Annotated in this window: 54 protein-coding genes (1 of these 54 cut by a window edge); 23 read left to right on the top strand and 31 right to left on the bottom strand. The window is 61.3% G+C overall.

Annotated elements, in window-relative coordinates; translation table 11 throughout:
* The 5 genes from FN060_RS06610 to FN060_RS06590 all read right to left on the bottom strand — a co-directional run.
* A protein-coding gene (locus FN060_RS06610) for a pyridoxal phosphate-dependent aminotransferase (RefSeq protein WP_142587389.1) crosses the window boundary here: on the bottom strand, positions 1–330 show its start. 870 nt of this gene lie to the left of the window's left edge; 330 of the gene's 1,200 nt are visible here — the first part of the coding sequence; it begins with the start codon at positions 328–330; its stop codon lies beyond the left edge, outside the window.
* Between the two features lie 20 nt (positions 331–350).
* Positions 351–986, bottom strand: a complete 636-nt coding sequence (locus FN060_RS06605; protein ID WP_142587388.1) for a TetR family transcriptional regulator C-terminal domain-containing protein — start codon at positions 984–986, stop codon at positions 351–353.
* 114 nt (positions 987–1,100) lie between these two features.
* The gene (locus FN060_RS06600) at positions 1,101–2,342 is read right to left on the bottom strand and encodes an MFS transporter (protein ID WP_183950003.1); all 1,242 of its coding nucleotides are present in this window, start codon (positions 2,340–2,342) and stop codon (positions 1,101–1,103) included.
* Between the two features lie 259 nt (positions 2,343–2,601).
* A complete protein-coding gene (cydB, locus tag FN060_RS06595; protein ID WP_142587387.1) occupies positions 2,602–3,606 on the bottom strand; it encodes a cytochrome d ubiquinol oxidase subunit II in 1,005 nt (334 codons plus the stop codon).
* Positions 3,596–5,011 (bottom strand): cytochrome ubiquinol oxidase subunit I, encoded by a 1,416-nt coding sequence (locus FN060_RS06590; RefSeq protein ID WP_142587386.1) that lies wholly within the window; start codon positions 5,009–5,011, stop codon positions 3,596–3,598. The genes cydB and FN060_RS06590 overlap by 11 nt, the downstream gene beginning before the upstream one ends.
* Positions 5,012–5,306: 295 nt before the next feature.
* Here FN060_RS06590 and FN060_RS06585 point away from each other — a divergent pair, with 295 nt between their 5' ends.
* The gene (locus FN060_RS06585; RefSeq protein ID WP_142587385.1) at positions 5,307–5,576 is read left to right on the top strand and encodes a hypothetical protein; all 270 of its coding nucleotides are present in this window, start codon (positions 5,307–5,309) and stop codon (positions 5,574–5,576) included.
* A gap of 40 nt (positions 5,577–5,616) precedes the next feature.
* Here the strand turns inward: FN060_RS06585 and FN060_RS06580 are convergent, their stop codons facing one another.
* Entirely contained in the window at positions 5,617–6,372 is a 756-nt protein-coding gene (locus tag FN060_RS06580; protein ID WP_142587384.1) for an endonuclease/exonuclease/phosphatase family protein, read from the bottom strand.
* Positions 6,373–6,433: 61 nt separating this feature from the next.
* Between FN060_RS06580 and FN060_RS06575 the strand changes: the two genes are divergently transcribed.
* On the top strand, positions 6,434–7,378 hold the full coding sequence (locus FN060_RS06575) for a lysylphosphatidylglycerol synthase domain-containing protein (RefSeq protein WP_142587383.1): 945 nt from the start codon (positions 6,434–6,436) through the stop codon (positions 7,376–7,378).
* On the opposite strand, the gene FN060_RS06570 is transcribed toward FN060_RS06575, so the two are convergent.
* The gene (locus tag FN060_RS06570) at positions 7,358–8,860 is read right to left on the bottom strand and encodes a phospholipase D-like domain-containing protein (protein WP_142587382.1); all 1,503 of its coding nucleotides are present in this window, start codon (positions 8,858–8,860) and stop codon (positions 7,358–7,360) included. The two genes, FN060_RS06575 and FN060_RS06570, sit on opposite strands and share 21 nt — an antisense overlap.
* 444 nt (positions 8,861–9,304) lie before the next feature.
* On the opposite strand from FN060_RS06570, the gene FN060_RS06565 reads away from it, so the two are divergent.
* The gene (locus FN060_RS06565; protein ID WP_142587381.1) at positions 9,305–9,811 is read left to right on the top strand and encodes a ferritin-like domain-containing protein; all 507 of its coding nucleotides are present in this window, start codon (positions 9,305–9,307) and stop codon (positions 9,809–9,811) included.
* Positions 9,812–9,822: 11 nt separating this feature from the next.
* Here the strand turns inward: FN060_RS06565 and FN060_RS06560 are convergent, their stop codons facing one another.
* The 14 genes from FN060_RS06560 to FN060_RS06495 form a co-directional block, all read right to left on the bottom strand.
* Entirely contained in the window at positions 9,823–10,020 is a 198-nt protein-coding gene (locus FN060_RS06560; RefSeq protein ID WP_142587380.1) for a hypothetical protein, read from the bottom strand.
* 165 nt (positions 10,021–10,185) lie between these two features.
* Positions 10,186–10,401, bottom strand: coding sequence for a hypothetical protein (locus FN060_RS06555; protein ID WP_077545886.1), 216 nt, complete (start codon positions 10,399–10,401; stop codon positions 10,186–10,188).
* A 109-nt stretch (positions 10,402–10,510) separates the two neighbouring features.
* Positions 10,511–12,676 carry a glycoside hydrolase gene (locus FN060_RS06550; RefSeq protein ID WP_142587379.1) on the bottom strand — a complete coding sequence of 722 codons (2,166 nt, stop codon included), beginning with the start codon at positions 12,674–12,676 and terminating at the stop codon, positions 10,511–10,513.
* Entirely contained in the window at positions 12,612–13,679 is a 1,068-nt protein-coding gene (locus FN060_RS06545; protein WP_142587378.1) for a glycosyltransferase family 2 protein, read from the bottom strand. Before FN060_RS06545 ends, FN060_RS06550 begins: the two co-directional genes overlap by 65 nt.
* A complete protein-coding gene (locus FN060_RS06540; protein WP_142588396.1) occupies positions 13,676–14,794 on the bottom strand; it encodes a glycosyltransferase family 4 protein in 1,119 nt (372 codons plus the stop codon). The genes FN060_RS06545 and FN060_RS06540 overlap by 4 nt, the downstream gene beginning before the upstream one ends.
* A gap of 375 nt (positions 14,795–15,169) precedes the next feature.
* A complete protein-coding gene (locus FN060_RS06535) occupies positions 15,170–16,450 on the bottom strand; it encodes a glycosyltransferase family 4 protein (protein ID WP_142587377.1) in 1,281 nt (426 codons plus the stop codon).
* A complete protein-coding gene (locus FN060_RS06530) occupies positions 16,447–17,217 on the bottom strand; it encodes a polysaccharide deacetylase family protein (RefSeq protein WP_142587376.1) in 771 nt (256 codons plus the stop codon). Before FN060_RS06530 ends, FN060_RS06535 begins: the two co-directional genes overlap by 4 nt.
* Complete coding sequence (locus FN060_RS06525; RefSeq protein ID WP_244665705.1) at positions 17,214–18,542, bottom strand: O-antigen ligase family protein; 1,329 nt, start codon at positions 18,540–18,542, stop codon at positions 17,214–17,216. Before FN060_RS06525 ends, FN060_RS06530 begins: the two co-directional genes overlap by 4 nt.
* A 10-nt stretch (positions 18,543–18,552) precedes the next feature.
* Entirely contained in the window at positions 18,553–20,172 is a 1,620-nt protein-coding gene (locus tag FN060_RS06520; protein ID WP_142587375.1) for a GumC family protein, read from the bottom strand.
* A 105-nt stretch (positions 20,173–20,277) separates the two neighbouring features.
* Complete coding sequence (locus tag FN060_RS06515; protein ID WP_142587374.1) at positions 20,278–21,351, bottom strand: GNAT family N-acetyltransferase; 1,074 nt, start codon at positions 21,349–21,351, stop codon at positions 20,278–20,280.
* A gap of 89 nt (positions 21,352–21,440) precedes the next feature.
* Positions 21,441–22,751, bottom strand: coding sequence for a lipopolysaccharide biosynthesis protein (locus tag FN060_RS06510; protein ID WP_142587373.1), 1,311 nt, complete (start codon positions 22,749–22,751; stop codon positions 21,441–21,443).
* A 5-nt stretch (positions 22,752–22,756) separates the two neighbouring features.
* On the bottom strand, positions 22,757–24,724 hold the full coding sequence (asnB, locus tag FN060_RS06505) for an asparagine synthase (glutamine-hydrolyzing) (protein WP_142587372.1): 1,968 nt from the start codon (positions 24,722–24,724) through the stop codon (positions 22,757–22,759).
* A 93-nt stretch (positions 24,725–24,817) separates the two neighbouring features.
* Entirely contained in the window at positions 24,818–26,191 is a 1,374-nt protein-coding gene (locus FN060_RS06500) for an FAD-containing oxidoreductase (RefSeq protein ID WP_142587371.1), read from the bottom strand.
* Positions 26,188–26,664 carry a DUF4126 family protein gene (locus FN060_RS06495; protein ID WP_142587370.1) on the bottom strand — a complete coding sequence of 159 codons (477 nt, stop codon included), beginning with the start codon at positions 26,662–26,664 and terminating at the stop codon, positions 26,188–26,190. The genes FN060_RS06500 and FN060_RS06495 overlap by 4 nt, the downstream gene beginning before the upstream one ends.
* A 202-nt stretch (positions 26,665–26,866) precedes the next feature.
* On the opposite strand from FN060_RS06495, the gene FN060_RS06490 reads away from it, so the two are divergent.
* From FN060_RS06490 to FN060_RS06470, 5 genes are all read left to right on the top strand, one after another.
* Positions 26,867–28,690, top strand: coding sequence for a sensor histidine kinase (locus FN060_RS06490; RefSeq protein WP_425312143.1), 1,824 nt, complete (start codon positions 26,867–26,869; stop codon positions 28,688–28,690).
* Positions 28,687–30,057, top strand: a complete 1,371-nt coding sequence (locus tag FN060_RS06485; protein ID WP_142587369.1) for a sigma-54-dependent transcriptional regulator — start codon at positions 28,687–28,689, stop codon at positions 30,055–30,057. The genes FN060_RS06490 and FN060_RS06485 overlap by 4 nt, the downstream gene beginning before the upstream one ends.
* A 211-nt stretch (positions 30,058–30,268) precedes the next feature.
* A complete protein-coding gene (locus FN060_RS06480) occupies positions 30,269–31,252 on the top strand; it encodes a tripartite tricarboxylate transporter substrate-binding protein (RefSeq protein ID WP_142587368.1) in 984 nt (327 codons plus the stop codon).
* Between the two features lie 100 nt (positions 31,253–31,352).
* Positions 31,353–31,814, top strand: a complete 462-nt coding sequence (locus FN060_RS06475) for a tripartite tricarboxylate transporter TctB family protein (protein ID WP_077549849.1) — start codon at positions 31,353–31,355, stop codon at positions 31,812–31,814.
* A gap of 13 nt (positions 31,815–31,827) precedes the next feature.
* Positions 31,828–33,333, top strand: coding sequence for a tripartite tricarboxylate transporter permease (locus FN060_RS06470; RefSeq protein WP_077549848.1), 1,506 nt, complete (start codon positions 31,828–31,830; stop codon positions 33,331–33,333).
* Positions 33,334–33,350: 17 nt separating this feature from the next.
* On the opposite strand, the gene FN060_RS06465 is transcribed toward FN060_RS06470, so the two are convergent.
* Entirely contained in the window at positions 33,351–34,361 is a 1,011-nt protein-coding gene (locus FN060_RS06465; protein ID WP_077549891.1) for a LacI family transcriptional regulator, read from the bottom strand.
* 281 nt (positions 34,362–34,642) lie between these two features.
* Here FN060_RS06465 and FN060_RS06460 point away from each other — a divergent pair, with 281 nt between their 5' ends.
* The 8 genes from FN060_RS06460 (at position 34,643) to FN060_RS06425 (ending at position 42,630) form a co-directional block, all read left to right on the top strand.
* Positions 34,643–35,893 carry an ABC transporter substrate-binding protein gene (locus FN060_RS06460; protein ID WP_395516648.1) on the top strand — a complete coding sequence of 417 codons (1,251 nt, stop codon included), beginning with the start codon at positions 34,643–34,645 and terminating at the stop codon, positions 35,891–35,893.
* Positions 35,894–35,992: 99 nt separating this feature from the next.
* On the top strand, positions 35,993–36,919 hold the full coding sequence (locus FN060_RS06455) for a carbohydrate ABC transporter permease (protein ID WP_142587366.1): 927 nt from the start codon (positions 35,993–35,995) through the stop codon (positions 36,917–36,919).
* Complete coding sequence (locus tag FN060_RS06450) at positions 36,916–37,797, top strand: carbohydrate ABC transporter permease (protein WP_142587365.1); 882 nt, start codon at positions 36,916–36,918, stop codon at positions 37,795–37,797. Before FN060_RS06455 ends, FN060_RS06450 begins: the two co-directional genes overlap by 4 nt.
* 5 nt (positions 37,798–37,802) lie before the next feature.
* On the top strand, positions 37,803–38,906 hold the full coding sequence (locus FN060_RS06445) for an ABC transporter ATP-binding protein (protein WP_142587364.1): 1,104 nt from the start codon (positions 37,803–37,805) through the stop codon (positions 38,904–38,906).
* Between the two features lie 72 nt (positions 38,907–38,978).
* Entirely contained in the window at positions 38,979–39,248 is a 270-nt protein-coding gene (locus tag FN060_RS06440) for a hypothetical protein (RefSeq protein ID WP_077549843.1), read from the top strand.
* A gap of 38 nt (positions 39,249–39,286) precedes the next feature.
* Positions 39,287–39,517 (top strand): hypothetical protein, encoded by a 231-nt coding sequence (locus FN060_RS06435; protein WP_077549842.1) that lies wholly within the window; start codon positions 39,287–39,289, stop codon positions 39,515–39,517.
* A gap of 307 nt (positions 39,518–39,824) precedes the next feature.
* The gene (locus FN060_RS06430) at positions 39,825–41,474 is read left to right on the top strand and encodes an HWE histidine kinase domain-containing protein (RefSeq protein ID WP_077549890.1); all 1,650 of its coding nucleotides are present in this window, start codon (positions 39,825–39,827) and stop codon (positions 41,472–41,474) included.
* A 46-nt stretch (positions 41,475–41,520) separates the two neighbouring features.
* Positions 41,521–42,630, top strand: coding sequence for a DNA topoisomerase IB (locus FN060_RS06425; protein ID WP_077549841.1), 1,110 nt, complete (start codon positions 41,521–41,523; stop codon positions 42,628–42,630).
* On the opposite strand, the gene FN060_RS06420 is transcribed toward FN060_RS06425, so the two are convergent.
* Together FN060_RS06420 and FN060_RS06415 are read right to left on the bottom strand one after the other, a co-directional pair.
* Positions 42,631–43,191 (bottom strand): type 1 glutamine amidotransferase domain-containing protein, encoded by a 561-nt coding sequence (locus FN060_RS06420; protein WP_077549840.1) that lies wholly within the window; start codon positions 43,189–43,191, stop codon positions 42,631–42,633.
* Between the two features lie 36 nt (positions 43,192–43,227).
* Positions 43,228–43,422 carry a hypothetical protein gene (locus FN060_RS06415; RefSeq protein WP_142587363.1) on the bottom strand — a complete coding sequence of 65 codons (195 nt, stop codon included), beginning with the start codon at positions 43,420–43,422 and terminating at the stop codon, positions 43,228–43,230.
* Between the two features lie 328 nt (positions 43,423–43,750).
* Between FN060_RS06415 and coxB the strand changes: the two genes are divergently transcribed.
* From coxB to FN060_RS06390, 5 genes are read left to right on the top strand one after another with little or no spacing between them, the layout of a single operon-like run.
* Complete coding sequence (gene coxB, locus FN060_RS06410) at positions 43,751–44,662, top strand: cytochrome c oxidase subunit II (protein ID WP_244665704.1); 912 nt, start codon at positions 43,751–43,753, stop codon at positions 44,660–44,662.
* Positions 44,659–47,169 (top strand): cytochrome c oxidase subunit I, encoded by a 2,511-nt coding sequence (gene ctaD / locus FN060_RS06405; protein ID WP_142587362.1) that lies wholly within the window; start codon positions 44,659–44,661, stop codon positions 47,167–47,169. Before coxB ends, ctaD begins: the two co-directional genes overlap by 4 nt.
* A gap of 3 nt (positions 47,170–47,172) precedes the next feature.
* Complete coding sequence (locus FN060_RS06400) at positions 47,173–47,556, top strand: hypothetical protein (RefSeq protein ID WP_077549837.1); 384 nt, start codon at positions 47,173–47,175, stop codon at positions 47,554–47,556.
* On the top strand, positions 47,553–48,188 hold the full coding sequence (locus tag FN060_RS06395; protein WP_142587361.1) for a cytochrome c oxidase assembly protein: 636 nt from the start codon (positions 47,553–47,555) through the stop codon (positions 48,186–48,188). The genes FN060_RS06400 and FN060_RS06395 overlap by 4 nt, the downstream gene beginning before the upstream one ends.
* Positions 48,185–49,240, top strand: a complete 1,056-nt coding sequence (locus FN060_RS06390; protein WP_142587360.1) for a c-type cytochrome — start codon at positions 48,185–48,187, stop codon at positions 49,238–49,240. Before FN060_RS06395 ends, FN060_RS06390 begins: the two co-directional genes overlap by 4 nt.
* A gap of 198 nt (positions 49,241–49,438) precedes the next feature.
* Here the strand turns inward: FN060_RS06390 and FN060_RS06385 are convergent, their stop codons facing one another.
* Complete coding sequence (locus FN060_RS06385; protein ID WP_142587359.1) at positions 49,439–49,705, bottom strand: hypothetical protein; 267 nt, start codon at positions 49,703–49,705, stop codon at positions 49,439–49,441.
* Positions 49,706–49,874: 169 nt separating this feature from the next.
* On the opposite strand from FN060_RS06385, the gene FN060_RS06380 reads away from it, so the two are divergent.
* Positions 49,875–50,078 (top strand): hypothetical protein, encoded by a 204-nt coding sequence (locus FN060_RS06380; RefSeq protein ID WP_142587358.1) that lies wholly within the window; start codon positions 49,875–49,877, stop codon positions 50,076–50,078.
* Between the two features lie 69 nt (positions 50,079–50,147).
* Positions 50,148–52,226 carry a glycogen debranching protein GlgX gene (gene glgX, locus FN060_RS06375; protein ID WP_142587357.1) on the top strand — a complete coding sequence of 693 codons (2,079 nt, stop codon included), beginning with the start codon at positions 50,148–50,150 and terminating at the stop codon, positions 52,224–52,226.
* 49 nt (positions 52,227–52,275) lie between these two features.
* On the opposite strand, the gene glgA is transcribed toward glgX, so the two are convergent.
* From glgA to FN060_RS06345, 6 genes are all read right to left on the bottom strand, one after another.
* Entirely contained in the window at positions 52,276–53,754 is a 1,479-nt protein-coding gene (glgA, locus tag FN060_RS06370; RefSeq protein ID WP_183950013.1) for a glycogen synthase GlgA, read from the bottom strand.
* Positions 53,755–54,009: 255 nt separating this feature from the next.
* A complete protein-coding gene (locus tag FN060_RS06365) occupies positions 54,010–54,282 on the bottom strand; it encodes a DUF2934 domain-containing protein (protein WP_142587355.1) in 273 nt (90 codons plus the stop codon).
* Positions 54,283–54,704: 422 nt separating this feature from the next.
* On the bottom strand, positions 54,705–55,202 hold the full coding sequence (locus FN060_RS06360) for a YciE/YciF ferroxidase family protein (RefSeq protein WP_142587354.1): 498 nt from the start codon (positions 55,200–55,202) through the stop codon (positions 54,705–54,707).
* Between the two features lie 81 nt (positions 55,203–55,283).
* A complete protein-coding gene (locus tag FN060_RS06355; protein WP_142587353.1) occupies positions 55,284–55,469 on the bottom strand; it encodes a hypothetical protein in 186 nt (61 codons plus the stop codon).
* Positions 55,470–55,490: 21 nt separating this feature from the next.
* Positions 55,491–55,883, bottom strand: coding sequence for a BON domain-containing protein (locus tag FN060_RS06350; protein ID WP_183950001.1), 393 nt, complete (start codon positions 55,881–55,883; stop codon positions 55,491–55,493).
* A 61-nt stretch (positions 55,884–55,944) separates the two neighbouring features.
* A complete protein-coding gene (locus FN060_RS06345) occupies positions 55,945–56,529 on the bottom strand; it encodes a cysteine hydrolase family protein (protein WP_142587351.1) in 585 nt (194 codons plus the stop codon).
* Between the last annotated feature and the right edge of the window lie 104 nt (positions 56,530–56,633).

Genomic DNA, 56,633 nt, shown 5'->3' with positions numbered 1-56,633 from the left:
GCCCGTCATTACGGCGTAGAGGGCTGTTTGGGTGCCGGGGAAGCAGAGGAAGTTCTCCTCCGACACGCCGGTGCGGCGCTTCGCATACTTCTCGACCAGCGCCTTCAGTACGGAGGGCTCGCCGCGTCCATTCGAGTAACGGATGCGTCCGGAATGCATGGACCTCGTCGCCTCGTCAAGGAGCGCCTTGTCCGGCGCGACATCCGGCTCGCCGATAGTGAGCTCGATGATATCGGCGTCTTCCTGCTTCATCTGGCGAGCGGCGGTGTGCACCGCCCAGCGGCCGGAACCGAGATCGGCAAGACGGTCTGTTATGGAGGCGTAGCGCATTTTAGGTCCTCTGTTCATCTTCAAGCCAAAGACAGATCGCCAGGTGGAAGCCTCAGCAGAGCCTCCACCGAGACGATGGCTGTCCCGGCAATTTCGTTGTCTTCGAACATGTCCGGCGCGAGCGTCCCTTCGAGCCAGAGGCCGTCGATCAATCCGTTCAGCGCAATCGCGTAGGAGCGGCACTCGCCGGCGCTCACCGTCCGCTTGCCGTCTGCAAAGAAGTCCGAGAGTAGTTTTTCCAGCTCTCCGAGGAAAGCCAGATAGCTCTCGCGATGAATGGCGGCGAATGCGGAATCGAGCGGGATGTGGCTGATGAAGGCTGCCCACAGGGACAGCGTCCGGCTGTCGGTCACAGGTGGCGTGACGTTCGCGACGATGAACTGGCGCAGCCGGGTCCGCGGGTCATGTCCTTGAGCCGCAGCCGTGGTGGTCTGGGTGATGCCGTTCATCAACTGCCGGTAGGCAGCCTGGAGCATCTGGTCCTTGGTCGTGAAGTAGTGACGGATCAAGCCGGGCGTCACACCGGCGCGCGCCGCGATCTGGCGCACGGTCGCGCCCTCTATTCCAGCTTCCGCAATACAGTCGAGCGTTGCTGCGAGGAGATCTTCTCGCCGCTCGCCTTCGCTGGCACGGTGATAACTGCGGCGCGTAGTCATGCAAGCCTTGGTTCAGCGAGAGAGGGGACATCCGATAGCGACACAGCAAATCACGTTCGTGTTCATCGTGTTTGCTGTTGTTATACGTTTGGATAATAACCTGCAAGCGCCAAGTCAGCGGCGTCCATTGGCGAGCCGGGTCGCGGCAGGCAGGCGACGCAGGTACAGCATGGCAGCAGCGCCGACGAAAGGTCCGATGGCAAGCACGGAGAAAGTCCATTGCCATCCGCCCAGCAATTCGGCCAACCTGGGCAGCGCCCAAATCATGCCGATCGTCAGCGCGAAACCCATGCCCATCTGCAGGGACAGCGCGGTGCCGATGTAATTGCGGTCGGCAAGTTCGGTGAGCGCCGCCGAGAACTGTGCGGAATCGCCGATGATGCTGATCCCCCAGACCACGACCACCATGGCGAGGAGCCACATCGGTCCGTCATAGACGAAGCCAACGGTCAACGCGCAGAGGCCGGAGGCGATCATCATGCCGGCCGTCGTCGCCGTGCGTCCGATGCGATCCGAAAGCACGCCGCCGGCGAAGCAACCGAATACCCCGAGAGCCACGGTGGCAAAGGTCAGGAGGGACGCATCCTGCGCCGTGCCGTAGTCGCCGGCCTCGAAAGCTGCGGTCAGATAGGTCAAGAGCCATGCCCACATGGCATAGAGTTCCCACATGTGACCGAGGTATCCGATATTCACGAGGGCAACATGGCGGTCGCGCAGAACACGGCCGATCTGGCGTGGGTCGAACGTAGCCTTGCCGTATGGGAACGGACCTTCTCTCACGCAAAGCAGGAAGAGCACCATGCTTACGAGGGCGGCGATGGTCGACAGCACGACGACCTGTTGCCAGGCGATTCCGGAGGTCGTGCCACGGAAAAGATGCGGAAGAGCTGACCCGGCGGTTATCGCTCCGATCACGGCGGCGAAGGCAAGGCCGCGGCCGGCCACGAACCAGGTGGAGACGAGCTTGAGCGCCGGTGGATAGACACCGGCAAGCGCGAAACCGGTGATGATCCGGCAGAGGATCGCGATGATGGGAGGCGGCTCCAGCAAGAGGGCAGCATTGGCGATGACGGCCAATGCAGCCGATCCGGCCATGAGGCGGTTCATTCTGATCAGGTCCGGCAGATTGAAGAGGCTCGCAAGCAAGGCGCCGGTGACGAAGCCGATCTGGACCCCATTGGTCAGCCAGGTCGCTTCAGCGGTCGAGAGGTTCCAGGCGCGGGTCAGCTCTGGAGCGATGGCGGTCGCTGAAAACCAGGTCGAGAAGGACAGGACGACCGCACAGCAGAGAAGGGCAAGGGTCGTCCAGCGTTGGCGCGCTTCGCTATCCCGTTGCACCAGTGGTTCTGCGGCCAAGTCCCGTCGCCTCCTTACATGCCGATGCGCCGCATCCCGCGTCCGCTCAAATGTCAGGCGACTGTAACCTGTTTGACGGTGGCGTCCAGCCGCTGCGTCCCGCTTGGTGGCAGGTGGTGTCGGCGCGCACAGGGTCGAGAGATGGACTACGTGCCGAGCCAGAGCTTGATGACCAGACCCACCACAGTTACTGCAAGGACGCCCGCCAGCCACAGGCCGACGAACCACGCAAGCCGCCTGAGGGTCCCAGACGCTGCCATCAGTGGTAGCCTTCCTCGGGGTTCACCTTGCCCCGGAACACCCAGTAGGCATAGGCGGTGTAGGCGAGGATCAGCGGCACGAGGACCAGCGCACCGACCAGTAGGAAGGCGAGGCTCTCGTCGGGAGCGGCAGCATCCCAGATCGTTACCGAGGTGGGGACAATATAGGGATAGAAGCTGATCCCGATCCCGGCATAGCCGAGCACGAAGAGACCAAGCGACGCAATGAAGGGGCGGCTGTCGTGATGGGTGCGCAGGCCGTGGGCCAGCACCAGGAAGCAGGCGGCGACCAGAGCGGGGACGATCAGGCTGAAGGCTGCCGTCGGCCAGCTGAACCAGCGCTGGAGGTAGAGCGGCTCGAGGAAGGGCGTCCAGAGGCTGACGACACCCATGGCCACCAGCGTGGCGACCCCGGCCACATAGGCATAGCGCCGTGCTCTTTCCGCCAGTTCTCCGCTCGTCTTCATGATCAGCCAAGTCGCCCCGAGCAGCGCATAACCGATCAGGACGGCTAGCCCAGTGGCTACGGAGAAGGGCGTGAGCCAGTCCCACCAGCCGCCCGTATACGCCCGGTTCTCGACCGGGATTCCCTGCACCAGTGCCCCCAGCGCCACGCCTTGGGCAAAGGCTGCAACCACCGACCCACCCGTGAAGCCCCAGTTCCAGAGAGGCTCGGCCCGTTTGGTGCGCCAGCGATATTCGAAGGCGACGCCTCGGAAGATCAGCCCGAGCAGCATGGCAATGATTGGAGCATAGAGCGCCGGCAGGATGGTAGCGTAGGCAAGGGGGAAGACGGCAAGCAGCCCGCCGCCGCCGAGGACCAGCCATGTTTCGTTGCCGTCCCAGACGGGCGCAACGCTGTTCATCATCACGTCCTTCTCATGCTTCTCCGGGAAGAACGGGAAGAGAATGCCGACGCCGAGATCGAAGCCGTCGAGGATGACGTAGGCGAGGACCGCGAAGGCAATGATGGCGGCCCAGATGAAGGCGAGATCAAGCTCCATGACGCACTTCCTCGTGTTTGGCTGCCTGGGGGGCAGGCGTAATACCCGCCGTACGGATCGGGCCTTCATCGAGGTCGCCCATCGGATCGCGCGGCAGGCGGGACATCAGCCGGAGAATATAGAAGGTGCCCGCACCGAAGATCAGGAAATAGACAATGATGAAAGCAATCAGCGAGGTGGCAACCGCCGGTGCCGCAATCGGCGAAACGGAATCGGCCGTCAGCAAGTGCCCGTAGACGGTGAACGGCTGTCGTCCTACTTCGGTAGTGACCCATCCTGCCAGGACTGCAACAAATCCTGCAGGCCCCATCACAATCGCAGAGCGGTGGAGCCAGTCGCTGTCGTAGAGCGAGCCGCGCCAACGACAGTAGAGGCTCCACAAGCCGAGGCCGAACATCGCAAAGCCAATGGCGATCATAATGCGGAAGGACCAGAAGACGATCGGGACCGGCGGATGAAGTTCTTCGGGAACTGTGTCGAGACCATCCAGAGGGGCGTTCAGGTCGTGCTTGAGGATGAGACTGGAGAGTTTCGGGATTTCCACTGCGTAGTCGACCCGTTTCTCCTCAGGATTGGGGAGGCCAAAGAGGATCAAGGGAGCTCCATCGGGATGGCTTTCGTAGTGGCCCTCCATGGCCATGACCTTGACCGGCTGATGCTCGAGCGTGTTGAGGCCGTGCATGTCGCCTGCGAGGATCTGCATGGGTGCGACGATCGTCAGCATCCACATGGCCATTGAAAACATCGTTCCCGCGCGAAGCGGCGATGTGCGGCGCAACAGGTGGTAGGCCCCGACAGCCCCCACAACCAGTGCAGTGGTCAGATATGCTGCCAGCACCATGTGCACCAGCCGGTATGGGAAGGAAGGGTTGAAGATGATGGCCCACCAGTCTTCAGGCACAAACTGCCCTGCGTCGTTCATGGCGAAGCCGGCCGGCGTCTGCATCCAGGAATTCACAGCGAGGATCCATGTCGCCGACATCAGCGTGCCGAAGGCAACCATGAGCGTGGCGAAGAAATGCAGGCCGGGGCCGACGCGATTCCTGCCGAACAGCATCACCCCGAGGAAACCGGCTTCGAGGAAGAAGGCCGATAGGACCTCGTAGCCCATCAGCGGACCGATGATTGGCCCGGCCTTGTCGGAGAATACGCTCCAGTTCGTGCCGAACTGGTAGGACATCACGATGCCCGATACCACGCCCATCCCGAAGGCCAGTGCAAAGATCGTTTTCCAGAAGTCGAAAAGCTCGAGATAGACTTCCTGCTTCGTCCACAACCACAGGCCCTGAAGCACCGCCAGATAACTTGCGAGGCCGATCGAGAAGGCGGGGAAGATGATGTGGAAGGAAACAGTGAAGGCAAACTGAACCCTGGCCAGGAGTGTGGCGTCGAGGTTTTCGAGCATCGTCCATCCTCACTTGACAACTGCAGCGACGGGTCGGCGGGTTGAAAAATGGGTTGAATGCGAGGGAGGTCAATACGGGCGGATTGACGCAGAGCGGTCGGAAGAAAGACGGCGCACTCCCGAAGGAGGCGCCGAGTTGGGGAGGGTACTATGACGCTGTCGTCCGCATTCTACAGCTTTCGACGGGTGATCAACCGCGGACGCAGCAGAAAGGTTCCCGCTGTCGAGACAGGTTCCCTCCGGAACAATCGCATCCGGCTCAGGTTCGGATGCGAGATGTCCAAAGGAGGTCAGGATGAGCAAATCGGTAGAGACCACCGACCACAAGGAAATCCGCAACTGGATCGAGGAACGCGGCGCTCACCCGGCGCGCGTTAAAGATTCTGGCGAAGGAGGCATCCTACGGGTGGATTTTGGCGAGCCGGAAGAGTCGCTGGAGCCGATCGAGTGGGATGACTTCTTCGATATATTCGACAAGAACGAGCTGTGCTTCCTCTATCAGGAAGAGACCTCCAGCGGGAAGACCAGCCGGTTCAACAAGTTCGTATCTCGCGGCAAGAGCTGACGAACTCGGCAGAACAGGTTCCCGAGGATTAGCGCGCCATTCAAAGGCGAATGGTCGCCAGCAGCGGCAGGTGGTCCGATGCCCTGCGTGTCAGCGAGGTGGAGATCACTTCCGCGTCGAGCACTTCGATACCCTCCGATACGAAGATGTGATCGAGGCGCATCACGGGATAGCGGGATGGGAAGGTGGGCTGCGGCCGGCGCGGCGCTTCCAGTTGAACATCCTTCATATGCTTCGCGACAAGGCGATAGGAGGCGGACCTGCCGATGGAATTCAGGTCGCCGATGAGGATGCGCGGTTTGTCCGCATTGTCTGCGTTGCCGAGCCAGCCGGGACCGAGGAGTGTTGTCATCTGGCTGACGCGATCCCTGCGGCGCAGGCCCAGGTGAGTATTGAAGACCTGAACGGTCCGATCTCCGGCAGTCACTTCCGTCCACAGGGCCCCCCGCTGCTCTCCCGAGGATGGAAGCATGGCCCCCTTCACGAAGCGCATCGGCAGCGCGGTCAAGACAGCGTCGCCATAGCGTTCTTCCGCCACGTGAAGTGCGGCATGGAAATGAAACTCCATGCGCAGGAGCGACGCGACGATATGGGCCTGATCAGCGCCACCCGTGCGTCGGCGGCCGACATCCAGCTCCTGTAGGCCGATGATATCGGGAGCAATGCTTGCGATCACCTCGGCAATGCGGGCGCAATCGAGCTTGCGGTCGGTGCCGATGCAACTGTGGACGTTGTAGCTGAGGACCTTGAGGATGGTGCCGGGCTTGGCTGGTGGTTGCTGCGGAGTGGCTGACATGAGCGGGGGAACCCGTTTGTCCGGTTTTCGTTCCCCGTCCACGAACTGAGAGAGGGAGCGGATGGTCACGAGGCGACGCGTTATCAAAATCCTGGTTGCGCTGGCGATCGTGGTCGCGGCCTTCCTCGTCTACCGTAGTCTCGGACGCTATAGTGTGGAGGAGATCCGGCTATCGGTAGCTTCCATCCCGCAACAGAGGTTGCTCTTCGCCTTCGCATTCGTGGTCGGCTCCTATACGTGCCTCTCTGGTTTCGACTGGCTCGCCGTGCGCTATGCAGGTCACGCCTTGCCCTATCGACAGGTGGCGCTTGCGTCCTTTTGCAGCCTTTCCATCGGCCACAACGTTGGGATGGCTGCCCTGAGCAGCGGTGCGGTGCGCTACCGCTTCTATTCTCGCTGGGGACTTTCGGGCGAGCAGGTTGCCAAGGTCATCATCTTCTGCGGCGTCACCGTCAGTCTAGGCCTGGTTACCCTTGCCGGTTTAGCGCTGACCATAACACAGGGGCGAGGCGGCGACCTGCTCGGCATCAACGAGGTGACAGCGGTTGCTCTGGGCTGCATCTGCCTCCTGGTGCCGACGTTGTACCTGCTGATCTGCTGGCGCGTAGAACGGCCCCTGATCCTGTACCGGTGGAGCTTCCAGCCACCCTTCGTCTGGCTTGCCCTTGGCCAGATCGCGGTCGGCACGCTCAACTTTGCCTGCGTCGCCGCATGCATCCATCAACTCCTACTGGGCATTTCTGCGGTCAACTACCTGACGGTGGCCACTGCCTACGTCACTGCGAACATCGCTGCCCTGATCAGCCACGTGCCCGGAGGCCTGGGTGTGCTGGAAGCCACCATTCTCGGCGTTCTTCCCATCGATGCGTCGATCGGCGCGCTGGTTGTCTTCCGGATCCTGTACTTCTTCGTTCCGCTGATGGTGGGCGTGCCGACGCTGGTGGCGAGCGAAGCCTATTTTCGCCGCCAGCCGCGCAGGAGGATATCAAAGCAGCCGGCGGGTTAGGCGGGAAAAGCTCCGCTTCGCGAAGGCCAGCATGGGGCGAATTGGCCAGAAGGGCTGCTTCGGATCGATGATACCCGTGCCCACGACGGATTCCGTGTCGCCCTCCTTGGGACCGACATGAAATTGACGCAGCCCGCGCGGGGATGTGTTGAGTGCGTCGATCGCTGCGATGAGGGAGCCTGTGATGCGGATCTGTTCGGACACCTGCTCGGGTGACGCGTCCAGGTGTTCCGCAATGAGATCCTCGCGCACCCGTTCGATCGCCTGGCGTCCTTCAGCGCTATATGTCTCCAGGGCAATATCGCATTCGGTGTCCAAGCCCTCAGACCGGTTATTGAGGTTCGAGGAGCCGACGCGGATGAACCGGTCATCGACGATGATCACTTTCGAATGGACCACGATCTCCCGGTCTTTACCTTGTGCGTCCGGGGTGACCGCATAGTACACGCGCAGCCGGTTGTACCGATCGGCCCGCATAAGCCTGCGGATCAGGCGGTTGCGGTTCTTGCCCATCATCAACTGCTCGAGGAAGCCGTGGGACTCTCGCGTCACGACGACCACGATCTCGGGCCCGCGCGGCTCCTTCAGCCGTCGCGCAATCGTTCTGGCGACACCGAAGGAAGCCAGATATTGCGTCTCGATATACAGGTGGCGCCCCGCAGCGCGTAACGCGTCATGGGTCAGGCGGATGGCTTCCCTGTGGCCGCGCCGACCCTTCCATTTCCATGCTTCGGTCAGGGCCAGTGCCGCAGAGCAATCTCTCAAGGTGGCGTCGAGATCGTCAGGCCAGGGGTTGGGGCCTTCGAGGGCGGGTAGCGGCTGAAGTGTCTCGCCTGTCAGCTTGCGCCACCGGCGCCGCGCGACATCACCTATCAGTACAGCTGCAGGCCCAGTGACAATACTCTGGACATCATGAACCGGGCCATAGGCCGTGCCGTCGGGAGATTTCCGGAGAGGGTTATCAGATCGATGCTCGCGATCATCCCATCTGCGGGCGGTCAGGTCGATCCCGCCGAGAAACGCGGTTTTGTCGTCGATGGCGACGATCTTCTGGTGATGGCTGGCACGCAGCGGATGGTCGAAGTCGAATTTCAGGGTGATCCGCTCGTGGTCGCTCCAATCCATCCTACCGAACATCTTCAGGCTCTTGCCGGAGTAGACGGGCCCCATGCCCCAAACGATCAGCCGCACCTCCAGGTCCGGCCGGCTTTCGACCAGGCTCCGAAGCCGCTCGCCGAGCGTGGGGCAGTCCGGATCTTCCGGTCTCAGTCGAATATCCGGATTGAAGTCCCAGCCGATGATGAAGATAGAGCGCCGGGCATGCTCCAGAACCTGGTCCAGGCGGCGGAAGTAATCGGCTCCGTCGACCAGAAAGGCAGCTTTCTCAGCGCGGGAACTGCGCCATGCATTGTGTCCGGGCTTGATGATTGGATTTGTACGGGATTCCTGGTCTGCCGGAAAAGCGGTTGTTGTCACGTCCACCTACGCACCCCTTGATAGCGATCGTAGATGAACGCGCGCAGGTTACTCTAGTTCCATGAGGTTCAGCCAGCGTACTAGGCGTAGACAGGCGGATCGCTCGTCTCGTCAGGATTGGGTACTGGATCCTCGTCCGGTAGTCGATCTGGTTCAGGCTCGTCGATCGGCGGCAGAGGGTTGAGATCCGGGGCCGGGACTGGCGGGGTTTCGTGGGGCTCTCTTGGATCTGGCGAGTTGATGTCCGTCTCCTTTGTACCTGATCTAGTTCGCGATCGCCGCCGCGCCTATCATCGCGTCTGCGTGGCTCAAGTTCCGCATCAGGCGACCTTGTTCCTTGTCGCTACAATCGATGAACTGCAGATGCCGCCCTAAGTTCCCGTTTTTGTCGGAACCGGTCTGATAAAGGTCGAGTTGAGGGTAAGCGCTCGAGTCCCTGAGGAGATCAAGATGCACATGAAGGATCGCTTTATTGCCTGGCTTCGCGACGCGCATGCGATGGAGGAGCAGGCGCTGACCATGCTGACCGCGCAGGCCAAGCGGATACAGAGTTATCCGGAACTGAAGGCGCAGATAGAGAGGCATGTTCTGGAGACGCAGGAGCATCTGCGTCTTCTCCAGGAATTGCTAGATACCTTACCATCCGGTGGGATTTCGCTGGTCAGGGATCTGACGGGGAGACTGGCGGCAACGGCTCAGGGGCTCGGGGGTGTCCTGACATCCGACGAGGTTGTGAGGGGAGCGATGGCGGGTTACGCTTTCGAGCACATGGAAATCGCTGCCTATCGTGTTCTCATCGCTGCGGCTGACGAACTCGGCGAGGTCGAGGCGAAAGCGGTCTTCGAACGAATACTCCAGGAAGAGATTGCCATGGCCGATTGGCTTGAAGGCAATCTGGACGACACCACACGTCTCTACCTTCTCCGGGACGAGCGAGACCTCCAGGCCAAGCGGTGAGTTGTGGCAACTTATGCCTGCAGGTGAGACCCCAGATCCTTCTCTTCTCGCAGGCCCTGCTGATAGAGTTCGAAGATGCGAGCGGCGAGCTGGTTGGCCGCTTCCCCCTTGCCGTCCACGCCTCGTGCGGCGCAGGCTGCGCTGAACAGCCTCTGCATGCAGGCCAGATCCTGCGGCTCGAATAAACTTCCCTGAATATGCTGAGTCATTGGTGGCCCTCCGTGGTCCGGAGCAACGTCCTGGCGCCATGTGGTCCCGGCGCTTCCAAGGTATGACGCAAAGCCTACTCCTCCCACGGCAACATGCAAGCGCCGTGGGAGGTTAAATTCGTTTACGAACGGCCGATGTCTGAATTCTCACACAGACTTTACAGGTTACCTCTCCAGGTGATTGTCCTGGTGGTCATGAAACTGTTCGGTCTGTACAGTCTTGCTGTCCAGACCGCGCTCTCGCGAATGCTGTGCCTTGTCACGGTTCGACAGGACCATGTTGTCCGGCAGAAGATCCTTGTCCACATCTGTGAGTGCTCCGGTTCCAGAGGACTTCCCGTGCGCGCCGGATCCGATGTGCTTTGAACTCGCGTTCGCCATTGCGATTTCTCCTTCCTGTTTGGGCAGCCGGCGCAAATGAATGCGCCCCATGCCACCTTCACCCAACCACATCGGTGGCGATTTGATCCCGTTGCCAGCCGATAAGGGATCAGTCGAGTTCCAGCAGGAAGAAGGTTGTCGGGCCGAAGGGGGTATCGTTGCTGAGAGGGAAATCCACCGGGCCAGCGCGTTGAAGGACCGGCTGATGGACCGTGCCGTCCAGTCCGACCGGCGACAAACGCCAAGAGGCGGATCTCTGAGGCAAGGACAGTGAAACACTTCCCTTTCGGATAAGTACGGGAAGCTTTCCGAAATCGTCGATCACCCGGTTTGCGGCATCCCGGAACCGCATGCCGGTGTTGCGGGCATCAGTCGCGTAGATAATGAGAATACGCCGGCTTTGCGCGAGGGAAGGGGCGCCATCGATGACCGAGGCCGCCAACAATCCTCCTCCCTCGGCGCCAATGACATGCAGGGAGCCAAGAGATAGGGGCGCTGTGACGGATGAAAACGCCGCAGCTTCCGTTCGCGGCGTAACCACCTGGAGGGTCTTTTTCGCGACATCGAACAGGAGCTCGCGCGTGTCGCTTTCGAAAATTCCGATGGAAGGATCGGTCCGGTTCGTAGAGGCCAGAAGGCCAGCATCTTTCATGGAGCGCAGGAGGTTTTCGGCCTGACCATCCGATCGCGGCTGCCCGATGGTGTAGGGCGTTCTGAGGCCCTCGCTTTTCTGCAGACCGACGCTAGAAACCAAGGCCAGAAACGTCAGCCCATCCGGCTCCGCCGCCTGCATGTCTCCCGTCAGATCCAAAACGCCTTCGACGGAGAAGGGAATGGTGTTCCTTGCCCGGGAAACATCCTGTCGCCTGAACAACAGGGCCGCAAGGGTTTCCCCGGCCCGCGCCACCGGATCGAGTGCAATGGCGTAGGGAAGCATTGCCCGCTTGTGCGCGAACGGCTCGCCGTAGCGCAAGGCAATGGGGCCGTGCCCATGGCGGCAAAGCGCATCCCAGCCCTGAAGGGCTGCGTAGGACGGAACAGCAAGTCCGGCCTCGTAGCGGTAGGGGTTCCAGAAGAGGTGGTCGTATTCGCTCAAGACGAACGGCTTTCCCAGCCAGCGCGCTGCTGCCGCCATGCGCAGATAGGCTGTCCCATCGCCGATCGAACTTTCACCCGTGATCTTCGCGCCGGACTGATACCCGCTCACCCAGTCGTGGTAGGTATTCATGGTGACCGCCTGTAGTCGTGAGCGTGTGAGTGCGGTCTGGTTGGTCGGCCAGTTGTTATAGGAGCTGACGAGGCCGTCATGTCCGAGGCGGCGAACCACTTCCGTCATCTTCTCCAGGAGTGCTTGTTCGGCGCTGACGAAGTAGGCCTGCAGATCCCGCATTCGAGCCGTGTCATTGTATCGGTCGGCGGGCAGTCGGATCGTACTCGACTGCAGGCTTTCGCCTGGCTGCAGGTCACCCCAGGCCTGCTGGAGCTCCGCATCGCTCGAATAACGCGGCTGCAGCCATTCATTAAAGGGCTTACGCAACCCCTCCGAATAGTGCGGTTTCCCATTGCTTTCGTGGACGACGGTCTCGAATTCCATTCCGCCTTCGTTGACAAGGATCAGCAGTGCGAGAGCCTCGTCACGGATCGGAGCAACACCGGTATACGGGTTCACTCCGGCCAGAAGGCTGGTGACCAGTCGTTGCCAGTGAGAAAAAGCTTGTTCATCGTAGTGCATCTCGAGCTTCAATCCCGGAGTGGGGTCCCAGCGATGCTCGATACCGCCATAGCCTCCGCTCCAGGATGTGAGGCCATCGATCATCCAGTAGATACCCTCCTTCTTCAGCGCGGCCATCAGGTAGTGGATCCGGTCCAGCGTCTCAGGGTCGAAGTCGAAAGCCCGGTCGCGCCCCTTCATCAGGCTGGCGTCAACGAAGTGGAGACGGGCGAGGTTATAGCCGCGCATCGCCAACTGGCGGGCGTAGATGTCGGCAGTGGCGTGATCGGGGAAGCCGCCGGAAGCCGGGCTCCAGGCCAGTGACGCGCAATGCAGTCGCAGCGGTTCCGCCGGCGCCTCGGCACGCGCCATGCGTCCGCCTTCGCCAGCTATCAGGCGAGCGCCGGCCCCATCAATCGGGAGGTTGGGCAGAAAGGAGGCAAAGTCGAGTGGACTGCCTGCCGCAATGGCGAGGTTCGTCTCCCGGACCGGAAGCCAGTCATCCGACGCGCTGACAGACTCCGGTCCAGCGATTGCCATCGCCATCCAGACCAGCCGGAGCATTTTCCACATCCTGTCCTCCCAGTTCGCGGCTCTCGATCCATTGCCGCGGATCTCGTCGAGGCCGAAGATAGCCGAACGGTACGGCGGTGGTATGGAAAAGCCAGGCGACGACCGTGTAGAGCCCCATCGTGAAGCTGCGTTTGCGTATCGACATGGCGGTGACTACAGCCGCCGCCAAGACAAGTACGGCCGACCCGGCCAAAGCCTTCGCCGGAACCATGACCAGCACTGCGAGCGATGCCAGCATCCAGCTTGCAACCAGTGCCCACAGCTTCAATTCCGGCAGATCGGCCAGAACGTTCTTCCAGTAGGGCTGTCCTGCCGAGGCACGCAGCAACTCTCCAATCCCGAAGAGATACTTCGTGCGCCAGCGTCGGACCAGCAGCCGATATGAATTGATGCTGTGGCCGTAGTGGGAGACGAAGCGCCGGTCGAGCCGATGGAGGAGCCATCCCTTGCTCCGCAACCGTACCCCCAGGTCGAATTCCTCGTGGCAATGGAGATTGCGGTCGGTGAAGTAGCCAACGCTCTCGACCGCCGCGCGACGATAGAGACCACCGCCATTCATTCGGTCGATGCTGCCGGTCCTTGCCTCGGGGGCGTTTCGGGTCACGCGCCTGGTATATTCCAGGCTATCGAGCATCTTCTCCTCGACGTGGCCCGTGACGCCTGCGACCTTCGGGTTCTTTGCGAGGAAGTCCAGTGCCTCGCCCAGGAACGTCTCGTCCAGTTCCATGTCGCCGTCGATCAGGCAGATATAGCTGCCTTTGGCATACTGGTAGCCAAGCTGAGGGCCAATGCCGCAGCTTGGTTCGGCTGGAGGCATGATCTGCACGATACGCACCGGATAGCCGGTCGCAATCTCGATCGTGCGATCGGAGGAGCCGCTATCGGCGACGATGATCTCGCCATCGACGGACGCGATTGCTGCCAGGGCGGTCTCTATGGTCCGCCCAATGCGTCTTTCCTCGTTCAAGGTTTTGATGATGACTGAGACGATCAATTTCGCTTCCCGACCTTCCCGCCAGCAAGGACGGATTGATAGACCGCAGTCGTGGCCCCAGCGATCGAGGACCAGGTGTAGTTCTTCTCCGCATAGCGGATACGCGCCAGGGCCGCTTGCTCATTGAAAGGCTCGGCCAGTTTGCGGCGAAGTGCGGCAGTGAGGGCGTCAACGTCCCCCGGCGGAAAATAGTCCTGATCGGGAAGCTCAACCTCATGATTGGCGGGAATATCGCTGGCAAGCACGGGGAGGCCATAGCTCATGGCCTCGAGAAGGGAGATCGGCATGCCTTCGTGGAGGGAGGGCAGAACGAACAAACCCGCCTGCGAAAAAAGTCCCGCGAGGTCATCGCCGCTCTGGAAGCCGGTCATCACGACGCCCGGAACTTCTCTCGCAAGAGCCTCTACTTCCTCGTGGTAATGGCTCTTGTGATCGGCTCCGCCGATGATGGCGAGTTTCCAGTCCGCGCTGCGCAACCGAGCGAAGGCCTTGATGAGGTCCGTCTGGCGCTTCTCTAGCACGATCCTTGCGACCATGACGACGTAGCGGCGTCGTGTCAGGCCAAACCTTTCGAGAATTTTGGATTGTATAGCGGCTGGCCGAACCAGGACGCCGTTCGGCACGTGGTTGAGGCGGCGATCGTAGCGGTCCTGCATCGTCTCGGTCACATCGCGGGAGACGGCAATCGTCGCATGCGACATCTTCACCGCAAGCCGCTCCCCGAGCCGCAGGATCCTTTTTGCCTTGGCGCCCCATTTCTCGCGGTCGTAGTCGTAGCCATGGTGAGTGGTGACAACCCGCAGACCGAACAGCCTTGCAAGAGGCACGAGCAGGCCAGGTCCGATTGCGTGGATATGAAGAATGTGAGGACGCTTCAGGGCGGCATAAAGGATGCCGGAGAGGGTATGGACGAAAGCCTCCAGCATCATCGAACGCGGTGCCCGAAGCGGCGTCACCTTCATTCCTTTCCAGGTGAAGGGCTTGGTTTCCTTCAGGTACGGGCGACGCCCGAGAACTTCGACCGACCAGCCATCGCGGGCCAATTCCTGGCCAAGCATCTCCACATGCCGTTCGATACCTCCCTGAACGTCGGGAACGCCGCGCAGGCCGAGCATCATGACAAGGGGTCGGGCGCTCCCGTCGCCATCAGCGTTAGATCTGGCGGCGGCCAAATCCTTGAATGCAGGGTGTGGCTGAAAACGACCGGCGACGGAAACCGCAGCCGTCCCATTCGCTCCGACTTGTTCGAATTGTTCAGCCGAGTAGGCATCTGCTCCGTCGAGCGCGGGTGGCGCGATCGACTGCCGCTGTGCCGGCTCAGCTCCCGCCGCTGGCTCCCGATGCTTCGTTTTCATGGTGTCCGGTCCGGAAATCATTTCTGGGTAGGTTCTACAGATGGAACATTCGATTTCCGAAAACGCGATCGGTAGAATTTGATCGATCCTGTGCCTGTTTGGGACAGGATCGGGGAAAAAGGCCTTCCTCGCGTGCTATTGCGGGATTGCTCGCGCCTTGGCGAAGATGCCGGGGGAGAGCTCCCCGTACAGCGCCAGCATCCGTTCGCGGTAGGAGGTACAGGAGAAATCCCGCGAAACCCAATCGCGACCGGCCGCGCCCATTGCCGATCTTCGGGCGGTGCCAAGTGCTGCCATCTGCGACAAGGAGTCGGCAAGGTTCTCTACCGAGCCCGCTGCGGGCGTGAGTCCCGTAGCCCCGACCTTTACCATTTCTGGTATACCGCCGATCGCTGCCCCGATAACGGGACGGCCAAGTGCATAGGCTTCGAGGATGCTGATCGGGGCGTTCTCGTACCATTCCGAGGGCAGCACCAGCGCCTGGGACTGACCGATCAGCCGATGAAGAGCCTCGCCCGCGACGAAGCCCGCAAAGGTGACGTCTGCGCCGGTCTCCTCGACGAGCTTGCGCAGCGATGCCTCTTCCGGTCCAGTCCCGGCGATAATCACCCGCTGCTTCGCCCTCGCAGCAGCCCGGATCAGGGTGGTCAGTCCCTTCTCGGGTGCAAGGCGCCCCGCGAAGGCGAAGTAGTCGCCTTCTTTCCAGCCAGTCTCGAATCCGCCCAAATCGACAAAATTGGGGACATAGCTCAACTGCTCGGCCGGCCATCCCCATTCCATCAGCTTGGCGCGGTAGAAGCGGCTCGGCACGACAATGCGGTCAACCTTGTTGCGGTAGAGGCCGAGCATCCTGTGCAGGACCGTCTCGGCAAAAACGACGGTGCTAAGGGGGAGGGAGTCCTTGATGCACCTGTGCCGAGCGACATTGTAAATGCGACCGCCGCGGCAGTCTTCACAGATCCGCCCATCGCGCAGCATCTTGTAGGCCGGACAGGCGATCTTCAGGTCATGGGCAGTCATCAACACCGGGATGCCGGTCGCTTTCAGCGTGGAGAAGATCGCCGGTGAGAGGTGGTGGTAGACGTTGTGGGCGTGGGCGATGTCCGGCGGCGCCTCTGCCATCAACTTCTTCAGCCGGGACTGCGCCTCGAACGAATAGATGACCTTGGACGCCTGCAGGACCTTTCCAAGTCCACCAGCTTCCCGGCCATATTCGATCTCGGAGACAAAATGCTCGGACCAGCGTGATGGCAGGTTCTTCTCGTGCTGCATCGAGAAGGGAACGACATCCCAGCCCGCTTCCTCGAAGAGCGTCGAGTGGTCAAGGAAGACTGCCTCCGCCCCGCCGCGCCGGTAGAAGTAGTTGTTGATATTGAGCAGGCGAGGCGGTGAGGCATTGCGAGCAACGAAATTCATCGGACGCCCCCCCATCCAAGCCGACCAACCGCTTCGGCAACGGTGACCACCTGACAACCCGTCCGAACCGCGTGCTCGACCAGGCGGTCGAAGGTATCCGGCCTACAGCCGTAAGGAGTGGGGCGGTCGGCGATGTCATGGGTGAAGAAGATGAGCCAGCCGCTGTCGGCAACGACGTCGTCGATCCAACGGGTCAGTTCTCGCGCGTGCTTCTCCGGCTGGCGAACTTCGACGGATTTCAGCATCCACGGGTCCACGTGTCCCCGATTGATCGCCTCGCCAGCGCCGCGACAGGTCGCATAGCGAGCCTTCAATGTCTTCCGTGCCAGCGGCCAGGCGGCATTGTATGGGAACGCGAAGTTTGTGGGAGCGCGGCTTACCCCCGCTTTCTCGAGGAACTGCCTGTTTCTGTCGAGGTCCGGGGATAGAGCGCCGCCATAGCTGCGGACGCTGCGATGGGCGAAGGTATGGCAGCCGATTTCATGGCCACGCGCTTCCAGTTCCTGACAGCCGCTGGGCGAGATCAGCGTCCGGTCTGGCTCGACCTGACCGGCAAGGCCGCCGGCAATGTAGAAGGTACCGTGCACTCCATGCTTCTCGAGGATCGCCGCTCCATTCGTGAGGGCGGTGTCGGGTACGTCGTCGAAGGTGAAGGAGACAAGGGGAACCTTGGTCTCGACAGTGCGGCTTCTGGAGGCCAGGCGCCAGATCAGCCGGTTGCCCAGGCGGTCGATGAACTGTCCCAGCGACGGTGAGGATTGCTTCATGACGTGCGGGCCTCCCTAGGTCGTTCCCTGACCTGCTGGGCGTCGGCCTCGTACCGAAGACCGAAGAGCGCCAGGGCGAACATGAACCAGGCGAGGTTGTAGCCGCTCGCGCTTTCGAAAAAGAGACTCTCCAGCGTGGACGCAAAGAGAAGGTAAAGCCAGATTCTCAAGAAAAGCCGCGCCGCATGGCTCGGCGGGCCGGCCTTTTCCAGACGATTGAAGGCGCGCAAGGGAACAGCGAGGAACCACAAGAGCGAGAGGATCAGACCCGGAAATCCGACGCTAAGTAAAATTTCCACATAACCGTTATGGCTATGAGCAGCTTGTACCGCCCAGGTTTCGATGCCTGTGCCCCCATAGACGAGTTCCTCGGTGCGCCAGAACGACTTGAGGCCATATCCAGTCAATGGGAACTCGGAGACGGCATTCATTGCGAGCCTCCATATGTCGGCCCGGTTCGTGAATGTCGCGTCGACACCAAGTGACGTAATGAAGCTCGTCAGTCCGGGCGATACGGCCGCTCCTACGGCGACGACGTTAACCAGAAGCACACCGCCGAAGGCGATGGCGGTTCGTAGCCACGCGAAACGCTCGAAGATGAACGCCAGCAGCAGGATGGCGGGAAGCATGGCCGAGGCAGTCTTGCCGCCTGTGTAAAGCAGAAACCATACCGATCCTGCCAGCAGAACAAGACCCGCCCACTTCGACCAGGCGCGCATGACGAAGATTCCGCAGAACGCCAACAGCACCATGGCGCTTGCAGCATTGTTCTTATGCGGAAAATACCCGCGCCACAGCCCGGCATGCATCGGTTCCATGACCTCTGCTGCCGAATGGATCGAGAAGTGCGGGAGAAAGTAGAGCCCGTAGTAGCAGAGCAGAAGAACAGCGCCGGTGCCGATTGCGATAAGCTTCGCAAAGTGCACCTGCGATCGCGGGAGAAGAAGGCAGCAGTTGGCGCCCAGGACGACAAGGTAGGAAAGGATCAGGGCCTTCAGGCTGTTCAGCGTGTGATTGGAGACCAGCGAGGCCAGCAGGAACCACAAGAAGATCGGTACTGTCAGTGCCAGAGGCTGTAGCAGCTTGCCGCGCATGGGGGTCGCCATTGCCATGGCCACGGATGCAAGTGGCAAGCAAAGGAACAGAATCTGGTTCAGTTTATTGGAGTTGTCGGTCGCGATGCTGGCGCTGGCCTGCAACGTCAGGTCCACAAAGGGATTGAGCGAGATCCAAAAGAACAGGAAGATCCCAAGAAACAGCAGTCCGCCCAAGACCTTCCTGTCCATGGCGAAGGGAGAAATTGCCTCTGCGGCAGCGCTCCTCAACTGAACCTCCTCAGGCAAAGCGCCGGCCCAGGCCGGAGCTTGCTCTCCACAGATGTCCCCACAGGCCAAGTCCGAGTGCAAGGATGATTCCGAGAGCGGCACCAGCCGCTGCTCCTCCCGCGGCCATTATGATCGTCCGGGGCGGCCAGCTCTTTGATTTCGGCGGTACGGCTGGGGAGATCACCCTGACATTGGTGGTGTCGATCTGTTGGCGCTCGGTGATCTGGGTGGTGCGGGCGAGAAATGTCTCGTAGACCGTTGCCTTGGCCCGCGCCTCCCGCTCCAGCTCGCGAAGCCGCACCTGCGCATCATTGTTGCCATAGACGGTCGTCCGCCCATCCTCGGCAGTGCTTCGCAGTTCCTCCAGGGCCGCCTTTGCCTGTTCCGTATCGGTCCTTGCGGACTGCAGAATGCGTCGGGCTTCGTCGGTGATGGCGTTTTCGAGCGCCGCCTCTTCGGAGCGCAGGGCGATCAGGCGTGGATGCCGGCTGCCGTAGGTCCGCTCCATGGAGCCAATCTGCTGGCGCAGCACGTTGTAGCTACCGCGAAGCGTCGTCATTGCCGGGGACTCGAAGACCGCCGCCGTGGCCGCCTGGCCGTTGGCGACCGCGGCCTGCATCTGCGCGTAACGGGCATCCGCCTGGATCAGTCTCTGCTGCGCTTCAACGACCTGTGTATCGACCAGCGAGGAGATACGGCTGTTCGCCAACTCACCCGCCGTCGCCTGCAGGTCGTTTTCCCGCCGGAATGCTTCCACTTTCTCCTCGGCAGCCGTGACAGCCGCCCGGAGTTCGTCCAGCCGCTCGTTCAAGCCCGCCGCAATACGGCCGGCACTCGTCGCTGCCGATTCGAACAGTTCCGCCTCGAAGGCGCGCACGATGGATTCGGACAGCCGGACAGCCTTGTCAGGCTCTTCGCTCCAGACGGAAAGGACAACCACAAAGGACCGCTCCTCACGGCGCGCGTCTACCCGTTCACTCAGTTGGCGCAGGACACCCAGTTCCCTGTCCTGCAGGGAAGTGGCCGGCGAGAAGATACGGAAGAGCGGCTCGAGAAGGCCCGGCTTCACGAATTCCGGATCCTCGGTCAGGTCCAGATCGGAGATGACCTGTCGAAGCACGTTTCGCGACGTCAGCACCCTGAGGCGGCTCTCTACCTCCAGCAGTTGCGCCTCGCGCTGCGGGTTAGACGCGAAGACATCATCCGAGACAACGTTCAGGTTCTGCGGGTCAATGATCAGGTCGGTGTAGACGGTGTAGCGGGGCGTGGCAGTCAGTCCGTAGGCCACGGCTGCACAGATGCCCAATATCGTAGCGACGATCACCAGAAGCAGTCGTTGCTGCAACCACAGGAGAATGTCCGCCGGGCCGAGTTCGCGCAGGCCGCGGAGCTGTGCATTAAGCCGGTTTTGAATCGATGCGCGACGGCTGTCCGGAGCCTGTTCTTCCGTCGCGTTGTCAATCTCGGGGGTATTGCCTCGGGTCTCCGGAACTGCGAGCCGGCGATATGTTTCGGCACCCTGTTCTGTCCGTGGGTGGCCGATGAGGTCAAGGAGCGATGCGGGAGAGCGACCCGGCGACGCCTGGCCTGCGTCCGGTTGTCGGGTTTCAGGCTCCTTCGGCCGATACATCTCCTACCTCCAACCGGGCCGGGTCGCGCGGGGAGAGCGCGGTTCTGCGACAGCGAATATCCTGTTGAACCTAGTCTCGCGCGATGAATATTGGGTTAATCCGGTTCAGTGGAAGTCCGTCAGCAGCCGGCTCCAGCTTTCGGAGGCGAGGCCGCCGACGTATAGATCATCATGCACGACGGCATTGCGCACATCCTTGCGATCCGTCGTCATGCAGAAGTAGCCGCGGTTCGCAAAGCTCGTCCTGCCGGTCCGCAGCAGCGCGTTCATCAGGAAGGGCTGCGCCATCCCGCGCGCCGCCACATGCCCCGATGCCTCGAATTCGGCGAACATGGCTTCGACCACTTCCACCTCGTGCCCCGGTTCGCTCAGCACGTTCAGCACATGAGCGGTCCGGCGCGGGCTGTGGAAGTAGATGCAGGCTCCGATCTCCTTGACCTCTCGGTCCAGCAGGACCTTGGATGTAAGCGTGCCCTGCATCCGGTTCGAGGCAGCGCTTTCGAGCAGCCAGACAAACTCATCCTTCGACCAGGAAGGGCGCAGGGAAAAGTGGCGCGTCATTGTTTGGAAGCAGTGCAGCAGTCTGTCGGCGTCCGCAGTGACCCAACGGCCCCGCAGTTCCTGCCGGGCAGCGAGCGAAGGCATCATGCGGCGTGCCAGTTGATCGACTGGGTACGCCAGGATGGAGAGGAACGGCTCGTTCAACCACGGCAATTTCGTCCGTATCCGCTCCATCATCGCGCCTGTCGGGCGGAATGTCCGGCGCCATTCCAGGCTCTGGACCGGAAGCATGCTGCCGCCTCCGGCCATCCAGTGGTCGGCACTGACGGGAGAAGCGTTGTCGGAGAAGCAGAACTCCGGATTCGAGACCCGGATGGCGCGGGCTATGCGTGCCGCCCCCGCCAGTCCTGCTCTGCCATCGGCCATGAAGGCGCAGAGGAGGCGTGCGGTGATCCTCCTGTTCTCTATTTCGAAGGTCATGGGTAGCGCCAGGAGCGCGCTGTCAATCCGCCCGGCGGCGTTTCGGTGCACGAGAGATCCAGCTTCTTCCGTGTAGTTGGGGGAAGAAAGGAAGAGGTGATCCAGGTAGGCGACCAAATCTCGGGAAGGTGCCTTGGCCACCTGCCGGAAAGCCTGGTTGAAAAGACGACCAACATCCTCGAGGTCGCCCCGGGACATTGGCTGCACCCCGCGCGATAGGGTTCGCGTCGAAGACGATGCTGGTGATGGAGCGTGGAGGGCGGGGGCGGGGGCAGAGGCGGAGGGATTCATTCGGCCGGCACACCGGAGCGAATGGAGACCTCACCATTACGGGATTTGGCGAGAACTCGGAAATAGACCAGCCATGCCGCGATCGTCATGGCGATCTCGATCACATAGTAGGAGATGATCGTGCCCTCCGGTGGGGCATACCAGGTCGCCCATGCGGCGAGTGCGGCCCCGAGCAGGCTGCCGCCGCCAAGAACCGCGCCACGGGACCCCTGGTGTCCGGCCGCGCCCAGCGCCTCGAGCGCGATCGCCCAGCAGGAGACCGGGATCAGCACCCAGCAGAGGTAGCGGACGAACTGCACGAGCGATGTGTACTCGTGGCCGAACAGGTAGGGCAGCACCGGTGCCAGCAGGAAAACGGCCACGGCCGCTGCAACACTGATCGCAAGCGCCACGAGGAAGATCCGTCCCACCCGCGCCGAGGCATGGTGCAAGCCGGCGGCGCTCGCCCGGGCCGTTCCGGGATAGAGGATGCGGTTGAGGGCATCCACCGAGAGGTAGCTGCTCTCGATGATCCGTCGGGCAACGCTATAGCTGGACATGATCTCGGCGCTGGTCACGAGGCTCAGCACGACGAGATCGGCATTCTGCCTGGCCGCCTTCAGAATAAACGGGATGCTGAAGTAGAGGCCGAGCCTGAGCTCTTCCCGGACTATGCGGAACCGAGGTGGGCCGAGAGGGCGCAGAGCGGCGACACATGCAGCCAGAAACAGAGCGTGTGCTGCAAACTGCCAGATGATCCAGCCCTGCAGGGTCGACACCCCGAAGACAATACAGGCGAGCGCCGCTGCGGCTGTGCGTATCAACGCAAAACCCATGACAGCCTTGTTTGCAGCCCCGAAGTTGGAGAAGGCGATGAAGACCTGTTCGGTGAACAGGATGGCCCGGACAAGGACGATATTCGTCGCCAGCATCGTCGTAATCAGCAGGACGTTTGCCAGCCGGCTCTCGGCGACCTGGAAGAAGAATGGCAGGGCGGCGGCGCCGATCACAAGCAGAAGAAGCCCGGTCGCCGCGATCAGGATGAGATTGTGACCCAGGAGCGTCGCGTAGATTGCCTGGTCCCGCGCGACCCTGCGCACGAGGCATTCCGTCGCCCCCAGTCCGCAGAGATGCACGGCGACGTTGGAAAGAGCCGTTATGGCAACGAAGAGGCTGAACTCATCCACGCCGAGGAAGCGGGCAAGGATGGCGAAGGTGAGGAGCTGCGCGGCCGAGCTGACGATCAGGCTGCCGCCCGATGCGGCATAGGCTGCCGCGTGCGGCAGGAGGGCGCGAAGGTTGCGGATCCGCGACGCGTGCTCACCCATTGCGCTCACCCTGCAACAGGCGCCGCGACGGGGGCGGAGGCGACGCCATGACGGTTGTTTTGCACGAACTGCCGATGCCACAACTGGGTGGAGAGGATGCCGACGAAGGCGGCGTTGTCGCGGAAGCCGGTCAGCGGGCGAGAACGGGATTTCTCGTGAAGGCGCGAGACGGCGCGGGGATTGAAAAGTCCGGTGCCCGCGATCGCCTGCTCGCTCAGGCACTCTCCGACATAGGCCTGAACCTGCCCGTCGACGAAGGAATTGGTGTCCGGCGCCCGGTAGGGCTGCTTTGGCCGGTGGATAACCGTATCGGGGACAAGGCCTTTCGCCCCGCGGCGCAGGATGTACTTTTCCTCGAGCCCTTTCAGCTTTGCCTCAGGCGAAAGCCGGCCAGCGAATTCCACCACCCGATGATCGAGGAACGGGAAGCGGCCCTCAACCCCGTGTGCCATCGCCATGCGGTCGCCCTGGCTGGAGAGGATGTAGCCCGGCAGGAGAAAACGCGCTTCGAGATATTGAGCCTGGTGGAGCGGATGCCAGCGGCGAAAGTCCGGTGGGAGGCGCGACGCCAGGTCTTCGGCAGCATCGTAACGGCCAAGGGTTGCCTTGAGCTCATCCGAATAGAAGATCTTTGCGGCGGTGGTGCTGCGGAAGCGCGGCCGGTGTGAGAAAAGCAAATCGTCGGGCCGGTCGGTGCCAGCGCCGAAGTAGGCCGCCAGGTACTGGGGTGATTGCTGCTTCAACCCCGGCAGATAGGGGTAGAGCTTGCGGAACAGATGCGGCCGGATGCGGGAGTGCGGTTGGCGGCCGCAGAAGCGCCGGACGCGTGCCTCGCGAAAGATGTCGTAGCCGGCAAACACTTCGTCGGCACCCTCGCCGGTCAGCACCACCTTCATCCCCTCGTCTTGGACCAGGCTTGAGAGGCGGTAGAGAGGCGCGGGGGCAGTCCTTAGAACCGGGCGTTCCGCATGGCGCACCACGTCTGGAAAACACGAGGCGATTTCCGAGCCGGCGCAACGGACAGACCGATGGTGCGTGTTCAGGCTTTCGGCAACAAGCCGCTGGAAGCTGCTCTCGTCATGCTCGGCGCTGTCGAAGGTTACGGAAAATGTGTTGAGGCCGCTCGGAGCCATCGGAGCCGCGAGCGCAGTGATGAGGGAGGAATCTATGCCTCCGGAAAGATAGGCTCCCACCGGCACGTCGGCGCGCATGCGCAGTCGCACCGAGTCTGTCAGGAGGGCCTGCAGTTCCTCCTGCCGATCAGCTATCGGACCGGGATCGATATCCCGCACGTCCGGAAATTGCATCGTCCAGTAGGCCCTGTCCGTGACCTCGCCGCCTTGTGCCATCAGGACGTGGCCGGGTTCTAGCTCAAGGATTCCCTTGAAGGCGGTGCGCGGCGCAACCGGCGCCCACATCGTGAAGATCTGGTCCAGCGCGAAAGGATCGAGTTCCGCCTCCACGCCCGGGACTTCCAGCAGCGCCTTTATCTCCGAGGCAAAGTAGAGAGTGTCACCGGAACGGGTGTAGAAAAGGGGACGAACCCCCATCCTGTCACGGGCCAGAAGGAGACGCCGACGTCGCCCGTCCCAGATGGCGAAAGCGAAATCGCCGTTCAGGTGCTGGAGGCATTGCTCGCCGATAGATTCGTAGAGCTGCAGCAGAACTTCGGTATCGGTTTGGGTGCGGAAACGATGACCCTTTGCTACCAACTCATCCCGCAGTTCGACATAGTTGAAGATCTCGCCGTTGAAGGCGATGACGATGTCCCCCGTGGAGTTGCTCATCGGCTGCCTTCCGTCGGAAAGGCCGACGATCGAAAGGCGCACATGGGCAAGACCCACGCCTTCTGCGGTGAAGGTACCGCGTCCGTCAGGCCCGCGATGGGCAATCGCCTCCGCCATTCCGTTCAGGAGGCGTTCTTTTCCGCCGGGATGAGTTGTTTCACCCAGAAATCCTGCAAATCCGCACATATTCGGCCACCTTCTCGCGCCGAGAACCTAGCGGAAACGCCTGCAATCCGAGTTAAGGACGATCGGCAAAAGGCAGAAACGGTGAACGGAAGCTTAAGGCGGTGACATCTCCGAAATCACCGTCGGCCAGAGCTCGGATACCGTCGGATGGATTGGTACGGCCCAACGAAGCGCATCGACGGTGGCTCCCGCGTTCATGATGTCCAGGACGCCGTGGATCGCTTCGTCCCCGCCGGTGCCAAGGATGGCGGCTCCAAGGATCTGCCTGGTGTCGGCGTCAGCGACGATCTTCATGAAGCCCTGCGTCTCTCCCTTCTCGATCGCTCGCCCCACGCGGCTCATAGGACGCCTGCCAACAAGGACCTTCTTTCCCGCCTTCAATGCTTGAGCTTCGGTCATCCCCACGCGCCCCAGGGGCGGGTCGATATAGAGTGCATAACCCAGAATACGGTCGGAGACGCGTCGGTCCTCCCCATCGCGGAGATTGGCAGCGACGATTTCGAAATCGTTGTAGGCGGTGTGGGTGAAGGCGCCTTTGCCGTTGCAATCGCCCAGAGCCCAAATGCCTTCGACTGTCGTCGCTAGGTCTTCGCCAACCTTGATATAGCCGCGGTCGTCGACCTCCACCCCTGCCTTGTCGAGGCAGAGGTCATCGGTGTTGGGTCGCCGACCCGTCGCCATAAGCACGTCCGAACCGATGATGGTCGGTGCACCTTCACTGCAATCCACGCCGACGGCAACGCCATCCGGATGAGGCTCGAGGCGAATGCATTCGGCCCCGATCCGTACCTGGATGCCCTCCGCCTCCAGGATCTCGCGTATAGCGTCGGAGACGTCGTGATCCTCCCGACCGATGAGGCGCTCGCCTTTCTCGATCACAGTGACCTCAGCGCCGAACCGGCGGTACATCTGCGCAAACTCCAGGCCAATATAGCTGCCGCCGACAATGACGAGGTGGCGGGGCACCCGCTCCAGCAGCACAATGCTGCTGTTGGTCAGATAGGGCACCTGATCGACACCGGGGAAATCGGGAATGGCGGCCCTGCCGCCGACGTTCAGGAATATCCGCGGCGCCCGCAGAAGCTCCTCGCCCACCCGTATGACATGGCGGGACTCGAAGCGCGCATGGCCTTCGATCAGGCTGCATTTCTCCATCGACTGCAGCCAATCGCGATTGTTCCTTCGCGCGTTAAGCGTCACCTGGTGAGAGCGCGCCATGACCTTCGGCATGTCCACCGTCGGCACGCCTTCCAGTTCAATGCCGTAGTCGGAGGCGCGGCGCGTCAGGTGGGCAGCATAGGCGCTGGCAACAAGCGCCTTGGTCGGTATGCAGCCGGTGTTCACGCAGGTGCCACCCACATGCTTGCGTTCGATGATCGCAACGGACATTCCCGCCGCCGTCAATCGACCGGCGAGCGGCGGGCCCGCCTGTCCGGTGCCGACAATGATGGCATCGAAATCCTTCATGAGACGGCAAACACGGTGAGTGCGTTGATGATCAACCAAACGCCGACGATCGCAATCGCGTCCTCGATGAATGCCGCGGGTGCATCGCGCCGGAACGCCTTGGCCATTACGGACCGGAAAGCCGCGCCACCAAATGTTCCCGCCACAGCACCTATAGCTCCGGCTGCAAGGCCGCTCGTCCATTGCCCAAAACCTGCGCCGATCGCCGCGCCGGCGACGGCTCCCATGATCACCCTGGTTGCGAACTGAACTGGAACGGTTCGGCTGGGCGTGGCGGGAAGCTGATCTGTCACCAGTTCGGCGACGGCCAGCATCGTCAGGATCAGGGCAGCCCAGATCGAGCCCAGGACGGCCATCCAGGTGCCCGTCAATCCTATGAAACCGAAATAGGCTCCCCAGCTTACCGCCGCAGGCGCGGTCATGGCGCGCAATCCGGCGATCACGCCCATCAATAATGCAAGCAGATAAATCATTGGGCGCCTTTCTGTGGGCGATGTCTCTAATGCTCATCGAGACAGTCACGCGATGCAAGCACGACCACAGGATTAGTCAAGCGGAAAGCGCCGCCGCGATCCTTGATCCCGACCGGGATGGCTTGTTGACTCTGCCGAAGCGTATGGAAACCGGCGCGGTATTCTCTATGATGACAAGTCGTTGTCCGGGGGAACTGCTGTCTTGCGTCGTCGTACCGCCATCCTGTCCCTAGTTTTCGTCGCACTCAGTCTCGGCGTGATATTCGGCGGCGGCGAGATCGTCGCGCGCCGGTACATGAACGAAACGGCTGCCCAGGCCGGCACGACGCTTCGTCTGGCGGTGTCGGCACTTGAAGGTCACCTGAAGCGTTACGAAGCGCTGCCTGCGCTCATCGCCGATCAGGCACTGGTCGAGGAACTGGTGCAGAAGCCGCATGACGAGCAGTTGCGGGAACGGACCAACCGGTACCTGAAGGAGATCAACACCCTTCTCACGTCCTCCGACATCTATGTGATGACGCCGGACGGCGATACGATCGCCGCGAGCAATTATGACGGTCCGTTGAGCTTCGTCGGCGAGAATTTCAGCTACCGGCCCTATTTCCAGGACGCCGCCAACGGCAAGCAGTCTCGCTTCTATGCTTTGGGTACGACTTCGCTGAAGAGGGGCTATTATTTCGGTTCGCCGATCAAGGTGGGCGGTGCGGTGCTCGGCGTCATCGTCTTCAAGGTCGATATCGATGGCATAGAACGTTCGTGGACCGGCGGTGACAGCCGTATCTTCGTGTCCGATCCGGAAGGCATCATCTTCATGACCGGCTCGCCCGAATGGCTTTACTCGGCGATCGAGCCACTGACCCCGGAGCGTCTCGCACGCACGGAAGCGTCTCGGCGGTATGCCGATGCCTGGCTGAGGGAGTTGCCGATCCGTCGCGGTAGCTATGCCGGGCACGAAAGCATCACAATTGCCGATGCGGCCGGTGAGCGGGAATATCTGGTGGTATCGACCCTGATGCAGGAGGCAGGGTGGACGGTCAACGTGCTCATGGATACCGGTACAGTCCGTGCGCAGACCAAGACCACGGTTGTGGCGATCCTCCTGTTCATCTGCCTCGCCGCACTCTTCATGGCAATCATCATGCAGCGCCGGGCGCGGCTGAACGAGCGGATGCAGATGCAGGCGGAGGCAAAGCATGAACTGGAGAGGCGGGTTGCGGAGCGTACCGCCGATCTTGCCCGCGTCAACAGTCGCATCGAAAAGGAGATCGCCGAGCGGCGACTGACGGAGCAGCGCCTTCGGCAGACGCAGGCCGATCTGATCCAGGCGGGCAAGCTCGCCGGGCTCGGGCAGATGTCGGCTGCCCTTTCGCACGAGTTCAACCAGCCGCTTGCGGCAGCGAAGACCTATGCAGAAAGCGCGGACGTCCTCATCGAACTGGGGCGTGTCGACGAGGCTCGTGACAATGTACGGCGCATCTCGGCACTGATCGATCGGATGGCATCGATCAGCAGGCATTTGCGCAACTTCGCTCGCAAGCCGAACGAGAAGCTGGGTGCGATAGCCGTCAGTGAGGTGGTGAAGGATACATGCGAGATCGTCGATGCACGCCTGAAAATCGCCAAGGCGGAACTCAGGATCGACCTGCCGCCGGATCTGCCGCAGGTCAGGGCAGGGGCTGTTCGTCTGCAACAGGTTCTCGTCAACATTATCACCAACGCCGCCGATGTCGTAGAGGGGCAGGAGCACAGGGTGATCGAGCTCTCCGCGCATCATCAGGCGGGCAAGGTCGTGATCCTTGTCCGGGACCAGGGGACGGGAGTTGCGGCAGCGATACGGGAGCGAATATTCGATCCCTTCTTCACCACCAAAGGTGTCGGCAAAGGGCTCGGGCTTGGGCTCTCGATCTCCTACAACATCATCAAGGATTTCGGTGGCAGCCTGACCGTGTCGGATCATCCCGACGGTGGCGCGGTCTTCCGCGTCGAGCTTGATGCCGCTTCCGAAGCCCTGAAGGCGGCAGAATGAGCGAGCAGAGGGTCTTTCTGGTCGACGACGAGGAGGAGTTGCGCCGTTCGACAGCGCAGGCGCTGGAACTCTTCGGCCTGCCGGTCGTCACCTTCTCCAACGCCGACCATGTGCTGGAGCTCATGGGCTATGGCTTCGACGGCGTTGTGGTTACGGATATCCGGATGCCAGGAACGGACGGGATGACGCTGCTGCATCGGATTCGCGACCTCGATAGCGAAATCCCCGTCATCCTGGTCACCGGTCATGGCGATGTGCAACTGGCGGTGAAGGCGATGCGGGAGGGGGCCTACGACTTCCTGGAAAAGCCCTTCACCCCCCAGCACCTCGCTGGCGTGATCCGCAGGGCGATGGACAGACGAGGCCTGGTTCTCGAAAACAGGCGGTTGAGGGCGGTTGCCGGCAAGCGAGACGACCTCGAGGCGCGCTTGCCCGGACGAACCCAGGTCATGGTGGATCTGCGATACCGGATCCGGGCCATCGGAGCGACGGATGCCGACACGCTGATCATCGGCGACACAGGGGCCGGCAAGGAGGTGGTCGCCCGCGCGCTGCACGATATCAGCCCGAGGGCAAACCGTCCCTTCATCGCCATCAACTGTGCGGCCCTGCCGGAGAATCTGATCGAAAGCGAGTTGTTCGGCCACGAGGCCGGTGCCTTCCCCGGTGCCATCCGCGCCCGCTTCGGCAAGTTCGAGCACGGGCGAGGCGGCACGATCCTGCTGGACGAGATCGGGTCGCTTCCCTTCGACTTGCAGGCGAAATTCCTTCGTGTCCTGCAGGAACGTGTCATCACCCGCCTTGGATCGAATGAGGTCGTCCCGCTCGACGTCCGCTTCATCGCCACCAGCAAGGTCGACCTGGAGGCGGAAGTGGCTGCCGGGCGCTTCCGTGCCGACCTTCTCTACCGTCTCAACGTGGCGACAATTCATGTCCCGTCGCTGGAACAGCGCCGTGCCGACATTCCACTCCTGTTCCTGCAACTGGTCCGTGAAGCAGCGGCCCGCTACGGCCGGGAAGATGCCGAGGTGCCGCCGGATGTGATATCCGCTGTTGCACAGAGGGAGTGGCCCGGCAACGTTCGGGAATTAAGGAATGCCGCGGATCGCTTCGTTCTAGGCCTGGACGCAGGTCCGGGTGACCCCTTGATTATCCGCGAGGGAAGCGAGAGGCTTTCCGACAAAGTCGCAGCCTTCGAGCGCAGCGTTATTGCGAGTGCCATTGCTGCGCACGGCGGAGCCCTGCGACCAGCCTATGAGATGCTCGGGATCTCACGAAAGACTCTTTACGAGAAGATGCAGAAATACGGATTGGACAAGAAGATGCTCAGTCCAGAGCAAGCGGGCTCGGAAGACCGCGAGAGCTGACGCCTCGTCGATCCGTCCTAATGGGTGGATTTCCACCCGTTATTCTCCGGTCTTGTTTCCTTTTCCACCCATGGCTCTGATCAGACAAGGCTCTATCGCCCGTCAAACAATCATCAACAATTGCCTCGTGGTAAATTGCGGCAACAAGGTGCATCACGGCTGGCGACGGAGGAACTTGCGCCCGCTGATTACTGTATCGTGGAGGAATCTCATGAAGATACTTAACGCTGTTCTCGGCGCGACCGCTGTTGCCGCCGTTTCCCTGTTCTCTGCCGGCGCCGGCGCACAGACCTACCCTGACCGTACGATCACTATGGTGGTACCGTTTGCAGCAGGCGGCCCGACCGATACGGTTGCCCGTCTTGTAGCGGAGTCGATGTCCAAGGATCTTGGTCAGCAGGTGATCGTGGAGAACGTCGGCGGTGCCGGTGGGACGCTCGGGGCGGCTCGGGTCGCCAATGCCGAGGCTGACGGCTACACCGTGCTGCTGCACCACATCGGCATGGCGACCAGCGCGACGCTCTACCGCAAGCTGCCCTACGACACCCTCAATGCATTCGAGTACGTGGGGCTGGTGACCGAAGTGCCAATGACGATCGTGGCCCGCAAGGACCTCGAGCCTACCGACATGGCCGGCCTCATCGAATACGCAAAGGCCAACAAGGATACCGTGACCGTTGCCAACGCCGGTATCGGCGCTGCATCGCACCTGTGTGGCATGCTGTTCATGAGCGCGCTCGAAACGCCGCTCGTAACGGTACCCTATAAGGGCACCGGACCGGCCATGACCGATCTTCTCGGCGGGCAGGTCGACATCATGTGCGACCAGACGACCAACACGACCAAGCAGATCCAGGCAGGGACGATCAAGGCCTATGCCGTGACCTCTCCGGAGCGCCTAGACGTGCTGAAGGATATTCCCACGACCGCCGAAGCCGGTCTCGCGGACTTTCAGGTCGGCATCTGGCACGGCATCTACGTGCCGAAGGGCACGCCCGCCGAGGCCGTGGAGCGCCTTTCCAAGTCTCTCCAGGTTGCGCTGAAGGACGAGAATGTCGCGGCCCGCTTCGCAGAACTCGGCACCGAGCCTTCTCCGGAAGCGGATGGCACGCCTGACGCCTTGAAGGCGAAGCTCGAAAGCGAGATTGCACGCTGGAAGCCGGTGATCGAAGCTGCCGGCCAGTACGCGGACTGATCTCCGTCAACATGTTGACGCCGATTCTCTCCCTTCAGTGGGCGAGGGTCGGCTTTGCGGCGCCGTCTCGCCGGCGCCGCCTCCTCTTAACGGAGCGACCATGAAAGCCTTCAGATTTGACGTCCCCAATGTCATTTGCGGACTCCTGTTTATTGCTCTCGCCCTCTTCTTCGGCATGCAGTCCTATGATTTGGACCTGGGAACGGCCTTCCGCATGGGGCCAGGCTACTTTCCCTTCGTCCTTGCCTGCTGCCTTGCGCTATTCGGATTAATTCTCATCATTCAGTCAGTTCGCGTCGAGGGCGAAGCCATCGGACATATCGCGTGGCGAGGCATGCTATTCATCCTGCCGGCACCGATCTTCTTCGGCTTCACCGTCCGCGGCCTCGGCTTCGTGCCGGCGCTGTTCCTGACCGCGTTGATTGCGTGCTTTGCTTCGAGCCGTATGACGCCGGTCACTGCCGTGCTGCTTTCCGCTGGCCTGACGATCTTCTGCTTCCTCGTGTTCAGCTACGGGCTCAATCTGCCGTTCCGGTCGGTCGGCCCCTGGCTGGGCTACTAAGGGAGGACGCGACATGGATTTCATCAGCAATCTCGAACTGGGGTTCGCGACCGCAACTTCGTTCAACAACCTGTTCTTCTGCCTTATCGGTGTCCTTCTCGGAACTCTTATCGGCGTCCTCCCGGGGATCGGACCAACGGCGACCATTGCCATGCTGCTGCCGATCACGTTCCAGCTGGAGCCGGTCTCCTCGCTGATCATGCTTGCGGGGATTTATTACGGTGCGCAGTATGGCGGATCGACGACGGCGATCCTCATCAACCTGCCGGGCGAATCCTCATCGGCCGTGACGGCGATCGACGGCTATCAGATGGCGCGAAAGGGCAGGGCGGGCGTCGCACTCGCAATCGCTGCGCTCGGCTCGTTCTTCGCAGGCAGCGTCTCGACCTTCCTCGTGGCGATCTTCGCGCCGCCGCTCACGGCAATCGCCCTGCAGTTCGGTTCCGCCGAGTACTTTTCCCTAATGGTCGTGGGTCTCGTCTCCTCCGTGGCGCTTGCCCATGGCTCGATCATCAAGGCGCTTGCCATGGTCACGCTCGGGCTCCTGCTGGGGCTGGTCGGTACGGATATCTATACGGGCACACCCCGGTTCACGCTGGGCATTCGCGAATATGCCGACGGCCTCAATTTCGTGGCAGTCGCGGTTGGTGTCTTCGGCATTGCCGAAATCCTTCGCAACTTGGAAAGCGAAAAGACCCGGTCCCTGCTGATGGCCAAGGTCACCAATCTCTTCCCGACCAAGGACGACTTCAAGCAGATGGTTGCGCCGGTGCTGCGAGGCACGGCAATCGGTTCGGCGCTCGGCATATTGCCAGGTGGCGGTGCAATCCTCGCAGCCTTCGCCTCCTACACGGTGGAAAAGAGGGTTTCGAAAAACCCTGAGGAGTTCGGCCAGGGGGCAATCGCAGGCGTGGCTGGACCTGAATCCGCGAACAATGCCGGCGCGCAGACCTCGTTCATTCCGCTCCTGACGCTTGGCATCCCTGCGAACCCCGTGATGGCGTTAATGATCGGCGCCATGATCATCCAGGGAATCGTGCCGGGTCCGAATGTGGCCACCGAGCAGCCGGCGCTGTTCTGGGGCATCATTGCCTCGATGTGGATCGGCAACCTGATGCTCGTGGTTCTGAACCTGCCCCTGGTGGGGCTCTGGGTGAAGCTCCTGACCGTGCCTTACTACGTGCTGTTCCCGATCATCATGGCGTTCTGCTCGATTGGGGTCTACAGCGTCAACTCCAACGTCTACGACCTCTATGCCGTCGCCTTCTTCGGGTTCATCGGCTACGTGCTGGCAAAACTGCGGTGCGAACCGGCACCCCTGCTGCTTGGCTTCGTGCTTGGCCCGTTGCTGGAGGAGAACCTCCGGCGTGCGATGATCCTGTCGCGCGGCGACCCGACCACCTTCTTCACGCGGCCGATCAGCGCGACGCTCCTCATCATTGCGCTTGCGGTCCTGGTCGTCGTGCTGCTGCCGAGCGTCAGGAAGAAGCGCGATGAGGTCTTTCAGGACGAGGACTAAAGGAAAACTGCAGGTGCTCAGATCGAATGGAGCACCTGCAGTTCCGAAACCTGCGGCTGCTCCGCGATCCGCCGCAGCAGCAGGCGGCCCATGGTCGCACCCGCTGCAGCAAGGTCCTCATAGATCGTTTCGACGCGTGGCCTGATCTGGTCGAACAGGCCAGATGTCTGCTTCGCAACGAGGTGGATGTCGCTGCCGAGATGCAGGCCCTTGTCATAGGCGGCCGCCATTGTGGCGAGCGCGGAGACCTCGCCGCCGCAGATGAAGCCGTCGGGAGGCGACGTCTCGCTCAGCAGGCGAAACATCGCCAATCTTATCTCCTCCGACTTGCTGTCGAGCGTGACGTCCCCCGCGATCTCGAAGGGAACGCCGGCTTCTCGGACGGCCGTCATGAAGCCATGCCGCATATGGTGGGCGAAGGTGAACCTGTCCGGTGGTAGGATGATACACAGTTTCCTTGCGCCCGCGGAAATCAGTTTGCGGGCAGCCTCGTAGGCAAAGGCATAGTTGTCGAAATCCACATAGGGATGCTGCGTCGCGAGTTCCGTCCTGCCGTGACAGATGAAGGGAAAACCCCGTTCCAGCAGCAGCTTCACCCGTTCGTCGGACGGCTCGGTGCGGGTGAAGAGAATGCCGTCGGCCATTCGGTTGCGCATGATGTAGCGGACCGGGTCCAACGGTGGCGTGTCTGAGAAATGCGGGGTGATGACCAGATGATAGGGCGTGCCCCGCAATGCCTCGGTAAGGCCGTTGATCATCGACGTCGCGTAGCCGAGAATTTCCTCGTGTGGATCGAGCACCAGGCTGATCACATTGGTGCGGCCGGTGCGAAGCCGCTGCGCCGCCCGGTCGGGGAAGTAGCCGATCTCCTCTGCCACCCGCCGCACACGCTGGCGGGTTTCGAGCGCGATCTGCGGCGCGTCGGCCAAGGCGCGCGATACCGTTGTGACCGCCAGGCCCGTCAATTCGGCGAGGGTCTTCAGGGTCGGCTTTACGTCTTCCGTGCCGTAGGGTCGGGTCTGCGGCATCAAGGTTGACGCAGCGCCTCTCTTCTTCCGATTGCTCATCGGCGTAGCATTTCTCCACCGGGGCCGATCCCAGCTCCCGCGATAAATATATCGTTATAAATTTGCGGGGCAATGACCTCTCCCTGCAGTGGAACAAAAAATGACAAATGATAACAGCCGGATGAATCGACGGTGCGAGACGCTTCAATCCATGTGGCTCGGGTTGACAGCCCCCGTGTTTGTATCGTTATAAATCGACTTATCCGGAGAGGAGCCCGGATCAAGAGGAGATTCCCATGAAGATCGAAACATTTTCAAAGCTGGCCGCCGGCGCTGCCATGATTGCGCTGACGGCCGGGGCAGCGAAGGCCCAGGAAAGCGTTGAAGTGCTGCATTGGTGGACGTCTGGCGGCGAGGCTGCCGCGCTGAACGTCCTGAAGGAAAACCTGCAGAAGCAGGGTATTGGGTGGCAGGACATGCCGGTTGCCGGCGGCTCTGGCGTCCAGGCGATGACGGCGCTTCGCGCCCGTGTCACCTCCGGTGATCCGCCGACCGCGGTGCAGATGCTCGGTTTCGATATCAAGGACTGGGCGGAAATGGGCGTGGTGGGTAACCTCAACGACCTCGCGACGGAGCAGGGTTGGGACAAGGTCATCCCCGCAGCCCTTCAGGAATTCTCCAAGTTCGACGGCGACTGGATCGCCGCGCCCGTCAACGTCCACTCCACGAACTGGCTGTGGCTGAACAAGGCCGCTCTCGACAAGGCTGGCGGCGAGCCGCCGAAAAATATGGACGAACTGTTCGCGCTGCTCGACAAGTTCAAGGAACAGGGCATCACGCCGCTCGCACACGGTGGCCAGCCCTGGCAGGACGGCACGCTGTGGGAGTCGGTCGTCCTCTCCGTGGGCGGCATGGACTTCTACAAGAAGGCTGTGATCGATGCAGATGCCGAAGCGCTTTCCAGCGATACGATGCGCCAGGTCTTCGACAACATGTCGAGACTGCGCGAGTACTTCGACGCGAACTTCTCCGGGCGCGACTGGAACCTTTCAACTGCGCTTGTCATCGAAGGACAGGCGGGCGCCCAGCAGATGGGTGACTGGTCGAAGGGTGAGTGGCTGCGCGCGGAGAAGAAGCCGGGCGAGGACTTCGTCTGCATCCGCTTCCCCGGGACGCAGGGCTCGGTGCTCTTCAATTCGGACCAGTTCGTGATGTTCGACGTTGGTGAGGACAAGCGCAATGCACAGCTCAAGATGGCTGCAGCCGTCGAGGATCCTGCCTTCCAGATCGCCTTCAACACGGTCAAGGGTTCGGTCCCGGCACGGACAGATGTTCCGGACACGGAATTTGACGATTGCGGCAAGAAGGGCATGAAGGATCTTGCCGAGGCTGCTGCAAGCGGTAACCTCGCAGGGTCGCTGGCTCACGGCCACGCCCAGCCGTCGTCAGTTAAGGAAGCCGTGTTCGACGTCGTGACCCAGCATCTCAACGGCCAGATCACGACCGATCAGGCGCTCGAGCGCTTGCCGCAGGCCGTTGCAGCGGCTCAATAAGGCTGCGACCTTGAGACATCTCTGAAAATGGCCGGGAATTCCCGGCCATTTTCTCACCCAGTCCAAGCGAGTTGAGCCGGGATCTGCCGGAGGTGGTGCATGACAACCATTGAGCCCGTTCCCTACGTCACGCCCGAGCGACCACGACGCAGGCTTGCGGAGCGTCTCGGCGCCGCGTTGCCAAAGATCGTGCTGGCACCGTCCTTTGCGATCAGCCTGATCTTCGTCTACGGATTCATCCTGTGGACTGTCTACCTGTCCTTCACGCGCTCCCGGATCCTGCCGGTCTACGACCTTGTCGGCTTTGACGCCTACTACCGCCTCTGGTCCCAGCCGAACTGGTACATGGCGATCAAGAACCTCGCGATCTTCGGGGTTCTCTATATCAGCCTCTGCATCGCCATAGGCCTGTTCATCGCGATTCTGATGGACCAGCGCATTCGCGCGGAAGGTGTGTTGCGGCCGATCTTCCTTTATCCGATGGCGCTTTCCTTTGTCGTTACCGGCACTGCCTGGAAATGGTTTCTCAACCCGGGGCTCGGGCTGGAGAAGACGATGCACAACCTCGGCTGGGAGAGCTTCAAGTTCGACTGGCTGATCAATACCGACATGGCGATCTATACCATCGTCATTGCCGGCGTCTGGCAGGCATCCGGTTTCATCATGGCGATGTTCCTTGCAGGCCTGCGCGGCATAGACGGGGAAATCATCAAGGCGGCGCAGATCGATGGCGCACCGACCCTTGCCATTTACCGGCGGATCATCATCCCCATGCTCCGGCCTGTCTTCCTGTCCGCCGTCATCGTGCTCGCGCACATGGCGATCAAGTCTTACGACCTCGTGATCGCGCTGACTGGCGGCGGCCCCGGCAACGCGACCGAGCTGCCGTCGACCTTCATGTATTCCTACACATTCACGCGCAGCCAGATGGCCGTCGGTTCTGCAAGTGCGGTGATGATGCTGATGGGCATCACGGCGATCATCGTTCCCTATCTCTATTCCGAGCTTCGGGAGAAGCGCACATGAGCGCCGCCAGCGACTCCGTCAGTGCAGGTTCGGCGAGAACCGCGCGCATCGTCATCTATACGCTTCTGATCGTTCTGGCAGCAGTCTACCTCCTGCCGCTCTACGTGATGCTGACGACCTCCTTCAAGTCGCTCGCCGAGATCCGGGGCGGCGACATGCTGGCCCTGCCGCGCGATCCCTCCTGGGCCGCCTGGACGAAAGCTTGGGGAGACGCATGCATCGGCGTGACCTGCGAAGGCATCAAGGGATACTTCTGGAACTCCATCAAGATGGTGGTGCCGGCGGTGGCGATCTCCACGGTGCTCGGTGCGCTCAACGGCTATGTGCTGACCAAGTGGCGCTTTCCCGGCCACAAGATCGTCTTTGGCCTCATGCTGTTCGCCTGCTTCATTCCCTTCCAGGCGGTTCTCATTCCCATGGCGCGGGTGCTCGGTATCTTCGGCCTTGCCAATTCGACGTCCGGCCTCGTCTTCGTCCATGTTGTGTATGGTCTCGGCTTCACCACCCTGTTCTTCCGCAACTATTACGAAGCCTTTCCGGATGAGCTGATCAAGGCGGCAATGATCGACGGCGCCGGCTTCTTCAAGATATTCTGGCGGATACTGCTGCCGAGTTCGGGCCCGATCATCGTCGTCACCGTGATCTACCAGTTCACCAATATCTGGAACGACTTCCTGTTCGGCGTGTCCTTCTCCTCCGGCTCGGAATCGCCGATGACCGTCGCACTCAACAACCTCGTTTCCTCATCCACCGGCGTCAAAGAATACAACGTCGACATGGCGGCGGCCGTCTTCGCCGCCCTGCCGACGCTCTTCGTCTACATCGTCGCCGGACGCTATTTCGTGCGAGGCCTGATGGCCGGCGCAGTCAAGGGATAACCGCAATGAGCTTTCTTCGGATCAGCAACCTCTACAAGAAGATCGGCAACAACGAGGTTCTGAAGGATATCAACGTCGAGATGGAGAAGGGCGACTTTCTTGTCCTGGTTGGACCGTCGGGCTGCGGCAAGTCCACCCTGCTCAATGCGATTGCGGGGCTGATGCCGCCGACCTCCGGCGAGATTGTCCTCGACGGCCAGGTCATCAACGACCTGCATCCTTCCAAGCGGGACATCGCCATGGTGTTCCAGAGCTACGCGCTCTATCCAAACATGACGGTGGAGGAGAACATTGGATTCGCGCTCGAGATGCGCGGCGTAGGCAAGGCGGAACGCGCCGAGGCCGTCAAGAATGTCGCCGGAACGCTGCAGATCGAGCATCTGCTGAATCGGCGGCCGAGTCAGCTTTCGGGCGGGCAGCGCCAGCGCGTGGCAATGGGTCGGGCGCTGGTCCGGCAACCGCGCGTCTTCCTGTTCGACGAGCCGCTCTCCAATCTGGATGCGAAGCTGCGCGTGGAGATGCGGGCCGAGATCAAGTCGCTGCACCACAATACCGATGCCACCATCATCTACGTCACCCACGACCAGATCGAGGCGATGACCCTGGCAACAAAGATCGTCGTCCTCAAGGATGGCGGGATCCAGCAGGTCGGCACGCCCTCGGAGATCTACAACCGCCCCGCCAACCTCTTCGTGGCCGACTTCATGGGGTCGCCCGCCATGAACATGCTGAAGGGCCGTACCGTGGCAGACCACGGCGTGCGTCAGATTGCGCTCTTTGGTGGCAAGGTGAACGTGGCCATGCCTTCGTCCGTGACGACAGACGTTCCGGACGGCAGGGAGGTCATTCTCGGCCTACGGCCGGAAGGCATCACCGACGAAGGGATGGTCGACCCCACCGCCCATGCGATCGCAAAGGTTGAGGCCGATGTGAGCCTTGTGGAGCCGACTGGCTCGGACACCTTCGTGACTGCCCGCCTCGCGGGTGAAACGTTCACGGGACGTGTGCGTGCCGATGTCGCCATCGCCCCGAAACAACGCTTCACGTTTGTGTTCAATCTCGACAAGGCCGTGGTGTTCGATCCCTCGACCACGCGGCGTCTCGCCTGAGCCGTCCCACCGGAACAATCGTTTCCCGCGTCTGTTGGAAGGTGACCGAAATCACCGAAGAGAGGCGTTATCATGAGCAAGGATCAGACACTGTCTGGCGGCTACCGCAATGAAGCATTGCGGGACGCGCGCGACGTCCCAAGCGATCGACCCCATTCCGCCGACAATCGGGAAAGCCCGTCCGCGGCAACTGCCGAAGATGCCTATGGCCGAAACGAGATGTCAAAGGCGTGGGCACGCGAGTCTTATCGCGCCGATTACAAGCGTGCCGGCACCGGCAGGCGCAACGAATTCGGGTCGAAGCGCGTTGATGGCCGAGAGACGAAGCGCGAGCCGGAGTGACTCCGGCTGCCGGATACTGGCACAGACAGGAGCAGACGATGACTTCCTCCAAAAAACCGGCCGATGCGAAGACAGTCGAGCGTGACGCGAGCGGTCAGTTCGCGAACGTGAAGGCGGGTGGGCACAGTTCTGGGGTCGCGAGCGCAAAACCCACAGTGATTACCGGGTCGGAAGACGCCACTGCACACAAGGCTCCGCCAGGCGAGGACGAGCCCGCGAATGAGTGGGATTCCAACTTCGACGTTGGGGAGCATCCTGCGGATCGATAGGGCGTGCTCGGCCACATGTTTCGAAGCGGCGCAACATTGCTTCGATCTGTGACTCCGCACGTCGGCCGAGGCCGTTGCGAGCAGGCAGCCTTTACCCCGGCACGCAAATTATCATCGCAGACAATCAAAAGATTGGCCCCCCTTTGAAAAGTCGCTAAATAACGTCCTCGTGCATATCACGTGAGGGCGGACATATGAGGCTTTCTGCGGATGCGGCCGTTTCAGACGCCGCGGGAGGTAAGATGTAGTGCGGAAGCTGTTTCGGTTTTCACCGACCTTCCCCACTGCACCGATCAGCGTCTATCTCATGGCCCTTTCAGCGGTCGTGGCCCTGCCGCTCGTGGTGTTTGTGCTCCTCTTGATGATGGAGCTGGAGCGCCGCGACCGCGAGATCCTGGCCGCCAATACCGCAGAGGATGCACAAGTGGTGGCGCGTTCGGTTGAGCGTACCCTGCAGGATATGACGACGACGCTGCGGATTCTCTCCACTTCGCCCGAACTGGAGAATGGCGATCTTCGATCCTTTCACAACCGCACGCAGAACAGCCTTCGCTCCAATTCCCTTTATGTTCTGGCGGTGGACGCCGAGGGACAGCAGCTTCTGAACACGCGCCTGCCCTACGGCACGCCGCTCAGGAAAGTGTCAAATCCATCTGCCCTCGCGACTGCGCTTGAGACGGGCGTCACGCATGTCTCCGACGTCTTCTTCGGCGCAACGAGCGAGCAGTTTGTCTTCAACGTCACAATGCCCCTTCCAGAGAGGATGACCCGCTCTTCGGACGCTGTCGCCTTGATCATGACGCAGAATGCCGCGGATCTTACCAGGGTGATCAGCACGGAAAGCCTGCCTCCCGGCTGGTCGGTCGCGATCGTGGACGGCGCAGGTACGATCATCACGTCCATGGGAGCCAGCAACGCTTCGCCGATCAGTGCCTTCCCACAAGAGACACTGAAATTGATGACGGGTATCAACGGGACGATCGAAGATGTGGACGGCAAGCCACGGCAGATCTACGGATACGGGCAGGTTGTGGGATCGACCTGGAGGGCGGTGATCTGGGGGCCGATCGAGGCTGCCCAGAGTGAAATCGTCGAGGCCTCCCGTAGCCTGATGATCGGCAGCCTGCTCTTTCTTGGTATCGGCATGCTTTGCGGCTACCTGATTGCCCGCCAGTTGCGGATACCCATTCGGCAGATCGCCCAGATGGCGGAGCGTATCGGCAAGGGAGAAATCGTTTCGCCCGTGGAGACGCGCATCCGCGAGGCCAGCCAGATTTCTGTGGCTCTCTCCAACGCATCCTTCGACCGCAGCCAGGCGGAAGATCGGATGCACCTTATCCTCCAGGAACTCGTCCATCGAACCAAGAACATCCTGACCCTGGTCCAAGCCATGATGCGACAGCTGGCTCGCCAGTCAAAGGACATGGATGAGTTCCAGAAGGCGATCTCCGATAGAATCCAGGGTTTGGGAAAGTCTATCGAGGCCCTCGCGATCGAACAGTGGACCGGGGTGCCGTTGCGGCGCCTCGTCACCGTTCAACTTGATACCTTCGCAAACGTCGCGGACCGCGTGGAACTGCAGGGCGACGATTTCCTCCTCCGCGCCGAGGCGGTCCAGAATCTCGGCTTGGTGCTGCATGAACTTGCCACCAACTCCATCAAGTATGGTGCACTTTCGGTTCCTGATGGCCGGGTTCGCATGTCGTGGCGACAGGAAGATCCGTCTGACCCGAAGTCCCTGCTCCACCTGTCATGGGAGGAGATCGGCGGTCCCCCTGCCGTCGAACCACAGACCACCGGCTTCGGCACGACCATCATCAGGCGCCACGCGGCTGCGGCCTTCGGCGGGCAGGTCGATATCCGCTATCTTGCTACCGGGCTCATCTGGACGCTTGTGGCGCCGAGAGACGCTTTCGAGCGTGGTCCGGGCGAGGCGGCGCAGGAATTCCTTTTGTGATTGCGCCGCAGCGGAACGAAGATCAGGGGCCGCCGTTGTTAGGCCCATGGATGCCGTCACAGATCTCCCCACCTTCGACGAACAGTCCCTTAAAGCTGTTGGTCTAACCTATGTGAGCGATGCCGAACCTGGAATTCGCCGCCAAAGAAGGGGTAAGGGCTTCTGCTATCGTCTCCCCGATGGACGCGTTCTCAGTGATCCGGATGAGAAGCGCCGGATCGCAGCGCTCGGACTGCCGCCCGCTTACGAGAATGTCTGGATTTGCATGGATCGCCGGGGACACCTGCAGGCCACGGGCTATGATGCGCGCGGGCGCAAGCAGTACCGGTATCATCCGGAGTGGCAGAGCCTAAGAAGCGAACTGAAGTTCGATCAGCTTGCCCGTTTCGGTGAAGTGCTGCCGCGGATCCGGCGGCGGATCGAGCGGGATCTGGCTCTAGGACTGGAGACCCCCGAGGCGGTCCTAGCCGCGATCATCGCTTTGATGGATACCGCGCATCTGCGCGTGGGCAATCAGGCCTATGCAAAGGAAAACAAGACCTACGGGGCGACGACCCTGTTGAAGCGACACATGACGTTGACGGAAGAGGCCGTGGTCCTTCGCTTCACGGCAAAGGGAGGAAAGCGTGTCAGCCATACGATCAGGCACCCACGGCTCCAGCGGATATTCGAGGAGATAGCTGATCTGCCGGGGCGCCAACTCTTTTCCTGGCCCGATGATGCTGGTACCGCCCATCCTGTCGATTCCGGCCGGCTCAATGCCTATCTCGCCGACGTCGCGGGTTTCCCGGTCTCGGCAAAAACGTTTAGGACCTGGGGTGGGAGCCTTGCCGGCTTTGCCGCCGTCTGGCAGGCCTGCAAGGAAGGTTCGCAACCCCGTGTGAAGCTGATCTGCAAGGCTGCATCCGAGCGGCTCCACAATACCCCTGCCGTCTGCCGCTCCAGCTACATCCATCCGGCCGTGCTGGCCCTCGTGGATGATATTTCCCCGGTGGAACGGCTGCTCAAGAACGAGCTCGAGCTTCCGCAGCTGCGTGGCTTGCGCACCGATGAGCGGCGTCTGCTGGCAGTATTGAAAAGCTCGAGCCTTCAGACGCAAACGGGTGCGGCTGCGGACCCCCTCCAGCGGTGGAGGGCCGCAGCCGCAGAGGCATGATCAGGCGGCGCGACGGGCGTGGCGGCCTTCCTTGACTTCCTCGACAATCTTGGCGACGAAGGGCTGCAGGTCCTTCGGCGAGCGCGAAGTGATGATGCCGTTGTCGACAACCACGGCCTCATCCACCCACTGCGCGCCAGCGTTACGAAGGTCGGTCTTGATCGATGAGTAGGACGTTGCCTTGCGGCCGCGCAGCGCGTCGGCTTCTACCAGAAGCCATGGCCCATGGCAGATGGCGGCTACGGGTTTTCCGCTCTTCACGAAGCTCCGGACCAGTTCTACTGCATCCTCGTCGGCGCGTAGCACGTCCGGGTTGATCTGGCCGCCGGGAAGCACGATGGCGTCGTAATCCTCGACATTGACGTCCGAGATTACGAGATCGACATCGACGCTATCGCCCCAGTCCTTCTCGTCCCAGCTCTTGATCTGTCCGGGCTTGATCGAGGCGATCCGCACTTCAGCACCCTGTTTTCTGAGTTCCTCCAGGGGAACGCGAAGTTCCGACCGCTCATAACCATCGGTCGCGAGAATGAGAATGGACGCAGACTTGAAGTCAGCCATTGTTTGCTCCTGTTGATGCCGTTGCGTTAGCGAGGCCTAAAGCCTGCCGCTGGAGAGGTCCCGCCCGTTGATCGACGCAGGTACGCTGATTTCTTCCTGGGGGCCCTTGGGCAGTGGCAGTTCCACGGACTCCGGTACCAAGACCTGCACATCCTCCGAAGGATGCTCTGTGTGCAGTTCGCGCTTGGATGTGTGTGTTTTACCAAACAAGCGCTGAAGAAAACTGAACATTGTCGATCTTCCTTCCTGCAAGGCCTCTCGGAGTAGCAAACCCGCGACACCGCCTTGGGTTCCACTTTTCTTTCTCCGTGAAATCTAACTTGAACCTATGTCTGGAACAAATTCCCGATCGGCCGGTTATGCCGAATGGCCGTAGGGTGACGCGGACGTGAATGCTGGGGGCGACTTGAAGCAAGATACAGCTTGCCTAACGGTTCGAAGAGAGGAGCCAAGGCGCTTCGCTGCCGCCCTCTTTGAGCGGTGGCAGAGTTTAACGAGGCACGTTGCCTGGGTAACCGCTTTTCCCCTTCTGACCTCCTGCAGCGGTATTCAGTCTGCCTTGGATCCGGCCGGTCCCGAGGCTTCTGACGTCGCCCGGCTTTTCTACGTCATGCTGATCGGAGGTGGCCTGATTTGGGCCGCGGTGGTGCTGGTGCTGTTCTATGCAGCACGCAAGGCGCGCGAGCCGCATTCTGAACGGGTGGCCGGTCGCGTCATTCTCTGGTGCGGGGCGATCGGTCCGGTGATCGTGCTGACGATGCTCCTTTCCTACGCCGTCTGGCTGATCCCAAACCTGCGGCCCTGGTCTTCGGCCATTGCAGAGGGCGTTCGCAAGATCGAGGTTACCGGAGAACAGTTTTGGTGGCGGGTGCGCTATCTGGATGAGGAAGGCGAGGTCCTTCTGGAGCGCGCGAACGAGATAAAGATGCCGGTCGGCCAGCGCGTGGTCTTCCTCGTCAAGTCTCCGGACGTCATCCACTCCTTCTGGGTTCCCTCCCTCGGGGGCAAGATGGACATGATTCCGGGCCGAACCAATCACATCATGATGGAGGCGTCCAAGCCCGGCATCTATCGGGGTGTTTGTGCCGAGTTCTGCGGTCCGTCGCATGCGCTGATGGCTTTCTTCGTGGAGGCACTCGAGCCCTCGGATTTCGAGGCGTGGCTTGCGGGGAGCGGAACAGCCGAGACCGATGGAGCCAGCGAGGGGCATGCCCTTTTTCTGCGACACGGCTGTGGAGCCTGCCATGCGATCGACGGAACGGAGGCGCAGGGGAGGATCGGTCCGAACCTCACCGCCTTCGGCGCGCGCGGCAGCGTCGGCGCCGGAACCATGCCAAACACGCCGGAAAATGTCGCCCGCTTCATTCGTCACCCCTCCGAGATCAAGCCAGGATCACGGATGCCGTCCTTCGGAATGCTTCCAGACGGAGATGCCGAACGTATCGCCACTTACCTTGCGGGGCTGAAATGACAGAGGTACTCGGCGATTTCTCTTCCGAGGAGCGGGCTGCGCAGGAGGAGCGACTGCGGAAGGTCTGGAAGACGCCGGGCGGCTGGCGTTACTGGACCTCCGTCAACAACAGCGAAATCGGCCTCTGGTACGGCGTCGCCTCCTTCGGCTTCATGCTGTTTGCTGGCGTGCTTGCATTGCTGATGCGGCTGCAACTCGCGGTGCCGGACAATGATCTGCTGACGGCCGATTTCTTCAACCAGGCCTTCACGCTGCACGGCACTGTGATGATGTTCCTTTTTGCCGTGCCGGTCTTTGAGGCGATCGCGATCTTCCTCCTTCCCTCCATGCTGGGCGCCCGGGAACTGCCGTTTCCGCGCCTCTCCGCCTTCGGCTTCTGGAGCTTTCTGCTCGGTGGCATCTTCGTCTGCGGCTCGATCTTCTTTAATTCGGCGCCGAGCACCGGCTGGTTCATGTATCCGCCCCTGGCGACGAACAAGGAATTCTCCGGGATCGGCGCTGACATATGGTTGCTGGGCCTCTCCTTCATCGAGGTCGCCTCCATCGCTGCCGCTGTCGAGATCATCGTCGGGATCATGAAATGCCGCGCGCCCGGCATGCGGATCAACATGATGCCGATGTTCGCATGGTATCTGCTGATCGTCGCGGGCATGATCCTGTTCGCGTTCCCGCCCCTGATTGCTGGTGACCTCCTCTTCGAAATGGAGCGGATGTTCGACTGGCCGTTCTTCGACGCCACGCGGGGCGGGGACCCTTTACTCTGGCAACACCTTTTCTGGATATTCGGTCATCCGGAGGTCTACATCATCTTCCTTCCGGCCATCGCGCTGATGGCGATGATCGTGCCGACTTTTTCCCAGCGGCCGATCGTGGGCTATTCCTGGATCGTGCTTGCGGCGGTGGGAACCGGGTTCCTGAGCTTTGGCTTGTGGGTCCACCACATGTTCACCACCGGCCTGCCGCAGATATCGCTTGCCTTCTTTTCTGCGGCGTCGGAGGCAGTTGTCATTCCGACAGGCGTGCAGATATTCGTCTTCATCGCGACCATGCTTGCCGGCCGGGTGATATTCTCGGTGCCCATGCTGTTCGGCGCTGGCGGCCTGATCACCTTCGTGATCGGCGGGTTGACGGGCGTCATGGTGGCGCTGGTGCCGTTCGACTGGCAGGCGCACGATACCTATTTCATCGTGGCCCACCTGCACTACGTGCTAATCGGCGGGATGCTGTTCCCGGTGGTAGCCGGTATCTACTATTATTTCCCCTTCGTTACCGGCAAGAAGCTGAGCGATGCCTGGGGCAAGGTGGCTTTCTGGCTGATGTTCATAGGCTTCAATGTCGGATTCTTTCCGATGCATTTTTCCGGGCTCCGCGGCATGCCGCGCCGGGTGTTCACATATCCCGAGGATATCGGCTGGGACTGGTTCAACCTGGTCTCCACCATCGGCGCCTTCATCTTCGCCAGCGGCGTCCTCACCATCGTCGTGGACATCTTCAGGCCCAAGCCGAAGATTGGCGACCTCAATCCCTGGCGATCCGGGACGCTTGAATGGACGAACGATCCCGACGAGAACTGGGGCATGCGATCGGTTCCGATCATCGAGAGCCGCTATCCACTCTGGGACCAGCCAGACCTCCAGAAGAATATCGACGAAGGACGCTATTACCTTCCGGATGCGAAGTCGGGTCGACGCGAAACGCTTGTCACCTCAGTGCTGGACGCGGAGCCTATCCAGTGCCTGCGCGTGGGAGGCACGTCCTATGTCACAATCATCGCCGCCATGGCACTGGGTGGCGTCTTCATCGCGCTGACATTCCACTGGTGGGCGGTGACGATCGTCTGCGCGATCATCACGCTCCTTGCCATCCTCTACTGGCTGTGGACGGGCACGGCAGAGATACCGGAGGCACCGGACATGGACGTCGGCCTTGGCAAGCGCCTGCCGATCTACCGATCAGGCCCGGCTTCGGTCGGGTGGTGGGCGATGTTCATCACCATGGTAGGTGACGGCACGGCCTTTGCCAGCCTGATGTTCGGCTACTTTTTCTACTGGACCATCCATAGCGACTTCACCGCCGGTCTCGGCGGGCCGGGCGCCCTCTGGCCGATGACGGCACTCGCGCTGTTTCTCATTTCATGGGGCCTCATGCTGGCCGCGCGGCATCTCAACCGACAGGACAGGGCAGGTGGTGCCCGTGCCGCACTCTGCCTGTCCTTGATCGTCACGGTCGCCGCCGCGCTGGCGGGGTTGCTCGGCCCCTATACCCATGACATGCAGCCCACCGTCCACGTCTATCCGGCGACGGTCTGGATCATTGCGATCTGGACCGTGGTCCATGCAGGGGCCGGGTGCATCATGCAGGGCTATTGCCTGGCCCGAAGCCTCACCGGCAGGATGACCGCGCGCTATGACCAGGACATCGTCAACGTCACCCTTTACTGGCACTTCCTGACCGTAACCGCCGTGGCATCCTTTGGCGTGCTTGGCCTCTTTCCGTTGATGAGGTAGGCCATGCGACACATCCTGCCCCGCGAAGTCGAAACCCTGTGGACGCTGTTCACGGCGCCGGTCGTCTGGGCGCTGCACTTTATGGTCTGCTACGTCGTAGTCGCGATCTATTGCGAGAAGGCTGCCCTTTGGGGCATCGAGTTCGGCACGATCAGGGTTGCGCTTGGCGCGGTCACGCTGCTTGCATTGGCAATGATTGTCCTGTCGGCCTATCTCGCCTGGCGTCAGTGGGGGTTCGGCTCGGGCGATCCGCCGCATGACCAACCGACGGCCCTGGACCGCCGCCGCTTCCAGGGTTTTGCCACGCTGCTTCTGTCGGGGCTGAGCTTCGTCGCCGTAATCTATGTCGCCATCCCGCTGATCCTCATCGACGGGTGTTACCAATGAGGAGGGCGTCTCTCGCGACGGGTCTGCTTCTCTTGGCGGTGGCATGGATCATCGTACTGCCCTTCGGCGGCCGGGAATCCTTCACTATACACATGATCGTCCACATGTCGGTGGTGGCAGGCGCTGCTCCGCTGCTTGCAGTCGGGCTGTCCGGCTCCCGTCATGACCTTACTGTACGCTGGCCATGGTTCACACCGGTCATCGCCTCGCTCGTTGAACTCCTGGCAGTATGGGGATGGCATCTTCCGGCTGCGCGGGTGATGGCTGAGGCGTCCTGGATTGTCACGGCGCTGGAGCAGGCGACGTTTCTCGCGGCCGGACTGCTGCTCTGGCTTTCCTGCCTTGGCGGCGCTCAGGAGGGGCGGGAGGCTCGTCAGCTTGCCGGCACCTTCGGCCTGCTGTTCACGTCCATGCACATGACCTTGCTCGGTGCCCTGCTTTCGCTGTCACCGCGACCGCTCTACGGCATCGAAAACGTCACATGCTTCGGCGTCACGCTGGGGGCTGCCGTCGACCAGCAGGCCGGGGGCGTCGTGATGTTGCTCGTCGGAGCGGTCGTCTATCTCCTCGGCGGCGTCCTGCTGCTGTCCTCAGTCTTGGGGCCACGCGAACATTCGGGAGGGCGTCTGTGATCGTCCGGCGCAAGTACGTCATCGCAGCGGCAGTCCTGCTCCCGGTCGTCGGACTTCTGGTGGGTTGGTCGGGCCTGATCGGCGTCAGGGCGAGTACCGGGCACTGGGCCGTTACCGACTGGTTTCTTCACTGGGTCATGCGGAAATCCGTCCGCACGGCTGCGCTTTCGCATGAAGCTCCGCGGCTGGACCATCCCGCCTTGCTTCCTCCTGCAGCAGGCCACTACGAAATCGGCTGCGCCATGTGCCACGGCTCGCCGGGGCGGCCGAGATCGGAGACGGTGAAGCAGATGCTTCCGGAGCCGCCGGATCTGGCGCCCATGATTTCAAGCTGGACGGACGAACAGTTGTTCGAGATCGTCCAGCACGGGGTGCGGTTCACCGGCATGCCGGCCTGGCCGACCCAGAAGCGTCCTGACGAAGTATGGTCCATGGTCGCCTTCCTGCGCCAGCTACCCAACATGGAGGCCGAGCGCTACCGCGAGCTGTCGGGGCTCTACCCGCCACCCATGGAAGGAGAGGTGGATAATCTGCCTCTCAGCTGCGAAAGCTGCCATGCGGACCGGAGGCTCGACGCGGAGAGCCTCGTGCCAAGCCTTGCGGGACAGTCGGAGACCTATCTGGTGGAAAGCCTGCGTGCTTATGCCGACGGCAGGCGTGCAAGCGGTATCATGCAACTGGCGGTGAGTTCGCTTCCCGAGGAAGCGTTCGGGGACCTCGCACGGTACTATGCCGGACAGGAGCGGTCAGTGCACAATCCTGCGGACGTCGATGCCGGACTGGTCGAGCAGGGCCGAATACTGGCACAACAGGGACGCGCTGCCGACAAGATCCCGGCCTGCCTGTCCTGTCACGAGAAGCCCGATGGAAATCCAGCCTATCCGAGGCTTTCCGGGCTGAGCCGCCCTTATCTCACTCGCCAGCTTCAGCTGTTCGTCGACGGCGTACGGGGCGGAACCAAGTATAGCCACCTGATGAATGAGGTGGCGAAAAATCTCGAGCCCGAAGATGTTGCGGCCGCCGCGGCCTATTTCTCACAGCGACCGAAATGACCCAGACCTGTCAGATCGGTACCACCATCATATAGCAGGCAGCGACGACCATCACGAGTCCGGCGGCTTCGACCCAATCCTTGACCATCTGTGCCTCCCTCCATACGCGTTTGGCGATATGGTGAGTGAACGAGCGTGGTGGTCATCATGTTCCACATATGAGACGCGAATGTGTCGAGTCTGTCACGATTATGGCGCCTAGAAGGCGTCTGCAGCAGCACGTGCTTGCGCCGCCTGAAGAACCGTTCGCAGCTCCCGGGCGGCGGCATTCTCGATTGCAAAGCCACTCTCGGGGAGTACGCCGGGATCCTCTTCGTTGTCCTTGAAGGTCGCGTCGTCGCGAAGTCTCTGGATGAACTGGGTGATCTGCATTTCACCGCCGATCATGGCGGCGAGCATGTCGATCAGCAGTTCCCGGTGGGCATTGAGCCGACCTTCCAGTTCCTCGGGTGTCAATGTGCTCATGTCTTCATTCCTCCGTAGCGGGGGAAATAGGCGCTTTGCTCGAAAGGGAACCCGTGAGGGGGCCTCAAAGTTATCCGCGGGAACGAAGACGCTGAATGGTGTCTGCCGCGATACCGCGAGCCAAACCTTCAGGGCAGGGCGGATCGACAGACATGTGGAAGGAAAACCAATGAAGAAGCTCACAATTGCCCTGGCTGCTGGCCTGCTCCTCAGTGCCTGCAGCGATGGCGGCAATAACCAGTCCGACACCGTCGATAATACGTCGCCAGGTGGCCCTGCTGCTTCTGCTCCGACAGACGCCGATCCCACTCCGCAAACCGGCAGTGGCGGGCAAAGCCCGGTCGACAGTTCCACCGGCACCGTAAAGCGCTAAATCGGCTGCTTCTGCGGGAACGAATGGTGCGTCGCCCCATTGTTAGATGGTTCTTCAATGGGGCGACGTATGAAAAGCGACAACGCGACTTTCAATATCCTGCCGGGCAGCTGGACTGAGCTCGGTGTGATCTATGACGGCGAAGGCACCAACTTCGCTCTTTTCTCGGCCCACGCCGAAAGGGTCGAACTCTGCCTGTTCGATAGCAGCGGCAGGGCTGAGATCGCACGGCTTGAACTGCCCGAATATACCAACGAGATCTGGCACGGCTACGTCCCAGGGCTGAAACCCGGAGCGCTTTACGGGTATCGTGTCCACGGGCCCTATGATCCCGAGAACGGTCATCGCTTCAACCCGAACAAGCTTCTTGTCGATCCGTATGCACGAGAGCTTGTGGGCGACGTGGTTTGGAACGATGCCCATTTCGCCTATGACTTACTTCACGAAGACAAGGACCTCACGTTTGATGAGCGTGACAGCGCCCCCTTCACGCCCAAATGCCGCGTCGTCGATCCGAACGGATTCGATTGGCATGATGCGAACCGGCCCAACATCCCGTGGCCCTCAGCCGTTGTCTACGAAACACATGTGAAGGGCTTCACGCAACTCAATCCCGCGGTTCCTCAGGAACTGCGCGGTACGTTCGACGGCATGGGTCACGCTGCCTCGGTGGACTACATCAGAAGCCTCGGGATCACCTCGGTGGAACTGATGCCGGTTCACTACTTTCCGGACGACCAGCACCTCCTCGACAAGGGGCTTCATAATTTCTGGGGCTATAACACTCTCGGCTTCTTCGCACCCGCATCCCGCTACTACGGACCGCGGGGGCTTGAAGGCTTCCGGGAAATGGTCAGGAATTACCATGATGCCGGCATCGAGGTAATCCTCGACGTCGTCTACAACCACACGGCTGAAGGTAACGAGCTGGGGCCGACACTCTCTTTCAAGGGTATCGACAACTTCTCTTACTACCGGACCATGCCGGACCAGCACCGCTACTACATCAACGATACCGGGACGGGGAATACGGTCAACACGTCCCATCCCCGGGTGCTGCAGCTGATCATGGATTCCCTGCGCTACTGGGTGCAGCACATGCATGTGGATGGCTTCCGCTTCGACCTCGGAACAATCCTGGGCCGCGAACCAGAGGGCTTCGACCAGCGTGGCGGTTTCTTCGATGCGGTGACGCAGGATCCTGTCCTGTCGAAGGTGAAGCTGATTGGCGAGCCATGGGACATCGGACCGGGCGGGTACCAGGTTGGCGGCTTCCCGCCGGGCTGGGCAGAATGGAACGACAAATATCGAGACACCATCCGGGACTACTGGAAGGGCGACAACGTCGCACCCGACTTTGCGGCTCGCCTGCTGGGGTCCGGCGATATCTACGACCTGCGCGGTCGCCGGCCTTGGGCAAGCGTCAACTTCATCGCCGCCCATGACGGGTTCACGCTGAATGATCTCGTCTCCTACAACGAAAAGCACAACGAGGCGAATGGCGAGGACAATAACGACGGCCATAACGACAACCGCAGCTATAACTATGGCGCTGAGGGCCCCACAGAGGATGAGGCCATCAATGGGGTTCGCGAGCGCCAGAAGCGCAACTTCCTGGCAACCCTCTTCCTTTCTCACGGAACACCGATGCTCCTCGGCGGCGATGAATTCGGCCGCAGCCAGATGGGAAACAACAACGGCTATTGCCAGGACAGCGAAATTTCCTGGGTCCGCTGGGAGGGGCTTCCCGAAACGAACGAGCAGTTGCGGGAGTTCACCCGTCACATCATCGCCTTGCGGAAGGAGCAACCCATCTTCCGCCGTGAAAACTGGCGCGACGGCATGGAGGTTCGCTGGTTCAATGCGGGTGGGGGTGAGCAGCTTCCCGAGCATTGGCAGGAAGGCACGACCCTTGGCCTCAACCTCCGTCGCGCCGATCTCGAGCGTGAGGAGGGTCTCTGGTCCAACGTGCTGGTGCTTTTCAACCCGTTCGAAGGCAACGTCCCCTTCCACATTCCCCCGATGGGTGAGGGGCGATGGATCCTCGAACTGACGACAGCGGATCCGTCGCTGCGAGGCGTGGAAGTAGAACAGGATCAGGAGTTCGAGCTCGAGGGCCGCACTCTGGTTGTCCTTCGGAGAGCCTGACTGTTCAAGCAGCTGAAGCAAGTCAGCCGCTCTCGGGCGGTTGCCTTCTTCAGGAGACGGCTTTGGGCAGAGGCCGCGAAGGCGATGTTTTCGATCGATTCATGAGCGAGGCGTAGACCGCGGCATATTGCTGCGCACTACGGTCCCAGGAGAACCTGGCCTTCATGCCCTGGTTCTGCAATCTCGCCCACTGCTTCGGGTCCGCATAGGCTTCGATCGCGCGCCTCAGCGCCGTCCGCAGGCCATCGGTTGTGACCGGATGAAACTGGAACCCGGTGGCCACGCGTGCAGACATTGCTGCGTCATTGGCGTCGATAATCGTTTCAGAAAGGCCGCCCGTCCGGGATACGACTGGAACGCAGCCGTACCGAAGGGCGTAGAGCTGGGTCAGGCCGCAAGGCTCGAAGCGCGACGGTTGGATAATCGCGTCCGCTCCGGCGTGTATGAGATGCGCGATCGCCTCGGCATAGCCGATATGGACGGTCATCTGGCCAGGATGCCGCGCCGCAGTCTCCAGGAGCTGGCGCTCGATCTCACGGTCCCCTTGTCCGCAGACGATCAGCTTGCCACCGCTGTTGATGATCTCGTCTGCAGTCTCTGCCAGCATATCCATGCCCTTCTGCCACGTCAGGCGGCTGACCGCGGCAAAAACAGGCCCTGCCCCGTCCGTGTCCAGGCCGAACGCCTCCAGCAGATGTCGGCGGTTCTGCCGCTTCTTGCGAAGGCTGGCAGCGTCGTAGTTCACGGGTAGGTAGGGATCGGCGGCCGGGTCCCAGACCTCCAGGTCGATCCCGTTGACGATACCGCGAAGGACGTCGAGCCGTTGGTTCAGAATGCCATCCATGCCCATCCCAAAGCGAGGCGTCAGGATTTCCCTGGCATATGTCGGACTGACCGTGGTGATGGCATCAGCCGTCTGCAGCCCGCCTTTCAGGTAACTGATGTCGCGGAAGTACTCGAGGCAGTCGGTCGCGTAGAGTTCGGGCCGCAGCCCCAGCGCAGGCAGAAGCGAGGCAGAGAATTGTCCCTGGAAAGCGAGATTGTGCACCGTGAGCACAACAGGAGTGGGTACCTCCAGTTCCCGCATGTAAACGGATGTCAGGGCGGTTTGCCAGTCATGGGTATGAACAATGTCCGGTATCCAGCCGGGGAGCGCTCCGCCCGCCACTTCGGCGGCTGCAAGGCTCAGCGCAGCGAAGCGTTTCCAGTTGTCGGGATAATCAACCCCCGTAGCGTCAACGTAGGGGCCACCGTCGCGTGCATAGAGGGTAGGGCAGTCAAGAACCAACAGGCTGAGGCCTTCGATCCGAGCGTAGAGCAGCGAGGCACGTTCGCCCAGAAGTTCGTCGAAAACGAGGAGCGGCGGGGCCGTTCTGAGCTGCCCCATCACTGACGGATAACCTGGGATCAGTGAGAGTGTCTCGACTCCGAGGCGTTCCAGCGCTTTCGGCAAGGAGCCGGTGACGTCGGCGAGACCGCCTGTTTTGATAAGGGGAAATATTTCGGAGGTGACGGAAAGTACCTTGATGGCGCCAGAGGCACCTCTTCGCTTTACCGTGCCGGATGTTTCGGCCGTACTGACCGCGTCGGGATCCGCGAAAGAGAAGAATGCGTCCGTCATGCCAGCCTCCACCGTGCACTCGGCCGGTCCTGCCGAACGCGTGGATGGGGGCAAGCGTTCCAACGAAATGAGAGAAAGAGAGTCTTGTAGCGCACGGCACCCCACGCAGCAGGTAGAGCAGAGATCGCGGCGGCAGGTCTGCCGCAGCCGCATGTCAGGAGGTCAACTGCTGGTCGTCTTTTTCGTCCGCACAGCCTTCTTCTTTGGAGGAGGAGGCAGCGCCTCCGAACCCTTGCCTTCCGGCTTTGTGCTCGCCGGCTTCGCACTAGCCGCGGTGGACCGCGACGTCGCGCGTTTCATTCGGCCCGGCTTAAAGCTATCGAACTCTCGTTTCGCCCGCTCCCAGTGCTCCAGATCCTTTCCTGCCGGATATCCCTCCTCTTCCCAAAGTGAATAGGCGCGCTTGCGTACCCAGTCGTCCTCGTGATCCGCCATCAAGGTCTCCACTTATCGTGGACGAAGAACGATCACGGAAACTGAAAGTTCCTGCTGGCGACGAATAATTCGCGGTCTCGGTTCAGGAAGGCGGAACCTTATGGGAGGTCGGGAGTTTAGGGCCCGCTGAAGGGAGCCGCCATGAACAATTTTTGCGATATCATACCTCACCCTGACGGGTGGACCTACGTCATGAACGGGATCGAGTCTCGTTGCTCATTTCATACCTATGAGCTTGCCGTCGCAGCCGCGAGGGTGGAGATGGCGAAGCGAAAGCACAGCCGCGTTTTTCGGCGTATGGAGCTTAATGGGGAGATGCTGCCAGTCCAGCCACCGCCGGGTTCCGGCCTGAATGCCTGACGGCACTGCAACGCCCAAGCAAAAGGCCCGGTTCAGCGTACCGGGCCTTTTCATTGCAGGGATCAGGCAGCCTTCTGGGCAGCGGTGTTGACCGCCGTCTTGGCAAGGCCCGTCAGCTTCTCGTCGGTCTTGCTTTCCTCTGCAAGCGTCTCCTCCAGAAGCTTTACTGCATCCTTCAGGCCAAGCTGCTGGGCCCAGGAGCGCAGCGTGCCATAGCGGCTAATTTCATAGTGCTCGACAGCCTGGGCGGCGGCAAGAAGGCCGGCGTCGAGGGCGGGCGTGTCCTTGAATTCTTCCATGATTTCTTCGCCCTCGGAGATGATCCCCTCAATGGCGTCACAGGTCTTGCCGCGAGCTCGTTTGCCGATGAGTTCGAAAACCTGCTTCAGGCGCTCGATCTGGCCCTCGGTTTCGTCCTTGTGGTCCTGGAAAGCGGCTTTGAGCTTCTCGTCCTGGGCGGCGCGCGCCATCTTCGGCAGCGCCTTCAGGATCTGACGCTCGGCGTAGTAGATATCCTTGAGCGTCTCGTAGAAAAGGTCGTCGAGGGTTTTCGTTGCCATGATCGCAAGTCTCCTGGGTGAATGTTCGGGGTTGATGTTTCCGCTGCAGATAACGAAGCGACCAGTTAAAAGTTCCGGGCCTCAGTTCTGCCTGTAGCTGGGTTCGCGACCACCTTCGGGCTTGTCGTACAGGCGCTCAACCGCCTCTTCCTGCCGAGCTTTCTCGACCGTCCCGATGTGTCTCTTACGCATCAAGCCAAAGGCGATCACGAGTCCCAGCAGGACAGGGCCTATCGCCACGATCACGAACCATAGTTTGTCGGCCATGTTCTTTCTCCTGGTTGATCCTCAGTGGTGTTCGCCAGCGATGTGCAGGTTGTTGGTGCATCCGCTCAGGCCATCGACCGAGCGACAGCAGTCCTCCGCGCGGCGGACATCATCGGCGCTTGCCACCGTGCCTTCCAAGGAAGCGATGCCGTCATTTACGGAGACTGTGATGCCTCGGGGATCCAGAAATGCGTCCTGCGTGAGAGCTTCATTGACGGCGGTTTGCAGATCACTGTCGGAGCGCTCGTATCCCTGAGGAGTGAGGCCGCGTTTCTTCTCCTGGCCGCTCTCCTCGGCAAAGATATTTGCTTCTCCCTGCAGGTATCCGCTGGGGCGATTTTCAGCGGGTCCCTCCCAGCGCGGCCACTGCGAGGTCTCGCCGGGTCGGCCGGATTTTGGCTGTTCGTTCTTCATCGGAGTTTCTCCTTCGCAAGGTCCATGCTGAGACAACCGGATTCCCCTCGCGAAGGTTCCTTCATGCCCACCAGTCGAGGACTTCCGGGACGCTAGAGAGACGCAGCTGGGTCGAGAACCGGGACGCATAGACGCCGAGTGTTGCATCGTGCGTCGCGTCCGAGGTGCTGCAGATTGCATCCTTCAGAAGGATGATCGAGTATCCCAGGTCGACCGCACCCATCACGGCAGCGAGGACGCAGACATCAGTCTCTCCACCGGAGATGACGAGGGTGGTGACATCCTGCCCGCGAAGATATCGATGCAGGCGGCCATCCAGCCATGGGGAATAGATGGGCTTGTCGAAGACCGTCGCGGGAGGAACAAGTTCGCGCAGTTCCGGCAGTATGTCGACCATCTCGCCGCCCAGGACCTCGCGGGTCATCATCGGCCATTTCTGGTAGTATTCAAGCCAGGTCCCGGTGACATCGGCGGGATGAACGGGCGGTATGAAGCGAGTGAAAATGGTCTCAGCCGCGTGGGCCGAGGATAGTATGGCGACCGGGTCGCGGACCTTCTGCATCCATGGGACGTTCCAAGGGGTATCTTCGGCAAACAGCCTCTGCATGTCGACGCAAAGATGGCGGCAACGTCTCGGATCTTCCATTCTCTCCTCCGGATCGGACTGGCTCCGAACGAAGCGGACGGATCAAGGTTCCGAGCGGCTAGGGCGGTCACTCAAGAGAGAGAGAGAGAGAGAGAGAGAGAGGC

It is taken from the genome of Pseudorhizobium halotolerans (genome assembly GCF_902153235.2).
In the GTDB taxonomy this organism is placed as follows: Bacteria; Pseudomonadota; Alphaproteobacteria; order Rhizobiales; family Rhizobiaceae; genus Neorhizobium; species Neorhizobium flavum.
The sequence above is the reverse complement of the archived record's forward strand: the minus strand, read 5'-3'. Positions and strand labels throughout refer to the sequence as shown.

Bases quoted from the DNA above. Each gene is read 5' to 3' on its own strand.
- FN060_RS06555 (WP_077545886.1), bottom strand. From the start codon at position 10,401: ATGGCGAACGCGAGTTCAAAGCACATCGGATCCGGCGCGCACGGGAAG.
- FN060_RS06400 (WP_077549837.1), top strand. From the start codon at position 47,173: ATGCGACACATCCTGCCCCGCGAAGTCGAAACCCTGTGGACGCTGTTC.
- FN060_RS06425 (WP_077549841.1), top strand. From the start codon at position 41,521: ATGGATGCCGTCACAGATCTCCCCACCTTCGACGAACAGTCCCTTAAA.
- FN060_RS06430 (WP_077549890.1), top strand. From the start codon at position 39,825: ATGGCCCTTTCAGCGGTCGTGGCCCTGCCGCTCGTGGTGTTTGTGCTC.
- FN060_RS06445 (WP_142587364.1), top strand. From the start codon at position 37,803: ATGAGCTTTCTTCGGATCAGCAACCTCTACAAGAAGATCGGCAACAAC.
- FN060_RS06605 (WP_142587388.1), bottom strand. From the start codon at position 986: ATGACTACGCGCCGCAGTTATCACCGTGCCAGCGAAGGCGAGCGGCGA.
- FN060_RS06575 (WP_142587383.1), top strand. From the start codon at position 6,434: ATGGTCACGAGGCGACGCGTTATCAAAATCCTGGTTGCGCTGGCGATC.
- FN060_RS06500 (WP_142587371.1), bottom strand. From the start codon at position 26,191: ATGAAGGATTTCGATGCCATCATTGTCGGCACCGGACAGGCGGGCCCG.
- FN060_RS06495 (WP_142587370.1), bottom strand. From the start codon at position 26,664: ATGATTTATCTGCTTGCATTATTGATGGGCGTGATCGCCGGATTGCGC.
- FN060_RS06510 (WP_142587373.1), bottom strand. From the start codon at position 22,751: ATGGGTGAGCACGCGTCGCGGATCCGCAACCTTCGCGCCCTCCTGCCG.
- FN060_RS06560 (WP_142587380.1), bottom strand. From the start codon at position 10,020: ATGACTCAGCATATTCAGGGAAGTTTATTCGAGCCGCAGGATCTGGCC.
- FN060_RS06580 (WP_142587384.1), bottom strand. From the start codon at position 6,372: ATGTCAGCCACTCCGCAGCAACCACCAGCCAAGCCCGGCACCATCCTC.
- FN060_RS06365 (WP_142587355.1), bottom strand. From the start codon at position 54,282: ATGGCGGATCACGAGGACGACTGGGTACGCAAGCGCGCCTATTCACTT.
- FN060_RS06585 (WP_142587385.1), top strand. From the start codon at position 5,307: ATGAGCAAATCGGTAGAGACCACCGACCACAAGGAAATCCGCAACTGG.
- FN060_RS06540 (WP_142588396.1), bottom strand. From the start codon at position 14,794: ATGCTCGGCCTGCGCGGCGTTCCCGACGTTCAGGGAGGTATCGAACGG.
- FN060_RS06345 (WP_142587351.1), bottom strand. From the start codon at position 56,529: ATGGAAGATCCGAGACGTTGCCGCCATCTTTGCGTCGACATGCAGAGG.
- FN060_RS06515 (WP_142587374.1), bottom strand. From the start codon at position 21,351: ATGTCCCGGGGCGACCTCGAGGATGTTGGTCGTCTTTTCAACCAGGCT.
- FN060_RS06520 (WP_142587375.1), bottom strand. From the start codon at position 20,172: ATGTATCGGCCGAAGGAGCCTGAAACCCGACAACCGGACGCAGGCCAG.
- FN060_RS06485 (WP_142587369.1), top strand. From the start codon at position 28,687: ATGAGCGAGCAGAGGGTCTTTCTGGTCGACGACGAGGAGGAGTTGCGC.
- FN060_RS06470 (WP_077549848.1), top strand. From the start codon at position 31,828: ATGGATTTCATCAGCAATCTCGAACTGGGGTTCGCGACCGCAACTTCG.
- ctaD (WP_142587362.1), top strand. From the start codon at position 44,659: ATGACAGAGGTACTCGGCGATTTCTCTTCCGAGGAGCGGGCTGCGCAG.
- FN060_RS06550 (WP_142587379.1), bottom strand. From the start codon at position 12,676: ATGCTCCGGCTGGTCTGGATGGCGATGGCAATCGCTGGACCGGAGTCT.
- FN060_RS06450 (WP_142587365.1), top strand. From the start codon at position 36,916: ATGAGCGCCGCCAGCGACTCCGTCAGTGCAGGTTCGGCGAGAACCGCG.
- FN060_RS06480 (WP_142587368.1), top strand. From the start codon at position 30,269: ATGAAGATACTTAACGCTGTTCTCGGCGCGACCGCTGTTGCCGCCGTT.
- FN060_RS06590 (WP_142587386.1), bottom strand. From the start codon at position 5,011: ATGCTCGAAAACCTCGACGCCACACTCCTGGCCAGGGTTCAGTTTGCC.
- FN060_RS06350 (WP_183950001.1), bottom strand. From the start codon at position 55,883: ATGAAGAACGAACAGCCAAAATCCGGCCGACCCGGCGAGACCTCGCAG.
- FN060_RS06380 (WP_142587358.1), top strand. From the start codon at position 49,875: ATGAAGAAGCTCACAATTGCCCTGGCTGCTGGCCTGCTCCTCAGTGCC.
- FN060_RS06355 (WP_142587353.1), bottom strand. From the start codon at position 55,469: ATGGCCGACAAACTATGGTTCGTGATCGTGGCGATAGGCCCTGTCCTG.
- cydB (WP_142587387.1), bottom strand. From the start codon at position 3,606: ATGGAGCTTGATCTCGCCTTCATCTGGGCCGCCATCATTGCCTTCGCG.
- FN060_RS06360 (WP_142587354.1), bottom strand. From the start codon at position 55,202: ATGGCAACGAAAACCCTCGACGACCTTTTCTACGAGACGCTCAAGGAT.
- FN060_RS06535 (WP_142587377.1), bottom strand. From the start codon at position 16,450: ATGAATTTCGTTGCTCGCAATGCCTCACCGCCTCGCCTGCTCAATATC.
- FN060_RS06455 (WP_142587366.1), top strand. From the start codon at position 35,993: ATGACAACCATTGAGCCCGTTCCCTACGTCACGCCCGAGCGACCACGA.
- FN060_RS06465 (WP_077549891.1), bottom strand. From the start codon at position 34,361: ATGCCGCAGACCCGACCCTACGGCACGGAAGACGTAAAGCCGACCCTG.
- FN060_RS06415 (WP_142587363.1), bottom strand. From the start codon at position 43,422: ATGTTCAGTTTTCTTCAGCGCTTGTTTGGTAAAACACACACATCCAAG.
- FN060_RS06530 (WP_142587376.1), bottom strand. From the start codon at position 17,217: ATGAAGCAATCCTCACCGTCGCTGGGACAGTTCATCGACCGCCTGGGC.
- FN060_RS06395 (WP_142587361.1), top strand. From the start codon at position 47,553: ATGAGGAGGGCGTCTCTCGCGACGGGTCTGCTTCTCTTGGCGGTGGCA.
- FN060_RS06440 (WP_077549843.1), top strand. From the start codon at position 38,979: ATGAGCAAGGATCAGACACTGTCTGGCGGCTACCGCAATGAAGCATTG.
- FN060_RS06565 (WP_142587381.1), top strand. From the start codon at position 9,305: ATGCACATGAAGGATCGCTTTATTGCCTGGCTTCGCGACGCGCATGCG.
- FN060_RS06435 (WP_077549842.1), top strand. From the start codon at position 39,287: ATGACTTCCTCCAAAAAACCGGCCGATGCGAAGACAGTCGAGCGTGAC.
- asnB (WP_142587372.1), bottom strand. From the start codon at position 24,724: ATGTGCGGATTTGCAGGATTTCTGGGTGAAACAACTCATCCCGGCGGA.
- FN060_RS06475 (WP_077549849.1), top strand. From the start codon at position 31,353: ATGAAAGCCTTCAGATTTGACGTCCCCAATGTCATTTGCGGACTCCTG.
- FN060_RS06385 (WP_142587359.1), bottom strand. From the start codon at position 49,705: ATGAGCACATTGACACCCGAGGAACTGGAAGGTCGGCTCAATGCCCAC.
- glgX (WP_142587357.1), top strand. From the start codon at position 50,148: ATGAAAAGCGACAACGCGACTTTCAATATCCTGCCGGGCAGCTGGACT.
- FN060_RS06420 (WP_077549840.1), bottom strand. From the start codon at position 43,191: ATGGCTGACTTCAAGTCTGCGTCCATTCTCATTCTCGCGACCGATGGT.